Annotated in this window: 51 protein-coding genes and 1 tRNA gene (1 of these 52 cut by a window edge); 22 read left to right on the plus strand and 30 right to left on the minus strand. The window is 57.8% G+C overall.

Annotation, left to right across the window (positions count from 1 at the left end; genetic code table 11):
* A protein-coding gene (gene glpK, locus ACRZ96_RS16555; protein WP_480706545.1) for a glycerol kinase GlpK crosses the window boundary here: on the plus strand, positions 1-985 show its 3' portion. 494 nt of this gene lie to the left of the window's left edge; only the last 985 of its 1,479 coding nucleotides appear in the window; its start codon lies off the left edge, out of view; it ends in the stop codon at positions 983-985.
* Here glpK and smpB read toward each other — a convergent pair.
* The 10 genes from smpB to ACRZ96_RS16605 all read right to left on the minus strand — a co-directional run bounded on the left by smpB (position 982) and on the right by ACRZ96_RS16605 (position 9,131).
* Positions 982-1,464 (minus strand): SsrA-binding protein SmpB, encoded by a 483-nt coding sequence (gene smpB, locus ACRZ96_RS16560; RefSeq protein ID WP_170394914.1) that lies wholly within the window; start codon positions 1,462-1,464, stop codon positions 982-984. The genes glpK and smpB overlap by 4 nt on opposite strands.
* Positions 1,465-1,508: 44 nt before the next feature.
* Positions 1,509-2,051 (minus strand): isopentenyl-diphosphate Delta-isomerase, encoded by a 543-nt coding sequence (gene idi / locus ACRZ96_RS16565; RefSeq protein ID WP_170394917.1) that lies wholly within the window; start codon positions 2,049-2,051, stop codon positions 1,509-1,511.
* A gap of 144 nt (positions 2,052-2,195) precedes the next feature.
* On the minus strand, positions 2,196-2,609 hold the full coding sequence (locus ACRZ96_RS16570) for a c-type cytochrome (RefSeq protein WP_480706547.1): 414 nt from the start codon (positions 2,607-2,609) through the stop codon (positions 2,196-2,198).
* Between the two features lie 112 nt (positions 2,610-2,721).
* Positions 2,722-3,735, minus strand: coding sequence for a P1 family peptidase (locus ACRZ96_RS16575; protein WP_480706549.1), 1,014 nt, complete (start codon positions 3,733-3,735; stop codon positions 2,722-2,724).
* A gap of 82 nt (positions 3,736-3,817) precedes the next feature.
* The gene (locus tag ACRZ96_RS16580; protein WP_480561903.1) at positions 3,818-4,564 is read right to left on the minus strand and encodes an SDR family oxidoreductase; all 747 of its coding nucleotides are present in this window, start codon (positions 4,562-4,564) and stop codon (positions 3,818-3,820) included.
* A gap of 60 nt (positions 4,565-4,624) precedes the next feature.
* Complete coding sequence (gene arfB, locus ACRZ96_RS16585; RefSeq protein ID WP_170394928.1) at positions 4,625-5,044, minus strand: alternative ribosome rescue aminoacyl-tRNA hydrolase ArfB; 420 nt, start codon at positions 5,042-5,044, stop codon at positions 4,625-4,627.
* A gap of 263 nt (positions 5,045-5,307) precedes the next feature.
* Entirely contained in the window at positions 5,308-5,955 is a 648-nt protein-coding gene (locus ACRZ96_RS16590) for a queuosine precursor transporter (RefSeq protein ID WP_170394930.1), read from the minus strand.
* Positions 5,956-6,046: 91 nt separating this feature from the next.
* The gene (locus tag ACRZ96_RS16595; protein WP_480814849.1) at positions 6,047-6,931 is read right to left on the minus strand and encodes an esterase-like activity of phytase family protein; all 885 of its coding nucleotides are present in this window, start codon (positions 6,929-6,931) and stop codon (positions 6,047-6,049) included.
* On the minus strand, positions 6,904-7,767 hold the full coding sequence (gene mepA / locus ACRZ96_RS16600) for a penicillin-insensitive murein endopeptidase (RefSeq protein WP_480706553.1): 864 nt from the start codon (positions 7,765-7,767) through the stop codon (positions 6,904-6,906). The genes ACRZ96_RS16595 and mepA overlap by 28 nt, the downstream gene beginning before the upstream one ends.
* Entirely contained in the window at positions 7,764-9,131 is a 1,368-nt protein-coding gene (locus ACRZ96_RS16605) for an MFS transporter (protein ID WP_480771864.1), read from the minus strand. Before ACRZ96_RS16605 ends, mepA begins: the two co-directional genes overlap by 4 nt.
* A gap of 133 nt (positions 9,132-9,264) precedes the next feature.
* Here ACRZ96_RS16605 and ACRZ96_RS16610 point away from each other — a divergent pair, with 133 nt between their 5' ends.
* The 3 genes from ACRZ96_RS16610 (at position 9,265) to yaaA (ending at position 12,474) form a co-directional block, all read left to right on the plus strand.
* Positions 9,265-9,552, plus strand: coding sequence for a YggT family protein (locus ACRZ96_RS16610; RefSeq protein WP_170394943.1), 288 nt, complete (start codon positions 9,265-9,267; stop codon positions 9,550-9,552).
* A gap of 78 nt (positions 9,553-9,630) precedes the next feature.
* Entirely contained in the window at positions 9,631-11,670 is a 2,040-nt protein-coding gene (recQ, locus tag ACRZ96_RS16615; RefSeq protein ID WP_480814850.1) for a DNA helicase RecQ, read from the plus strand.
* Between the two features lie 33 nt (positions 11,671-11,703).
* Positions 11,704-12,474, plus strand: coding sequence for a peroxide stress protein YaaA (gene yaaA / locus ACRZ96_RS16620; protein WP_170426033.1), 771 nt, complete (start codon positions 11,704-11,706; stop codon positions 12,472-12,474).
* Here yaaA and ACRZ96_RS16625 read toward each other — a convergent pair.
* The 6 genes from ACRZ96_RS16625 to ACRZ96_RS16650 all read right to left on the minus strand — a co-directional run bounded on the left by ACRZ96_RS16625 (position 12,465) and on the right by ACRZ96_RS16650 (position 21,894).
* Positions 12,465-12,926: a VOC family protein gene (locus ACRZ96_RS16625; protein ID WP_170408569.1), complete on the minus strand. Its 462-nt coding sequence runs from the start codon at positions 12,924-12,926 to the stop codon at positions 12,465-12,467. The two genes, yaaA and ACRZ96_RS16625, sit on opposite strands and share 10 nt — an antisense overlap.
* A 9-nt stretch (positions 12,927-12,935) precedes the next feature.
* The gene (locus ACRZ96_RS16630; RefSeq protein ID WP_170408570.1) at positions 12,936-15,149 is read right to left on the minus strand and encodes a response regulator; all 2,214 of its coding nucleotides are present in this window, start codon (positions 15,147-15,149) and stop codon (positions 12,936-12,938) included.
* A gap of 67 nt (positions 15,150-15,216) precedes the next feature.
* Positions 15,217-17,259, minus strand: coding sequence for a hypothetical protein (locus tag ACRZ96_RS16635; protein ID WP_170515214.1), 2,043 nt, complete (start codon positions 17,257-17,259; stop codon positions 15,217-15,219).
* Entirely contained in the window at positions 17,256-20,018 is a 2,763-nt protein-coding gene (locus tag ACRZ96_RS16640; RefSeq protein ID WP_480814851.1) for a DUF4159 domain-containing protein, read from the minus strand. The genes ACRZ96_RS16635 and ACRZ96_RS16640 overlap by 4 nt, the downstream gene beginning before the upstream one ends.
* The gene (locus ACRZ96_RS16645) at positions 20,015-20,890 is read right to left on the minus strand and encodes a DUF58 domain-containing protein (protein WP_170408573.1); all 876 of its coding nucleotides are present in this window, start codon (positions 20,888-20,890) and stop codon (positions 20,015-20,017) included. The genes ACRZ96_RS16640 and ACRZ96_RS16645 overlap by 4 nt, the downstream gene beginning before the upstream one ends.
* A complete protein-coding gene (locus ACRZ96_RS16650) occupies positions 20,887-21,894 on the minus strand; it encodes an AAA family ATPase (RefSeq protein WP_170394959.1) in 1,008 nt (335 codons plus the stop codon). The genes ACRZ96_RS16645 and ACRZ96_RS16650 overlap by 4 nt, the downstream gene beginning before the upstream one ends.
* Before the next feature lie 64 nt (positions 21,895-21,958).
* Between ACRZ96_RS16650 and ACRZ96_RS16655 the strand changes: the two genes are divergently transcribed.
* The gene (locus tag ACRZ96_RS16655) at positions 21,959-22,537 is read left to right on the plus strand and encodes a DUF1285 domain-containing protein (RefSeq protein WP_480814852.1); all 579 of its coding nucleotides are present in this window, start codon (positions 21,959-21,961) and stop codon (positions 22,535-22,537) included.
* Here ACRZ96_RS16655 and ACRZ96_RS16660 read toward each other — a convergent pair.
* Positions 22,462-23,475 carry a DMT family transporter gene (locus ACRZ96_RS16660; protein ID WP_480780085.1) on the minus strand — a complete coding sequence of 338 codons (1,014 nt, stop codon included), beginning with the start codon at positions 23,473-23,475 and terminating at the stop codon, positions 22,462-22,464. The two genes, ACRZ96_RS16655 and ACRZ96_RS16660, sit on opposite strands and share 76 nt — an antisense overlap.
* 173 nt (positions 23,476-23,648) lie before the next feature.
* Here ACRZ96_RS16660 and ACRZ96_RS16665 point away from each other — a divergent pair, with 173 nt between their 5' ends.
* Positions 23,649-24,404: a hydroxypyruvate isomerase family protein gene (locus ACRZ96_RS16665; RefSeq protein ID WP_480706569.1), complete on the plus strand. Its 756-nt coding sequence runs from the start codon at positions 23,649-23,651 to the stop codon at positions 24,402-24,404.
* Positions 24,405-24,477: 73 nt separating this feature from the next.
* A complete protein-coding gene (locus ACRZ96_RS16670) occupies positions 24,478-24,708 on the plus strand; it encodes a DUF2798 domain-containing protein (protein ID WP_170408576.1) in 231 nt (76 codons plus the stop codon).
* Between the two features lie 45 nt (positions 24,709-24,753).
* Here ACRZ96_RS16670 and polA read toward each other — a convergent pair whose 3' ends face one another.
* The 3 genes from polA to ACRZ96_RS16685 all read right to left on the minus strand — a co-directional run bounded on the left by polA (position 24,754) and on the right by ACRZ96_RS16685 (position 28,552).
* Positions 24,754-27,555 carry a DNA polymerase I gene (polA, locus tag ACRZ96_RS16675; protein WP_480706571.1) on the minus strand — a complete coding sequence of 934 codons (2,802 nt, stop codon included), beginning with the start codon at positions 27,553-27,555 and terminating at the stop codon, positions 24,754-24,756.
* Between the two features lie 104 nt (positions 27,556-27,659).
* Positions 27,660-28,322 carry a YrbL family protein gene (locus tag ACRZ96_RS16680; RefSeq protein ID WP_480706573.1) on the minus strand — a complete coding sequence of 221 codons (663 nt, stop codon included), beginning with the start codon at positions 28,320-28,322 and terminating at the stop codon, positions 27,660-27,662.
* A 44-nt stretch (positions 28,323-28,366) separates the two neighbouring features.
* Complete coding sequence (locus tag ACRZ96_RS16685) at positions 28,367-28,552, minus strand: zinc-finger domain-containing protein (protein ID WP_480706575.1); 186 nt, start codon at positions 28,550-28,552, stop codon at positions 28,367-28,369.
* A gap of 87 nt (positions 28,553-28,639) precedes the next feature.
* Here ACRZ96_RS16685 and ACRZ96_RS16690 point away from each other — a divergent pair, with 87 nt between their 5' ends.
* Positions 28,640-29,632 (plus strand): ABC transporter ATP-binding protein, encoded by a 993-nt coding sequence (locus ACRZ96_RS16690; RefSeq protein ID WP_170514245.1) that lies wholly within the window; start codon positions 28,640-28,642, stop codon positions 29,630-29,632.
* Here ACRZ96_RS16690 and ACRZ96_RS16695 read toward each other — a convergent pair.
* Entirely contained in the window at positions 29,629-30,096 is a 468-nt protein-coding gene (locus ACRZ96_RS16695; RefSeq protein WP_170566845.1) for a DUF1203 domain-containing protein, read from the minus strand. The genes ACRZ96_RS16690 and ACRZ96_RS16695 overlap by 4 nt on opposite strands.
* Positions 30,097-30,292: 196 nt before the next feature.
* Between ACRZ96_RS16695 and ACRZ96_RS16700 the strand changes: the two genes are divergently transcribed.
* Positions 30,293-31,231 (plus strand): DMT family transporter, encoded by a 939-nt coding sequence (locus tag ACRZ96_RS16700; RefSeq protein WP_170408579.1) that lies wholly within the window; start codon positions 30,293-30,295, stop codon positions 31,229-31,231.
* Positions 31,232-31,285: 54 nt separating this feature from the next.
* On the opposite strand, the gene ACRZ96_RS16705 is transcribed toward ACRZ96_RS16700, so the two are convergent.
* Positions 31,286-32,398: an S-(hydroxymethyl)glutathione dehydrogenase/class III alcohol dehydrogenase gene (locus ACRZ96_RS16705; protein ID WP_170394983.1), complete on the minus strand. Its 1,113-nt coding sequence runs from the start codon at positions 32,396-32,398 to the stop codon at positions 31,286-31,288.
* Positions 32,399-32,527: 129 nt separating this feature from the next.
* Here ACRZ96_RS16705 and ACRZ96_RS16710 point away from each other — a divergent pair, with 129 nt between their 5' ends.
* The gene (locus ACRZ96_RS16710) at positions 32,528-32,815 is read left to right on the plus strand and encodes an I78 family peptidase inhibitor (protein WP_170408581.1); all 288 of its coding nucleotides are present in this window, start codon (positions 32,528-32,530) and stop codon (positions 32,813-32,815) included.
* 2 nt (positions 32,816-32,817) lie between these two features.
* Here the strand turns inward: ACRZ96_RS16710 and ACRZ96_RS16715 are convergent, their stop codons facing one another.
* Positions 32,818-33,543 carry an SDR family NAD(P)-dependent oxidoreductase gene (locus ACRZ96_RS16715; protein ID WP_170613430.1) on the minus strand — a complete coding sequence of 242 codons (726 nt, stop codon included), beginning with the start codon at positions 33,541-33,543 and terminating at the stop codon, positions 32,818-32,820.
* Between the two features lie 185 nt (positions 33,544-33,728).
* Here ACRZ96_RS16715 and ACRZ96_RS16720 point away from each other — a divergent pair, with 185 nt between their 5' ends.
* Genes ACRZ96_RS16720 through ACRZ96_RS16740 form a run of 5 tightly spaced genes read left to right on the plus strand, consistent with a single transcriptional unit; the run spans position 33,729 to position 37,929 of the window.
* Positions 33,729-35,057, plus strand: a complete 1,329-nt coding sequence (locus tag ACRZ96_RS16720; RefSeq protein WP_480814853.1) for an NAD(P)/FAD-dependent oxidoreductase — start codon at positions 33,729-33,731, stop codon at positions 35,055-35,057.
* Positions 35,014-35,553, plus strand: a complete 540-nt coding sequence (locus tag ACRZ96_RS16725) for a hypothetical protein (protein WP_170819159.1) — start codon at positions 35,014-35,016, stop codon at positions 35,551-35,553. The genes ACRZ96_RS16720 and ACRZ96_RS16725 overlap by 44 nt, the downstream gene beginning before the upstream one ends.
* Positions 35,553-36,776: an MFS transporter gene (locus ACRZ96_RS16730; protein WP_480771873.1), complete on the plus strand. Its 1,224-nt coding sequence runs from the start codon at positions 35,553-35,555 to the stop codon at positions 36,774-36,776. Before ACRZ96_RS16725 ends, ACRZ96_RS16730 begins: the two co-directional genes overlap by 1 nt.
* On the plus strand, positions 36,773-37,390 hold the full coding sequence (locus tag ACRZ96_RS16735) for a DUF3833 domain-containing protein (protein WP_480771874.1): 618 nt from the start codon (positions 36,773-36,775) through the stop codon (positions 37,388-37,390). The genes ACRZ96_RS16730 and ACRZ96_RS16735 overlap by 4 nt, the downstream gene beginning before the upstream one ends.
* On the plus strand, positions 37,387-37,929 hold the full coding sequence (locus ACRZ96_RS16740) for a DUF3833 domain-containing protein (RefSeq protein ID WP_170395003.1): 543 nt from the start codon (positions 37,387-37,389) through the stop codon (positions 37,927-37,929). Before ACRZ96_RS16735 ends, ACRZ96_RS16740 begins: the two co-directional genes overlap by 4 nt.
* Before the next feature lie 36 nt (positions 37,930-37,965).
* Here the strand turns inward: ACRZ96_RS16740 and ACRZ96_RS16745 are convergent, their stop codons facing one another.
* The 3 genes from ACRZ96_RS16745 to ACRZ96_RS16755 form a co-directional block, all read right to left on the minus strand.
* Positions 37,966-38,754, minus strand: coding sequence for an ATP-binding cassette domain-containing protein (locus tag ACRZ96_RS16745; protein ID WP_170395006.1), 789 nt, complete (start codon positions 38,752-38,754; stop codon positions 37,966-37,968).
* 1 nt (position 38,755) lies between these two features.
* Positions 38,756-39,880: an ABC transporter permease gene (locus tag ACRZ96_RS16750; RefSeq protein WP_170395008.1), complete on the minus strand. Its 1,125-nt coding sequence runs from the start codon at positions 39,878-39,880 to the stop codon at positions 38,756-38,758.
* Between the two features lie 87 nt (positions 39,881-39,967).
* Positions 39,968-40,918, minus strand: a complete 951-nt coding sequence (locus tag ACRZ96_RS16755; RefSeq protein WP_170395010.1) for a sugar ABC transporter substrate-binding protein — start codon at positions 40,916-40,918, stop codon at positions 39,968-39,970.
* Between the two features lie 187 nt (positions 40,919-41,105).
* On the opposite strand from ACRZ96_RS16755, the gene ACRZ96_RS16760 reads away from it, so the two are divergent.
* Positions 41,106-42,110: a LacI family DNA-binding transcriptional regulator gene (locus ACRZ96_RS16760; RefSeq protein WP_170395012.1), complete on the plus strand. Its 1,005-nt coding sequence runs from the start codon at positions 41,106-41,108 to the stop codon at positions 42,108-42,110.
* Here the strand turns inward: ACRZ96_RS16760 and ACRZ96_RS16765 are convergent.
* From ACRZ96_RS16765 to ACRZ96_RS16775, 3 genes are read right to left on the minus strand one after another with little or no spacing between them, the layout of a single operon-like run.
* A complete protein-coding gene (locus tag ACRZ96_RS16765) occupies positions 42,107-43,240 on the minus strand; it encodes a Gfo/Idh/MocA family protein (RefSeq protein WP_480706587.1) in 1,134 nt (377 codons plus the stop codon). The two genes, ACRZ96_RS16760 and ACRZ96_RS16765, sit on opposite strands and share 4 nt — an antisense overlap.
* A gap of 13 nt (positions 43,241-43,253) precedes the next feature.
* Positions 43,254-44,147 (minus strand): sugar phosphate isomerase/epimerase family protein, encoded by an 894-nt coding sequence (locus tag ACRZ96_RS16770; RefSeq protein ID WP_170515248.1) that lies wholly within the window; start codon positions 44,145-44,147, stop codon positions 43,254-43,256.
* Positions 44,148-44,166: 19 nt separating this feature from the next.
* On the minus strand, positions 44,167-45,270 hold the full coding sequence (locus ACRZ96_RS16775) for a Gfo/Idh/MocA family protein (protein ID WP_170395018.1): 1,104 nt from the start codon (positions 45,268-45,270) through the stop codon (positions 44,167-44,169).
* Between the two features lie 129 nt (positions 45,271-45,399).
* On the opposite strand from ACRZ96_RS16775, the gene iolD reads away from it, so the two are divergent.
* Genes iolD through iolG form a run of 6 tightly spaced genes read left to right on the plus strand, consistent with a single transcriptional unit; the run spans position 45,400 to position 51,769 of the window.
* A complete protein-coding gene (gene iolD, locus ACRZ96_RS16780) occupies positions 45,400-47,268 on the plus strand; it encodes a 3D-(3,5/4)-trihydroxycyclohexane-1,2-dione acylhydrolase (decyclizing) (protein ID WP_480814854.1) in 1,869 nt (622 codons plus the stop codon).
* Positions 47,268-48,107: a phytanoyl-CoA dioxygenase family protein gene (locus ACRZ96_RS16785; protein WP_170395022.1), complete on the plus strand. Its 840-nt coding sequence runs from the start codon at positions 47,268-47,270 to the stop codon at positions 48,105-48,107. The genes iolD and ACRZ96_RS16785 overlap by 1 nt, the downstream gene beginning before the upstream one ends.
* Positions 48,104-49,081, plus strand: coding sequence for a 5-dehydro-2-deoxygluconokinase (gene iolC / locus ACRZ96_RS16790; RefSeq protein ID WP_480814855.1), 978 nt, complete (start codon positions 48,104-48,106; stop codon positions 49,079-49,081). Before ACRZ96_RS16785 ends, iolC begins: the two co-directional genes overlap by 4 nt.
* Positions 49,082-49,093: 12 nt before the next feature.
* On the plus strand, positions 49,094-49,951 hold the full coding sequence (locus ACRZ96_RS16795) for a 5-deoxy-glucuronate isomerase (RefSeq protein WP_170395026.1): 858 nt from the start codon (positions 49,094-49,096) through the stop codon (positions 49,949-49,951).
* Positions 49,948-50,778, plus strand: a complete 831-nt coding sequence (locus tag ACRZ96_RS16800) for a class II fructose-bisphosphate aldolase (protein WP_480814856.1) — start codon at positions 49,948-49,950, stop codon at positions 50,776-50,778. The genes ACRZ96_RS16795 and ACRZ96_RS16800 overlap by 4 nt, the downstream gene beginning before the upstream one ends.
* 1 nt (position 50,779) lies before the next feature.
* Complete coding sequence (gene iolG, locus ACRZ96_RS16805) at positions 50,780-51,769, plus strand: inositol 2-dehydrogenase (protein ID WP_480814857.1); 990 nt, start codon at positions 50,780-50,782, stop codon at positions 51,767-51,769.
* A gap of 1,436 nt (positions 51,770-53,205) precedes the next feature.
* On the opposite strand, the gene ACRZ96_RS16810 is transcribed toward iolG, so the two are convergent.
* Positions 53,206-53,282 (minus strand) — tRNA-Met (locus ACRZ96_RS16810).
* Positions 53,283-53,296: the final 14 nt, after the last annotated feature.

The following is a 53,296-nucleotide window of genomic DNA, read 5'->3' on the forward strand; positions in this document are numbered from 1 at the left end:
CTTCCTGATCTGGCGACTGACACAAGGGCGTGTGCACGCCACCGACGCCACCAATGCGGCCCGCACATTGCTATTCGATATTCACAAAGGGGAATGGAGTACCGAGATCTGCGACTTGCTGGACATCCCCCAAGCTTTGTTGCCCGACGTGCGCGATTGCGCCGCAGACTTCGGATCGACCTCGCTGTTTAGCGGTAATATTCCAATTCTCGGCGTGGCGGGGGATCAGCAAGCTGCCACCATCGGACAGGCCTGTTTCCAGCCGGGCATGATGAAATCCACCTATGGCACGGGCTGTTTCGCACTACTCAACACCGGTACGCAGCCAGTTGAATCGAAAAACCGGCTGCTAACGACAATTGCCTATCAGTTGGACGGGCAGAAAACCTATGCGCTTGAAGGCTCGATTTTCATTGCCGGTGCGGCGGTGCAATGGCTGCGCGATGCGTTGCAAATCATCGAAACCGCACCGCAAAGCGGTGAACTGGCCGCCAAAGCTGATCCGAACCAGCACGTTGTTCTCGTCCCTGCCTTTACTGGGCTGGGCGCGCCTTATTGGAAACCCGATTGCCGGGGCGCAATCTTTGGCCTGACTCGCAATTCAGGCCGCGCCGAAATCACGCGCGCCACGCTGGAAAGCATCGCGTTCCAGACCCGCGACCTGTGGCACGCCATGCAGGGCGATTGGGGCGCAGAGACTGACGTGATCCTGCGCGTCGACGGCGGAATGAGCGCCTCGGACTGGGCCATGCAGGGGCTTTCCGACATTCTGGGCGCCCCGGTCGACCGCCCGGTGATGCAGGAAACCACCGCGCTTGGTGCCGCATGGCTGGCGGGCATGAAAGCGGGTGTCTACCCGGATCAGGCCGGATTCGCCGAAACCTGGGATCTGGACCGGCGGTTTGAGCCTGCAAAACCCGTAGCTGACCGAGACGCGGCCTATGCACGCTGGCAACGCGCGGTTCAGGCGGCCATGGCGTTCTAACTGTGGTCCTTCATCAAGCGCTGTTTCTGCCGTGACCAGTCGCGCTTGGCCTGCGTTTCGCGCTTGTCGTGCAGCTTCTTACCTTTGGCGATGCCGATCTTCAGCTTCGCCCGACCCTTGTGATTAAAATAAAGCACCAGCGGCACCAGCGTCATGCCTTTGCGTTGGGTCGCGTTCCACAGGTTCGACAGTTCCTTGCGTGACACCAGCAGTTTACGGCGGCGGCGTTCTTCATGTTTGAAGACCTTGGCCTGCTCATAGGGCGCGATATAGCTGTTGATCAGCCATAGCTCTCCGTCATCAACCGACGCATAGCTTTCAGCAATGTTCGACCCACCGGCACGCAGGGATTTGACCTCGGACCCTTCCAGGACAATACCGCATTCGAGATCGTCTTCGATCGCATAATCGAAGCGCGCACGCCGGTTTTCGGCGATCACTTTGTAATTCGGGTCAGTGTTCTGCTTCTGCTTGGCCATGACGCGTTGATGTATGCCGCTTGCGTCCGCCTTGCAAGGCAGGGTTATGAATTGGCCGAGATTATCAGGTCAGGTCCAAATATCGTGTCAGCGTGATTGTGCAGATAAATCTTGAGCCACGGGGTAAAACGGTCGGGGTGCCGCTTCACCTCGGCCAGCAGATCGTGGTAATCGACCCAGCGGATATCCATCACTTCTTCCGGGTTAGGCTCGATTTTCAAGGCTCCACGAACATGGGCCAGAAAGACGTCGACCACCTCGTTCTCGACCATTCCGTTGCCGACATCGGCGTGATACTCCAATCGATGCCGGTATTCGGGGTAAAGTCCGGTGATGCCCAATTCTTCGCGCAGGCGCCGGACGGCACAATGCGAAGCGCTTTCGTCCCAATCCGGATGCGTACAACAGGTATTCGCCCATAGACCCGGCGTGTGGTATTTGCCCATCGCCCGGCGTTGCAGCAATATCTCGGTCCCGCGCACGGCAAACACGGACACAGCCTTGTGTCGCAGCCCCTTTTCATGCGCCTCCAGCTTGTCGACGGGTGTCAGTTCGCCCTCAACCCAAGCCGGGATCAAGATTCCCATCTGTCGTCTCCTGTTGGCGATCTCCGGTGCACATGGCCTTACCGGTTTTCCCCAAAGTGGCGCTGATTACAATGTCAATCAATCGCACGAAAGGCCGCAGGGGCTGCGGCATTTCGAAGTTCGTCTGTAAACCTGTTGGCGGAGTTACTCTCCCGAAACGCTCACGATATAGGCGTAAACGTCTTCGGCGCCCTTCTTCAGCTTGAAGGTCATTTTCGACTTGGCCGAGGTTTCCCCCAAATAGTCTTTCAAGAATGCTTTGGGGTCTTGGGCGTAGGCCACGAAAGTCTCTTCATCCCAGACCAGCCCATTTTCGCCCGCGGCCACGATGCTGTCGCCGTATCTGAAGCCTTCTTCAGTGCCGGCGGTGCGGCCTGCGATTCCGTACAGGTTCGGACCCGTCTTACCGCCCTTAACGATAACTTCACCCGCAGGGTCAGCAATCATGTGACAGGATTTGCATTTGTTGAAGGTCTTCTTACCCGCTTCGGCATCACCTTCTGCATAGACAGGAAGGGCCAGCAGACCGGCAATTACGGTGGCAAGGATACGATTCATAGCTTTTGCTCCGATATGAATTGGCTGCACCGAATGGATCGCTGGCACAGCAGAGAGTCAACGCGCAGATTGCCGCGCGACGGCACTGTGTCACAGGCGATCGGTGTCGTACTTAACCGAAGTCATGTAACTGCGACCAGCAGGGCAGCAGGTCGCCAGCGCGGGGGGAAGCCAGATAGATAGCCCGTGCAATCGCGCGCGCAAGACAGATCGAGGCCGCATGGCCGATCATCGCCATCGCCTCGGGGCCAATCGTGCGCGCGCCGGTGCTGAGACCAAATACCAGATCTCCATCGCCAGGCGTGTGCGCAGGAACAATGGCACGGGCGATGCCGTCATGGGCTGCTACCGCCAGACGCTGGCATTGCGGTTTGGTCAGCGCTGCATCAGTTGCAACTATAGCAATCGTGGTGTTTGCGCGATCTGGCGGAGCAGAATGCATCATCTGCGCCTTACGGCTGACAAGAGAGGAACCAAGACCCGAGGTCGGATCTGGCCCCAATCCACCGAACTCGCCATCGATCTCAAACTGCGCAGCCCAAAAATGCCGATCACCCGGTGTGGTTACGCTGCCAAGCGGATTGGCCGCCACCAGCGCGCCGACGGTTACGCCACCCTCAAGCTTTAACGAAGCCGAGCCTAAGCCACCCTTGTGCATCGCGGCCAATGCGCCGGTACCAGCCCCCACCGAGCCCAGTTCAAATTCTGGTGAGGCGGTCAAATACGCAGACTTCCCCAGATCGCGATAAGGATTTTCGGTCCAGTTCTTATCTCCACCATTGAGTAGATCGAACAGAATCGCGCCCGGCACGATGGGCACGACGGCCGAACCGACCTGAAATCCGCGCCCCTGAGCGCGCAATGCGTCTGAAACGCCCGAGCACGCATCCAGTCCAAAGGCCGAGCCGCCGGACAAAGCAATCGCGTCAACCCGATCAACAGTTTTGTCGACCGCCAGAAGGTCGGTCTCACGCGTGCCGGGGGCGCCGCCCATCACATGAACCGAAGCTATGAACGGGTTGTCCGCCGTCAGGACAGTTGTGCCTGATTTAAGCGTATCATCGTGCGCATTGCCAACCTTGAGGCCAGCGACATCAGTGATCAGGTTTCTGGGTCCGGGGTTCATTTTCGTCTCGCGCACTGGGCCGAAAAGCGCGCCGGGGCGCGCTGCCTCCGGCGGAGATATTTATGGCCAGATGAAGGGCGGATCAGATGCATCGGCCTCCGTCCACTTCTAGGGCTGTGCCGGTGATCATGCTGGCCTCGTCCGAGCAGAGGAAACAGGCGGCGTTTGCCATGTCTTCGGGGGTTGAGAAGCGACCAAGCGGGATCGTCGACAGGAATTTGGCGCGGATTTCCGGGGTGTCTTCACCCATGAAGGATTTCAGCAGCGGGGTTTCACCCGCCACCGGGCAGATCGCGTTAACGCGCAGGCCCGAGGGGGCAAGTTCGACGGCCATCGTCTTGGTCGCGGTGATCATCCAGCCTTTGGAGGCGTTGTACCAGTTCAGATTAGGGCGCGGCGACAGGCCTGCCGTTGAGGCCACGTTCAGGATCGTCCCCGCGCCGCGTATCTTCATCTGCGGAACAAAGGCGCGCGCGGTCAGGTAGACGGATTTCATGTTCACGGCGAAGACGCGGTCGAATTCATCGTCATCGACGTCCTCAAGTGGGGCCGGCAGGTGCGTCACGCCCGCATTATTCACCAGAATATCAAGTTTTCCGAATTCTTCCGATACCGCATGTGCCATGGCCTGAACCGATGCCGCATCCGAGACATCAACGTGCTGTGCGATGGCATTCGTGCCCTCCGCGGACGCCATGTCGGAAGCCGCTTCGCCATTGATATCTGCGATCATCACGCGGGCACCTTCGGCCAAGAATTTTTGCACAATCCCTGCGCCGAACCCGGATGCGCCGCCGGTTACGATGGCGGTTTTTCCCTCAAGCCTCATGGCTTTACCTCCCCTGCGTCTTGCACCGGCAGAGTAGCAACGTGCAGCGAAACTGCCAGATCAATCTTCGGACACTTTGCCTCGCAGGGCTTTGACATCCGCGCGGGCTTTCTTAGCAGCAAGCCTTCGCTTGACCGAACCATAAGTGGGTTTGGTCGCGATCCTGCGCTTGGGATTGACCAAAGCCCGCGTGATCAGTTCAGCCAACCGGGCGCGCGCGATGTCGCGGTTGCGGGCCTGAGACCGTGTTTCTTCACATTGAATGATGATGGCGCCGTCCTTGGTCCAGCGACGTCCGGCCAGCCGTTTCAAACGTGTCTTGACCGGATCAGGCAAGGAGGGTGAGCGCGCGGCCTCGAACCGCAGCTCAACGGCGGTGGAGACCTTGTTGACGTTCTGCCCACCCGGACCAGAGGACCGCACGAAGCTTTCGGTCATTTCCCAGTCTTGCAGGGCGATATCGTCGGTGATGCGCAACATGGATCGGACCTTACAGGGCGCAGTTGAAAACAAAAAGGGCCGCCCCGGCGGGACGGCCCTTCGAAAGTTCAGGAGGTTGGGTCGGTTAGATCAATCGACCAGCCGGAGCGAGCGCTCCGCCAAGGGCTGCCTTAACAGGCGATCCCCCCGGTTGTTCCAACACCTCTCTCCAATCTCTTTCTCGACACTGGATCACCTCCTTTTCTATCTGTTGCGGTTAACAAGGAGCGTGACACAAGTTGTGCCAATCTCAAAGAACTTTTTTACGCAGGCTGTGCAGCGGTCAGACGGGCGACGATCACCTTGAACGGAATCAGGGCGATTAGTGCCAGCGACAGTTTCACCAGCCAGTCAGCGAAGGCCAGCGTCACCCACAGCGGGGCCATCGGGCCGGACAGCATGAAGGGCACAGGCTCCCACGCCCAGTTGATCGCAGCGTCTGCATTGGCACCAAAGACGGTAACCGAGGCCGAGAACGCCAGCGTAAAGAAGATCGCGGTGTCCAGCGCTGAACCGACCAGTGTCGACACCAGCGGCGCGCGCCACCAGCGGCCACCACGCAGTGAGTTGAACACAGTGACGTCGGTCAATTGCGCGATCAGGAAGGCGGTGCCCGAAGCGACTGCGATGCGCAGCGGCACGGCGGCATAGGTGAAGCCGTCACCCTGCAGCATGATCTGGCTGCCGATCAGCGAGCAGATGATACCGGTGACAAATCCGGCGAATACGACCTTGCGGGCCGGACCCACGCCGTAGACGCGGTTCATGATGTCGGTGACCAGAAAGGCCAACGGATAGGTGAAGGCACCCCAGGTCAACAGGCCGTCAAGGATCAGGAACTGGACCAGGATGTTTGAGGCCACGACGATCGAGGCCATGGCAAGGATGCCGGGAATAAAGCTGCGTTGCATTTTCAGATGCCCGTTTTGACAAGGTAGCGGCGACTTGGCCCCAGGCTCATCCCGAGGCAGGCCGTGCGTTTAGACCTTTGTCTGCCGCCTGTCAATCAGGCAGCAAGTATTCGACCAATTCAGTGCGTTGCAGAAAGAAGAAGTTGTCGTCGGAAATCATCGTTGCGCGCAGCCGCCCCTGCACATCGCGCCAGACAGAAAGGCCCTCGAGATTGTCATGCGTCCCGGTGCTGGTTTCGAACAGAATCTCTTGTGACACGGGTGCATCATCTGCGATCACCCAGCGCCGCAGTCGCGAGCGGAAGCCGAAAAATGACACCGCGCGCTCTAACACATACAAACGCCCATCGGGTCCAAAATCTGCCGCAACCGGCAGGAACCTTCCACTCGGCGGCAAAACAAACGGCCTTGTCCAGTGGTGGCCATCCCACCGATAGACGAGGATTTTACCGTCTGCGGTGCGGGATTTCTCGGTCAGGGTGTAAAGCCTGCCCCGATCATCGATCGCCAATGCTTCGAACGAGCCATTGCGCTCTAAATCATGAAAAGCCTCCGGGCGGGGCAATACCTTGGCTTTGGCCCCCGGTGTGGAATAATGGACCACTCGGTGCACACCTTCGAACGAGATATATAGGCTCCCATCCGGAGCGACAGCGATCCCTTCGGAATCCCCTGCCCGACCGCTCAGGCTGCGCCCTTTGCTCGAGAAGATGGGTCCGTATCTCAGTATCTGGATATTCCTGATTTGGTCTCCATCCCGGTTGATCCGCGCGGTCACAAGCCTCGACCGGTCGCCGAGCACGATCATTTGCCGGCCGTTTTCCGACAAATGAAGGGCCGAGAACCCGCCAAACCAACAGGCACTGTTGTACCAGTCAAATCGGGCTAGAAGCGTTGCCGGGCTGGTACCAACTGCCGAAACGGCACTGGCCAACAGCGTTGCAACAATCAGTTGGATTGCAAGACTGCGGCGCATTGCTGGGGAAGGTCCGCCATTCGATATTCACGACGTTTCTTGGGCGGCGGCGCATTTGGATCAGGTGGCGGTGGGTTCAGAATATTGCGCACCCATTGCTGCGCCTCGGCGCAACCATCACCCTTGGGTGGCGGGTCCTGATTTACACAGCCTTTCGATCCTTTCGGGCATTTCAGCCGCACGTGGAAATGATAGTGATGTCCCCACCATGGCCGGATCTTGCGCAGATAGGCTTTGTTGCCCTTCTCGTCATTGCACATCTGCACCTTTGCACCCGGGAATACGAAGATCCGGGCAACGCGCTTGTCCTTAGCGGCTTCGCGCAATACCGCATGGTGCTGCTTGGTCCAGTTGCCGTTTACATACGCGCCGTTCGCGCGGCGCAAGGATATAGACGAGATATTCTCGCGTGCTTTGCGGCTTAGGCGCATGTTATCGCCCGGCAGCATCCAGATATCGATATCCAAACCCAACTGATGCGAACGATGGCCCGAGGTCATCGGCCCCCCCCGCGGTTGGCTGATATCCCCGATATAGAGACCATTCCACCCCGGTTGTTTCGCGGCAAACCGGCTGAGATCCTGCACATAGTCGATCGCCTGAGGATGCCCCCAATTGCGATTGCGCGACAGGCGCATGGCTTGCCAAGTTGGCCCGGTTTCAGGGAGTTGCACCGACCCGGCGGCGCACCCGCGCGAATAACTGCCGAATGCGGCGGACTTTTGCTGCGACCCCACCTTCTGGGCTCCAAACAACTGTTTGGCCAAGGGCTGTGCCGTGGCCACGCCTGCCAGTACTATTGCGGCCAGAACGGCCAAAAAACGTAGTAAAATCATCTGCTCTGATCCCCTTCCGGTTTCACCCAGCGCATCAGGACTAGGCCCAGAATAAACAACAGAATGATCGGTGACACCCCCAGTCTTGCACTACCGGTTGCTGCTGTTGCTATTCCGATCAATAGCGGCGCTGCAAAGGCGGTCGCCCGACCCGAAAGCCCGTACAGCCCAAAACTCTCGACCGGGGTGGCGGGATCAGTATGGCGTACCATCATTGAACGGCTGGCGGATTGCAGAATACCTCCCATGCCGCCGATCAGAACTCCGCACCCGAAGAACGCCATGTCCGGCAGACCCGAGCCTAAGGGCAATGAAATTCCGTAGATCTGTGTTCGATCCATCAATACAACCGTTACGCAGACAAAGATCAGAACCCAAATCGCAACCAATATCACCGGTTTAGGGCCGTATTTACGATCCATCTTGCCTCCGATCCAGGCAAAGATGGCCGAGGCCAGAACGCTGACAATTCCGAACACGCCGATCTTGATCAAATCCCATTCAAGCACCAGCCGTGCATAGACGCCTCCGAAACTGTATAGCCCGTTCAACGCGTCGCGATAGAACATAGAAGACCCCAGATAGGTCGCCAGACTGACCCGGTGACGCAGCGCCGCCACGGACTTGCCCAGCAAGCGCAGCGCCTCACCCACGCTACCCTGTTTGTTGGTCTCAGGATCATCCCGAACCCACAGGAAATACGGCACCATGAACAACACGAACCATCCCGCGGTGAAGGGGCCGACAAACCGCGTCCCTTCACGCGTTGCCGCATCCAGCCCGAACAACGGATTCATACCAATCAAGGTCTTGCCGTTGGGCTGTTCAACAAACAGCGCCAGCATGATGGCCAGCGACAACAGGCCTCCGAAATAGCCGAAGGCGAAGCCCGAACCTGAAATCTCGCCCACTTCTCTATCGTCACCCAGATCGGGCAGCTGAGAGTTGATGAAGATCAGTGCATATTCTGCGCCCACAAAGCCCAGACCAAAAGCCGACAGCATCAACCACATGTTCGAGCCATCGGGCATCGTGTACCACAACGCGGCAGACCCCACCGCGTACATCACCGAAAACCCGAGAATCCACGGGATGCGTCGACCCGAAACATCCGCCATCGCGCCCAACAGGGGCGCTCCGAACGCGATGATCAGCCCAGTTATGGTCAGGCAATTCGCCCAGACGGTCTGCGCCTGCGCCGCCGCTGCATCGGTGTCTAATCCGGTATTCGCATAGTATTGAGCCGCCACCCCGGCGAAATAGGGGCCAAAGACAAAGGTCACTAGCAATGTATGGAACGGCTGGCTGGCCCAGTCGAAAAACCACCAGCCCCAGATGCGCTTACGCTTGGAAATATCAGCCATCTCTGCCCCATATTATTATTGTTGCGATCATAAGACGGGGCTTTGGGTCAATTCGCAAGCGTTCTGTTGGGGCGCACTTGCTCTTTGCGGCTGTGACGCTTAGGTCTCAGGACAATTGACGAACGGAGTGCCCATGCTGTCGCTGATCCAAATCCTTCTGCTGATCCTGGACATTGTCTGGTTCATCATCCTTGCCCATGTGATCATGAGCTGGCTGATCAACTTCCAGGTGCTGAACCTGCACCAGCAACTGGTGGCGCAAATATGGTACGGACTGAACCGTTTGTTAGAGCCGATCTACGGCCCCATTCGCCGCATTCTGCCCGCCATGGGCGGTCTGGATCTGACCCCTCTGGTGGTGCTGATCGGGGTCTATGCGTTGCGGATCATCCTGATCAACAACGCGGTCTATTTCTACTGACCTCTTGTTCACCGAATCTTAGTATGTGATGGTCCTGTCTTAAGAGCAGATAAACCATAAAACAGGACCCTCCGTCGCATGTTCGACTCCGCACCCTTGTTGCGAGACGTTTTCGGATTCGACGACTTCCGCCCCGGTCAGGAAGAGATCGTCGACGCCGTGACCGCAGGTGAAAACGTGCTGGCGATCATGCCCACTGGTGGGGGCAAGTCCTTATGTTTTCAGTTACCTGCGTTGCTGCGAGACGGCGTGACTGTTGTGATCTCTCCGCTGATCGCCTTGATGCGCGATCAGGTGCGTGGGCTGCAGGAAGCCGGTGTCGAGGCGGGCGCGCTCACCTCGGGCAACACCCCCGAAGAAACTGATGCGGTATGGGACGCATTAGAGGCTGGGCGGCTCAAGCTTCTGTATATGGCGCCCGAGCGTCTGGCCGCCGGGTCGGCGCTGGGGATGCTGCGTAGGATTAACGTCAATCTGATCGCGGTGGATGAAGCCCATTGTGTCAGCCAATGGGGCCACGATTTCCGCCCTGACTATCTGCGGATCGGAGAGCTGCGGCGCGCTTTGAATGTTCCCCTCGCCGCGTTCACCGCGACAGCGGATGCGGAAACGCAGGACGAGATCGTCGAAAAACTGTTCGACGGTGTCGCGCCGCGCAAATTCCTGCGGGGGTTCGACAGGCCCAATATCCATCTGGCTTTTGCCGCCAAGGATGGACCGCGCAAACAGATCCTCGATTTCGCTGCCGCGCGCAAAACCCAATCCGGCATCGTCTATTGCGGGACCCGCAACAAGACCGAGGTGCTGGCGCAAGCCCTGCGCGCCGAAGGTCACACGGCCTGCCACTATCACGGCGGGATGGAGGCCGAGGATCGCCGCATCGTGGAAGCTCGCTTTGCGCGCGAGGACGGGCTGATTGTCGTCGCTACGGTCGCCTTTGGCATGGGTATCGACAAGCCGGACATCCGCTGGGTCGCCCATGCGGATTTGCCGAAATCGATCGAGGCCTATTATCAAGAAATCGGTCGTGCCGGACGCGATGGTGGACCAGCCGAGACCCTGACCTTGTTCGGGCCTGACGATATACGACTACGACGCTCACAGATCGACGAAGGGCTGGCCCCACCTGAACGGCGCATGGCGGATCATGCGCGTCTTAACGCGCTGCTGGGATTGGCCGAAGCACTGAAATGCCGCCGCCAGACCTTGCTGGGGTATTTTGGGGAACAGGCTGAATCCTGCGGCAAGTGCGATCTCTGCGACAACCCGCCAGAAATCTTCGACGGCACAACGCCCGTCCGTATGGCTCTGTCCGCGATTTTACGCACCGAGGAATGGTTCGGGGCAGGTCATCTGATCGACATTCTGCTTGCCAACGAGACCGATAAAATTCGCGCACGGCGACACGACAATCTGTCCACCTACGGCATCGGCAAGGACTGGTCGCGCCCGCAATGGCAAGCGATCTTCCGGCAGATGATGGGCCATGATTTGGTGCGCCCCGACCCTGAACGCCACGGCGCGCTGCGTATGACAGAAGCCGCCAAACCCATCCTGAAAGGTGAAGCGCTGATCGATCTGCGCAAGGATACCATCCGCAAAGCCACCCGACGACCCGCTGTCAAAGCGATGGTGTCCGAGGAAGACGCGCCGCTGCTCTCGGCGCTCAAGGCCAAGCGGCGCGCACTGGCCGAGGCCGCTCGGGTCCCGGCTTATGTCATTTTTCCTGATCGCACCCTAATCGAGATGGCAGAAACCCGACCTGCAAATCTGGATGACATGGCGCGGATCAGCGGTATCGGGTCAAAGAAACTGGAACGCTATGGTTCCACTTTCCTTGAGGTGCTGACCGGCGCGGTAGAAGAGCTGCACCCCGCAAGGCGCAAACTTGCCGGCCGCAATCAGGGCGACATTTACGATCAGTTGCTTGAGGTTCAATCGCAATTGTCGCGTGGCCCCGACGGGATCGACAAACCACTAAGCTGTACGGCTTCGCAACTGGCGAAAGTGGCGCAACTGCACCCGGATGATCCACGAGCGATGGAGCAGGTTCTGGGTGACCGTCGTCACGAAAGGTTTGGCGCGGCGTTTCTGGACGTGCTGCAACAGGCGGGCTAGATACGCCTGAACAGGCGAGAAACGAGGGCGGATATGCTGGTAGTGATTTCCCCGGCCAAGCGGCTGGATTGGGCAGAACGAAACGTCGAAGTAACCCAACCCGATTTTCAGGATGACGCGATCCGCTTGTCGAAGACCGCACGCAATCTGACATTGGGCGATCTGAAAAAACTGATGGACCTGAGCGACGACTTGGCCCGCCTGAACCGCGACCGGTATCGTATGTTCTCGGACGCGCCCGATGCGGAGACGACACGCCCTGCCGCATTGGCTTTTGCCGGCGATACCTATCAAGGGCTTGAAGCCGCATCGCTGGATGCCGACGAAATGGCCTGGGCACAGGATCACCTGCGCATTCTGTCCGGGCTTTATGGCGTATTGCGCCCGCTGGATGCCATACAGGCCTACCGGCTTGAGATGGGTAGTAAACTGAAAACCAGACGCGGAAAAAACCTGTACGAATATTGGCGCGATCAGCTAAGCAAGGTGCTGAACGCGCAGGCCGCCGAAACTGACAGCAAGGTTCTGGTGAACTGCGCCAGTCAGGAATACTTCGGCGCGGTCGACCTGAAGGCACTGAAGCTGCCCGTTGTGACCCCGGTCTTCATGGAGGACAAGGGCGGCACCCCCAAGATCGTCAGCTTCTTCGCCAAGAAAGCGCGCGGTGCGATGGCACGCTACATCATCCAGCACCGCCTGACCGATCCCATTGGCCTGTTGGATTTCGACAGCGGTGGTTATGAATACAGGGCAGATCTGTCTGACGACTACAAACCTGTGTTTGTTCGCCCCTATCAGGCCTGATCGAGCAGTGAAGGGTCGTAGGCTACAAGCTCAACGGTGTTCCCTTCGGGGTCTTGGGTGAAGATACCGCGCCAGCCGATCCAGCCGAAATGCTCGACCCGATAAGGCTGGTCGATCTGGTCGTACCAGCGCATGACAGCATCCTGTTCGACAAAGGGCAGCGACAGCGCGATATGGTGCAGGGCCGAGGCACCCCCTGTTACTGGCACTGCCGCGCCAGTCTGGCCCGATCCACGCTCAGAGCCAACAGACTGGTGAAACAGGGCCAGCACCTGTGTATGTCCACCAAACCCTTCGGCAATCCGAAAAAAGGTGATGGCGCTGTTATGGTCGCCTTGCAATCGCTGCAACCCGATCACCTTCTCATAGAAATACACCATTGCCGCCATATCGGTGCAGCGAATTGCAATCTCACCCAATCCCCGGGGGCGAAAACCGCGCTCATCTGACATAAATCGATCCTATTCCGTACTTTCACCTTCTGCACCGACCAATTGGGCATCGGCTGGACGATGTTCCAGTATCATCTTGTGGATCAGTTTCTTGTGCAACGGTTTGGTCAGATAATGATCAAGCCCGGCTGCCAGTATGCCCTGATCATCCCCTGTCATGGCATGGGCCGTCAGGGCCACTATGGGAACATGTCGATCCGTTCCGATCTCGCGCCGCCGGATTTCACCCGTCGCCTCTTTCCCATCCATCTTGGGCATCGAGATATCCATGAAAATCAGGTCCGGGTCGAAACTGGCGAAGGTTTCGATCGCCTCCAACCCATTGGAGACGAATCTCAAATCGATATTCAGATCTTTGGTCATCTTTTGAAGGATCAGTTGATTGGTTCGATTGTCCTCGGCTGCCAGAACCCGCATCAGCCTCTGATTCTGCGGAACTTGCGCATGAGTCTCGGGATCAGCGACGCAGTCGTCACTGCGATCCGACTTGAATACAGGAGCACCCAGCGCCATCAGCCGTGAATACAGCTCGGCGCGAGGAATGGGCTTTTGCAATACGCCGTCAATCAGGCGATGGGCCGGGTCGGCATGAATCACACCCGGATTGGCCGACATCACCACAATTGGCAGACCACCCCATCCTTTGTCGCGCAGTGTTGTGGCGAGTTCCAGACCGTCCATGTCCGGCAGATCGTGATCGCACAGCACCAGATCAATAGTTTTGTCCATTGCAGAAAGCGCTTCAGCCCCTGTTGAACAGGTGAGCGCCTGAGACCCAAGGCGACTCAGTTGCTTGGTCAAAATGGCGCGGTTGACGGCCATATCCTCGACCACCAGAACACGGCCCAACTGCCCCGCCAGATCAGGCGGAACGGGCTGCGGACCCTCAGCCGTGGGCAGTGTGATACGGAACCCAAAGCAAGATCCTTTGCCCGCGTCACTTTCGACCCAGACGGCACCGCCCATCATCGAGATCAGCCGCTTGGTGATTGCCAGCCCCAAACCCGTGCCTTCGAATTGGCGGTTCTGGGCATCCTCAACCTGATTGAATTCACCAAAGATGTGCGGGACCTTGTCGGCTTTGATTCCGATACCCGTATCCTCGATGGCCACGTGGATGTCGCAGGTTTCAGTTGTCGCGTCAGGAACACCGGTCACCCGGATAAGGACATGGCCCTGCGCGGTAAACTTCACTGCATTGCCGACAAGGTTGGTCAGAATCTGCCGAATCCGCCCCGGATCACCCACATAAAGCGTCGGCAGGAACAGGTCATAGTCCACCAGCAAGGTCAGGCCCTTGTCGCGTACGCTGGGTTGCAACAGCATCGCGACCTCAAGGATACAGCGCTCCAAATCGAACTGTTCGGGGTGCAGCGTCAACTTGTCGGCCTCGATCTTGGAATAGTCGAGAACATCGTTGATGATGACCAGCAAAGCCTCGCCCGAATTGCGAATTGTGCTTACATAGAGCCTTTGTTCTTCGTTCATCGGGGTTTCGGTCAGCAGTTCGGTCATACCGACGATCCCGTTCATCGGCGTGCGAATCTCATGGCTCATATTGGCCAGAAAGGCGGATTTGGCGCGGTTTGCGGCCTCGGCCCGTTCACGTGCAGCGTTTAGCTCGGCCTCATGCCGGACCGAGGCTGTGATGTTCAACGCCAGGCTCAGCACGTCACCGCCGTGGCCCCGCTGATCAATCAGCCGGATATACTGGCCGTTCCACAACTGGATCACCTCGGGTTCGGGGTGCGGTTGCGCCCAGCGTGCAAGCATACGCGCCTGCCAGTCCGCGATATTCTCCGCGCCGATGTCCACGATACCTTCATGGGTCAGAATTTCGAGAATACGCGTGTAGCTGATCCCCGGCGCGACCTCTTCCAGCCCATCGAAAACGCTTAGGTAAGCGGCGTTGGCACCGATCAGTGTGTTGTTGCCGTCGAAAAAGGCAAACCCGTCAGGGATGGTCTGGATCGAATGCCACAGGCGGCGTTCAGCCTCTTCGATCTTGGCATTGGCCACGGTCAGATCGGATTTGACCTTTTCGTTTTCATCGCGAACCGTCGCAACCTCGGCCTGAGTCTCATCGATCTGACGTGTCAATGCGATAGCATGACGTCCCAATTTGCGGTTGGCAGCAGACAACTCGGCCTGTTTCAGATGCAACAACCGCTCGGCCGCCAGTCGTGCGCGCCGTTCCTGCGCCAGTTTCTCAGCAAGACTCATGTAAAGTTTTCCCGCGATAATCTGCTCAGAGCATCGCGGTAGAGCATGAAAAAGTGCTTAAGCAGCGTTAGCGACGTCCCTCACGCAACCAACCGGCCAAGAGGAACCCACCGGCCAGCAACAGCACCAGCCAGGGTGGAAGCAACCCGGCCTGTGTAACATCGCGGGTTTCATAGGCGTCGCGCGGGGTCAGACCGATCCAGCCCCGACCTGCTGCCGGCCGGCCCGCACGGACATTCCGGATTGAGGGCAGACCCTCTTCCAACCGGATCGTTCCTCCGCGCAGGCTGGCCAGAACGGGGCTTAGAATCTCATCGGTCGCGATCGTGCGCTCGAATTCCTTTGGTGCAGCAGGACCAAGACCGATCACGGCGGAATGCGCACCCTCTTCCAGACGGTACAGGCCAATTTCAGGGCCGAAGTACTGCGCCTCGAACCGACCGGGCGAGACTTCGTTTAGCGTAATCTCCAAGGTGTCGCCGTTGGGGAGGGTGACGGTGACTGGGCCAACCTCATCCTCCAGCGTTTGACGGATAATGCGCATGGACTGGCCGTTCGCTTCGGCCCACAGCGCCTCTTCCTCAAGCTCGGGTTCTTTCATCATCCAATGCGCCAGCCTGCGGAGTAGTTCCAACTGCGGGCCACCACCCTCAAAGCCGCGGCTCCATAGCCAGGCGTGGTCTGATGCCATCAGCGCCACACGGCCTTCACCCACGCGATCCAACAGCAGCAACGGACGATCATCCACGCCGGTCATGAGCATATTGCCGGACAGCTGGCTGACATCGATCTGGCGCAGCCAAGCGCCCCAAGTCTCAGCATCGCCCAGATCAGCGGTAACCGGATGACGCTGGCCCAGATCGGTGACCATGGGCACGTACCGTTCCTCGTAAACCCGCGCACTGGGTTTTGCGGGCAGGACCGGCCCAAGCGGGGATCGGTACAGGCTGTCAGCCGTGGCAAAATCAGGGCCAGCAGCGACCAGCACCGCGCCACCATTGACGATATAGTCGCCAACATTGTCCAGATAGATCGCAGGCAGGATGCCGCGCCGCTTGTAGCGATCAAAGATGATCAGGTCGAAATCATTGATCTTCTCCAGAAACAACTCTCGCGTCGGGAAGGCAATCAATGAGAGTTCGTCCACCGGAACGCCGTCCTGCTTTTCCGGTGGCCGCAGGATGGTGAAATGGACCAGATCAACCGAGCTGTCGGATTTCAACAGATTGCGCCACGTACGCCCGCCCGGATGCGGCTCGCCCGAAACCAGCAGAACACGCAGGCGATCCCGCACGCCGTTCATCTGGATCAGAGCCGTGTTGTTGCGGTCAGTCAGCTCACCCTCGGCCTGCGGAACCGTGAACTGGATGACGTTCCGACCGCCATGCGGCAGCGTGATCGGGAGCTCGACCTCCAGACCGATTGGAATGGTGAACTGCTCGGGTTCACCTCCATCGACGGAAATCTCAAGCGGAGCGTTAGTAACTCCAGCAGGCGCAGCGCCAGTATCTTCGACGCGCAGGGTCAGGGTCACGGGTTCACCGATAATGGCGAAGGCTGGGGCGTTACGCACGATCAGGCGCCGATCCCAATCGCCTTCGCGCCCGGTCTGCAACAGATGCATTGGAGCAGGCAGGTCGGGTGCCAGGTCTGCATCATGAACGATGCCGTCTGACACCACGATAATGCCCGCTATCCGCGCACGGGGTTCTTCGGCCAGCGCCGCGTTCAGCGCAGCCATGACCTGCGTGCCCTCGTCACCATCGCCGTCACCAACCTGGATGCGGCGCAGCTCGGTATTTTCTCGGGCTTCGATCTCGGTCGCGAGGTCGTTGGCAGCCTGAGCAGTCTGTTCGGCACGATCCGATAAGGTTTGACTGGCGCTTTCATCTTCGATCATCAACACGATGTCGGTAAGCGGCGCGCGATCTTCGACCTGATAGACAGGACCGCTAAGCGCCCCGAGGATGACCAAGGCCGCCAAGCCGCGAAGGGCCCAGCCCGACAGACCGCGCCAAAGCGCCAGAACCACACCTGACATGGCAATCAAAGCCACGGCTGCCAGAAACGGCCACGGGATTAGCGGGTCAAAGATGACGGTTCCGGTCATTGTCCCAACCTGTCCAAAAGCGCGGGCACGTGAACCTGATCGGATTTGTAATTCCCGGTCAGCACATGCATTACCAGATTAACCCCAAACCGATTGGCCAACTCGCGCTGTCGTTCTCCGGCATAACCGCGACCCACGGGCAACAGGGACTGACCGTTGCGATCCACCGCCCAGGCCCCGGCCCAGTCATTACCGCCGATCACCACCGGGGTCACGTTATCGTTGAGGTTTCGGAAGGGCATTCCTTCGATCTGCTCGGCATCGGGTGGCGCGGCTTCGACCCAGACCTCGGTGCCAGAATATCGTCCGGGAAAATCCTGCAACAGGTAGAAGGCGCGAGTCAGCACGTGGTCACGCGGAACAGGCTCTAACGAGGGGATATTCAGCGGTGCCGCCAGCTGTTGTAGCTTGCGCCCATTGGGACTGGAGGCCCCGAAACCGGCGATATCGGCATCGCGCGTGTCAAACAGGATCATCCCACCCGACCGCAGATAGGCGTTGAGCTTTGCATAAGCTTCAATCGAGGGCTGCGGCTGGTCCGGAGTAACAGGCCAATAGAGCAGCGGAAAGAATGCAAGCTCATCACGTTCAAGGTCGATGCCAATCGGGTCGGCGGGTTCGACCGAAGTGCGAAAATGCAGCGTCTGCACCAACCCGCGCAGCCCGGCCAGCGCGATATCGTCGACCTGAGCATTCCCGGTAAGTACATGGGCCAGCACAAGCTCATGCGTCGCGTTCAATGCAAAATCGGTGTCTTCAGGGGTCTGTGCCCGCACCTCAGGGGCAAGGAACAGGGCAGCAAGCGCAAATGCAACAGGGGTTGCCTTGGCCAAGCGCCCCGACAACGCCAAAGAGGCAATCACATCGATTGTCAGCAACAACAATGCAAGGCCAAGCAACAGCCCTTCCAACGGAGTCTCATTGCTGATCTCCTGACCCCGGATTGGGACGTCAGACGGCCAGATCACCGGGGATAGTACAGCATCCTCGGCAAGAACATTCCGCGCCAGTTTCTGCTTGCCGTTTTCATAAAGCCCCGGGCGCAGGTCCGGCCCGATTTGCCCAGAAACCAGTTCGTCTCCATCGACACCGGGCAGCGTTCCTGCGTCAGTCAAAACACCGAAGCCATCCATTATTTGAATCGGCTCCCATACGGTGCCCTGCATCTGAGCCTCTTGACGCGATTTGGCAGCAGAGGCAACGGCAAGCCGGTCGAGCATTTCGACAAACAGCCCGGACAGCGGCAGGCTGGACCATTCCGCATCAGCCGTGACATGGAACAGAACCACCTGCCCCAGCCCCAGCGGTTTTCGGGTCACCAATGGTGTGCCATCCGACAGTGACGCAATGACCCGATCCGCCAAATTAGGATCTGGTTGTGCCATGACCTGAGTGGTCACAGAGACGTCCGCAGGAATCTCCAACCCATAGAACGGCGAGTTTTCAGTGAACGGAGCAAGCCCCTTCGCTTCACCCCAGCTCATGGCGCCGCCGACCGAGCGGCCACCGCTACGAAGTCGAACCGGCAACAGTGCATCCTCAGTATCGCGCCCCAGATCGCTGGCGGCCATGCGTGGGCCGGCAAAGCGCAGCAGTAGGCCGCCCTGTTCAACCCATTCGACGACTTCAGCCTGTTCCGACTCGGACAGCTTGGCCACATCCGCCAATACGATCACATCCGGGTTCGCGGGGAGAACCTCGGCCAGGCCGCCTTCGACAAAATCAGCAGTCGGAATCAGCACCTGTGTCAGGTAGTGAAGCGGCGACAGTAACTCTAACCCTTCGCGGTTCAGGGTGCCTGCGATCAACGCCACTTCGCGTCGACGCAGGCTGTCATCTGTCAGTGTAATGGCACCGGCAGAGCGCTGGCCTTGAATCTCGAACCGTGTAATGCGTGCGCGCAGTTCCGATGGAAGCGCAAGATCAATTTCCGCCTGCGTAGAGCCGTTTTCGAACTCAAGATTGGTCGATTGCAGCACCCGCATTGCTCCTGCCGGGTCGCGCCCTTGCGCCAGAACGGTGACTCTTTCCTCTGGTCCTGGATTAGCGCGCTGTACGCTTAGTCGGATTGCGCCGTCCTGATAGGTGGCGGGCAAGATCGCGGTGACAGGTGCAGAGGATTGGTAGACAATCACGTCCCCACGCGCCTGCAGGGCAGAAGTCAAACGATCATGGCCGACATAGGACAGACGGTCGCTGAACCAATGGGTGTCGAAGCCACCTTCGACCTGTCCCAACGCGATCAGAGTTTGGTCAATCTGCGCTTCGGTTGGCTGCCACGGCATCGGTGTAAGGCCCGGCAGACGCCCACGCCACGCCTCGGCGGCCTGAAACACAGGTGCCTCAGGCTCAGTCAGACGCAAGATCGACACAGGACGACCCGCCCGCCCGGCTTCCGTCAATTGCGCATCAATCTGATCAAGTGTCGAGGACCAACGTGTCGCGCCCCCCCAGCTTGCATCCAGCACCAGCAGTAGCGGCCCGGATCCGGTCTCATCGCGTGAGGGGTTCATCACCGGCCCTGCCAGCCCGATGATGATCGCTGCGGCTGCCAGCATCCGCAGTAGCAGCAACCACCATGGTGTACGGTCCGAAACGCTTTCATCATCCTTCAATCCCAGCAGCAAGGTGACCGCCGGAAAAAGAAGTCGGATCGGTGCAGGTGGGACGGCACGCAGGATCAACCACAAAATCGGAAGGGTCAGAAGACCCAGCAGCACCCAAGGCGCTGTAAATCCGATTCCTGCAAGAACCGTCATTGCGCACCCCCATCTAAGGCGCGATAAAGCCACAACAGAGCCGATTGAGCGCTGTCATCGGTGTGATGGAGCCCCATCTGCCAGCCAGTCGCGCGGCACAGGTGGGTCAGCGCATCCTTGCGCGCCGCTAAGCGATCCAGATAACGATCGCGCAAATCAGCGGCCTTCAAGGTTTCATGTCGAGCGGTGCCACCAACACTTTCAAAAATGGTACGTCCCGAATAGGGAAAGGACTCCTCGCTGGGGTCCAGAACCTGCAGCAACACGCCGCGCACGCCCCGGTCAGCGGCTTTGGTAAGGGCCAGCTCGACCTCGTCCAGCGGCCCAAGAAAATCCGAGATAAACACCGCACGCGCATGCGGGATCATGGCGCGGTGTTCGGGTGGCGCGTAATCGGTTTGCGCATCTTCAGACCAGGCTTGGGCCAGCCGAATGATCTGAGCATTCCCCCTGCGCGGGGGCAGCGTCGTGCCAGTCAGACCAACGCGCTCGCCACCACGCACAAGCAGGATAGCGGTCGACAGCCCCAGCAGGCGCGCACGATCGGCCTTGGTCGGCAAGTTCTTGTCCGAAGCAAACCGCATCGACGCGCCCTGATCGACCCAAAGCATGATCGACTGTGCAATCTGCCATTCGCGCTCACGTACAAACTGCTGATCACCACGGGCCGAACGGCGATGGTCGATCAACCGGCGACTGTCGCCAATCTGCGCAGGGCGGTACTGCCAGAAATCATCCCCCAGACCCGAGCGTCTCCGCCCGTGATCGCCCAATAAAACGGTTCCGGCCAGATGCTCGGCCCGCGCCAATAACGGCGGCAACCGGGACGCTTCGGCCTCGGAGCGTTCGCGTAGGGTCTGGGCGGCGCTCACGCCGCGGCCTCAGTTCGGACCAGCCCAGTAGCGGTGGACTCAATCAGGTCAGAGAGGCTGTCACCACGTGCTCGCGCCGCGAAGTTCAACGCCATACGGTGGCTGAGAACCGGACGCGCCATGGTCAGAACATCCTCGGCATTGGGGGCCAAACGGCCTTCCAGCATCGCATTTGCGCGCACGGTCATCATCAGAGCCTGCGCAGCGCGCGGTCCGGGACCCCAGGCAACAGTTTCCTTCACCCGCTCTGACACACCTGCCTCATCCGGGCGGAAGGCGCGGACCAGATCGAGGATCAGTTCGACAACCGACTCTCCTACAGGCATCCGGCGCAACAGAACCTGTGCGGCCAGCAATTCTTCTTTGGTGAAAATCTGATGCGCCTCGGCTTCCTCGACGCCCGTGGTAGCCAGCAGAATATCTCGCTCGGTCTGGCGATCCGGATATTCCACGTCGACCTGCACTAGAAACCGGTCCAGTTGAGCTTCGGGCAATGGATAGGTCCCTTCCTGCTCAATCGGGTTCTGCGTTGCCAGCACATGGAACGGTACGCCCAATTCGCGGTCTTCGCCCGCGACTGTCACCGTACGCTCTTGCATCGCCTGCAACAGTGCCGATTGAGTCCGGGGACTGGCACGGTTGATCTCATCCGCCATCAGCAACTCACAGAAAATCGGGCCGGAGATGAAGCGGAAATGGCGGCTGCCATCTTCGGCAGTATCCAGCACTTCCGAGCCCAGAATATCAGCAGGCATCAGGTCCGGCGTGAACTGGATGCGGTTGCCATGCAGGCCCATCACGGTCGAAAGCGTCTCGACCAACCGCGTCTTGCCCAGCCCCGGCAGACCGATCAGCAGCGCGTGACCGCCGCACAAAAGCGCGGTCAGGGTCAGGTCCACGACCTTCTCCTGCCCGATAAAGCGGCGGGTGATCGAGGATTTGGCCTCTTGCAGCTTGTTTTCCAGCGCTTCGATCTCGGACACGAGGTCGGCAGGTTCGGACATGAGGTTCCCTTCCGTGGACTGTTATGATTGAAGTGTATCGCGCTGAGAGGAAATGGCAAAAGCAATGAGCGGACAAAAACCCGTGACCCCTTCACCAGACGGTCTGGCGGCTTCGGTCAAAGCGGCCAAAACGCGGGGTTTGCCGCCCGTTCACCTATGGAATCCTCCGTTTTGTGGCGATCTGGACATTCGGATCGCCAAAGATGGTACTTGGAGTTATCTAGGGTCACCGATCAACAGGGTCGAGCTTGTTAAGCTATTTTCCTCAATTCTTAAGAAAGAAGAGGGTAGGTACTTTCTCGTCACTCCCGCTGAAAAGGTGGGAATCACCGTCGAGGATGCGCCGTTTGTTGCCGTTGATTTTGAGCATGAGGTACAAGGCGAAGCCCAACGTCTGACTTTTACGACGCAAGTGGGCGATACAGCCATCGCCGGGCCCGATCACCCGATACGCATTGTCCTAAATACGGAAACTGATGAGCCCTCACCCTACATATTGGTGCGCGCGAATCTTGAGGCGCGCATTGATCGCAAGAGCTTTTACCGGTTGGTCGAGATCGCCAGACATCACGACGGTTGGTTTGGTGTCTGGTCGGACGGCCAGTTTTTCCCACTGATCGCATCCGATGTGCTAGAGGATTGAACCGGTCGCGGTTTGCGGTCCTGCGCCAGCACGACCGCAAGCGCCACCAGCGACGCGCCCAGCGCGCGGGTCCAGTTCCAGTCCTCGCCCAGCGCCATCATGATCACCATCACATAAAATGGCGCGATATTGATGTGGAATGACGCCAGGGCGACCCCTAGTTTTCCCACTGATGCTATGAAGAAAAATTGGCTCAGGCCCAGTGAGAACAGTGCGTAGAACACCAACATACCCATCTGCGCCACATCTACGGGGCGTGTAGGCATGACCTCTAGCCCCAGCAATCCGGCTAACGGTACTAGAATGGCTGCGGTCGACAATCCTCCGACCAAGGTAATGGTGCTACGGCCCAACTGGCTAAGCTCAGGGAAGTCGCGCGCAGTGGCCATGCTGGCCCAACAGAACAGCGCGGTAGACACCACTGCGCACATCGCGCCCAGTCCTAATTGTGCCGGTGCCACCGCGCTGGTGGCAATCAGGCCGCCAATGATTGAAATCACCAATCCCAGCGCAAAGCTCCAGCGCAATCGCCGCGTTCCCGCCACAAGCTCCATGATCGTAGCGATCAAAGGCGCACACGAGGCGATAATGGCAACGGTAACTGGGTCGGTCAGCTTCTGCGCTACAAGGATCAGGAACATCCCCGACCCTAGCCCCAAACCTCCAACCAGGAGGGCATGGCCCCAACGGGCGCGCAATACCTGAGCCGGTCCGTCCAGAATCAGCCAGATTGGTACCATGACCAACACCGCAAGAGACATCCGTGCTGCGAACAGGGCGATCGGTGGCCAGCTTTGCAATAGGATCTCAGCCGCCGGGAAACCCGCCGCCCACGTCAGCATCGAAGCCACCGCCAGCGTATTTCCGGTGAACGCGGTCTGTCGACCGTCAGATACAGCTATAGCGGTCCCGCGCGCGGGTTCAGGGCTCATGGCCATCGTGATCAGACCTTATTGTTGGCGCGGCCCTCGCAACGGGATACCGCTTGAGCCTGATGGTCCCTGATTCGAAAGCCTTTATCTGGCCGATTTTCGACAATCTGTCGTTTTCAGTCTCTTTCACGTGGCCGTCGTGATCGTTAGGCTCTGCAAAGTTCGACACCGGATGCCCGATGCCCAGATTTGCCGCCAATCTTTCACTGCTGTTTGCAGAACTGCCCTATCTCGACCGGTTTCAAGCCGCCGCGCAGGCCGGGTTTACGGCTGTTGAAATTCTCTTCCCCTACGACCTCGCGGCCAAAGAGACCCGCCGCGCGCTGCTGTCCAGCGGGCTTGATCTGGTGCTGATCAACGCCCCGCCCCCGAATTATACCGGCGGTGAACCGGGTTACGCCGCCATGCCCGGCAGCTCTGACAGGTTTAAGTCCGATATCCGGCGCGTTCTGCGCTACGCGGATGTGCTGCGGCCAGAGATGATTCACGTTATGGCCGGATACGCTTCCGGCCCCGAGGCCCTGCGTTGTTTTGTCGAGAACCTGCAATGGGCCGCCGACCTCGCGCCGGCACAGCGGTTTACAATCGAACCGCTCAACCCCGTATCGCAACCCGGTTACTTCCTGAACAATTATGATCTGGCCGCCGAAGTGCTGGACCGCGTCGACCGCGCAAATGTCGGCCTACAATATGACAGTTTTCATGCGCAGATGATCCACGGCGACGCGCTGGCGATTTGGCACCGTTTTCAGCCCCGTATTGTCCATGCACAGATCGGGGCTGCGCCGGATCGCTCGGAACCCGGGCTGGGTACAATGGACTTTGCCGCGTTGTTTGCTGCGATGGACCAGTCGGATTACAGCGGCTGGGTCAGCGCCGAATACAACCCCTCAACCCGGCGGACTGAGGACTCACTGGCTTGGATACAGTATTAAACCCTGCATGAACGCTGGATTTTCAGACTGAAATGGCGCAATTGAGGGCATCGACACGCCAAGGATGCCTCGCATGATATCTGCCCGCTATGCCAATGCCCTGTTCGCCTTGATCATGTCCGGCCTGATGTCCTGCGTCGTCACCGGCATAGCCACGCTCAAAGCTATCGGCTTCAGCCCTTCAACACTCGGAGACTGGATGGCCTCTTGGGCCTTTTGCTGGCCTATCGCCTTTACCGTCATCCTGACGCTGGGCCCTTTCGTAAAACGCCTGATCGCCCGCCTGGTCAGGCCAGAAGCCTGACCCGCTGCAAAGAGGGCCCGCAGGGCTTGATGAGCAGCGCCGCCCCTAATGGGCCTCGGCCCAGTTCGCGCCTTGTCCGGCATCCGCGACCAGCTTGATATCCAGCTTCACTGCCGGATCAGCCGCCCCTTCCATCACCGCGCGCGCGACCGAAATGGTTTGATCCACAGCCTCTTCAGCCACTTCGAACAGCAGCTCGTCATGCACCTGCAACAGCATCTTGGCGGGCAAGCCGTTGATCGCATCCGGCATCCTCACCATCGCGCGCCGAATCACATCTGCTGCCGTCCCTTGGATCGGAGCATTGATCGCAGCACGACGCGAGAACCCCGCATGCGGCCCCTTGGCATTGATCTCGGGTGTATGGATTTTCCGGCCGAACAGGGTCTGGACATAGCCATTCTCTTTGGCAAACGCGATCGTGTCGTCCATATAGCGCCGGATGCCCGGGAAACGTTCGAAATAGCGATCGATGAAACCCTGCGCATCCGCCCGGGGAATGCGCAGATTGCGCGCCAACCCAAAGCCCGAAATGCCGTAGATCACACCAAAGTTGATCGCCTTGGCCTGACGACGGATATCCGGCGTCATCTCGTCCAACGGAACATCAAACATCTCGGACGCTGTCATTGCGTGAATGTCCAATCCATCCGCAAACGCCTGTTTCAGGGTCGGAATATCGGCGATATGGGCCAGAATCCGAAGCTCAATCTGGCTGTAATCAAGGCTGACCAGCACATTACCCGGCTCGGCAATGAACGCCTCACGTATGCGCCGACCTTCCTCAGTACGCACCGGAATGTTTTGCAGGTTCGGATCGGTCGAGGCCAAACGGCCCGTATTCGCCCCCGTAATCGAATATGACGTATGCACCCGGCCCGTATCAGGATTGATATGGGTCTGCAGCGCGTCCGTATAGGTCGATTTCAGCTTGGAGAGTTGCCGCCAGTCCAGCACCCGGCGCGGCAGTTCATGTTCCGTTGCAAGGTCCTCAAGAATGTCCGCCCCGGTCGAGTACTTACCGGTCTTGCCCTTCTTGCCGCCCTCAAGCCCCATTTTGTCGAACAGGATTTCACCCAGTTGCGCTGGCGAACCGACGTTAAAGTTCTCACCCGCCAATTCGTGGATTTCAGCCTCTAATCCGGCCATCTTCTGCGCAAATGCATTTGACATTCGGCTGAGAACATCGCGATCGACCTTGATGCCATGCATCTCCATTTCTTTGAGAACCGGCACCAATGGACGTTCAAGTGTTTCATACACCGTCGTCACCTGCACCTGATGCAACTGCGGCTTGAACAATTTCCACAGGCGAAGGGTGATGTCCGCATCCTCGGCAGCGTAGGCCGTGGCCTCGTCAATCGGCACCTTGTCGAAAGTGATTGCAGACTTGCCCGAGCCAAGCAGAGGTTTGATGGGAATCGGCGTATGGCTCAGATAGCGTTCAGATAGCGTATCCATGCCATGCCCATGCTCACCGCCATGCATGGCGTAGGACATCAGCATCGTGTCGTCGATGGGGGCGACGTCGACGCCATATCGCTTAAAGATTTTGGCATCGTATTTCATGTTCTGTCCGATCTTCAGGATCGACGGATCCTCAAACATCGGTTTCAGCAAGTTTAGAGCCGCATCCAGCGGCATCTGTCCATCGGCCAGCGCATCCGATCCGAACAGATCATCGGTCGCGCTTTCACGGTGAGTCAACGGGATGTAACAAGCCTCACCCGCCTCGACACATAGCGAAATCCCGACCAAATCGGCGATCATCTCATTCAAGCCGGTGGTCTCGGTATCCACTGCAACCCAGCCGCGCTCGTAGGCCTGATCGATCCATTTCTGCAATGCCGCTGCATCGCGCACGCATTCGTATTTCGTTGCATCAAATGGGACGTCTTCAGCCTGTGACTCCGCCTCGGGCGTGGATATATCGGGGATGACGGGGGACTCGACGCCCAGCTTGTCAGCAATGCGTTTGGTAAGCGTACGAAATTCCATCTCTGCCAGAAACTTCATCAAAGTCTCAGCATCGGGATCCTTCACCTCAAGGTCATCCAGAGTGAAATCCAACGGTGTGTTTTCGTCCAATTGCACAAGTTTCTTCGATAGCTCGATCTGGTCGCGCTTTTCGATCAGGGTCTGGCGGCGCTTGGGCTGTTTGATCTCTTCAGCGCGATCCAGCAAGGTTTCCAGATCGCCATATTCATTGATCAACAGCGCTGCCGTCTTCACACCAATGCCCGGAGCGCCCGGTACGTTATCCACCGAATCCCCGGCCAAAGCCTGCACATCGACAACCCGCTCGGGCCCGACGCCGAACTTCTCAACCACCCCGTCGCGATCGATGCGCTTGTTCTTCATCGCATCCAGCATCTCGACACCGCCACCCACAAGCTGCATCAGGTCTTTGTCAGAACTGACAATGGTCACCCGCCCACCGGCCTCACGTGCCTGAACGGCGAGGGTCGCGATAATGTCGTCGGCTTCATAGCCTTCAAGTTCTTTGCAGGCGATGTTGAACGCTTTGGTGGCTTCGCGAGTCAGCGGCATTTGCGGGCGCAAATCCTCAGGCATCGCTTCACGGTTGGCCTTGTAGAGATCATACAGATCATTACGGAACGTATGCGAGCCCTTGTCGAAGATCACCGCAACATGGGTCGGCGCATCCGGCCCGGCGTTCCCTTCGACATATTTCTGCAGCATATTGCAGAACCCCGATACCGCCCCAATTGGTAGCCCATCCGATTTCCGCGTCAACGGCGGTAAAGCGTGATAGGCGCGGAAGATAAAGGCTGATCCATCAATCAGATGCAGATGGCAGCCTTTTCCGAATTGGGTGGTGGTCATATGAGGCTCCTGCGCTGGGTTGCGCCAAGTTGTACAGAAGGGCTGCACGAAAGACGAGGCCACCTGGCCAATTCGTTGCGACCTAATTTGCCCGTGGTCTGGCCTTAGCTATTCGAAAAAGTGCGCTTATCCGCATTCCAAGCCAAGCCTGCTTTTTGCGCGATCAACGAGAACTGTTTGTTCAGCGAGCGATCATTCAGACGTGGGGACAGGCTGCGCAGTGGGATGAGGTTCCGCTCACCATATCCATCGATCAGGAAACAGGCTGGGCCCGCCCCCCGCGTTCCATAGACGATGTTCGAGCTTTTGACGTCGCGCGCGACGATGTGAAGGTCAAACATCTGCGCAACGAATGCATTCAACGCTTCCAAAACCGGGGCGTCCAATCCACTGCGGCAGACTTCATAAAGCTTGGGCGCAAGCCCGCCATCAATGCCAGAAATGCGCTCAACAACAACCCCCGCCCCATGCGTCGTCTGAACCACGCCCAACATCCTGGACAGGGGTGAACGCTCAATTTCTGTCCCGAGTTTCAGCGATACCCGCAGTTCGCATTCCAGCTCTTTCAATGTGCTGCGATACTGCGCCTCGGGGAACAGTTTCCATGCCAGTCGCTTGCCAAGCCTGTGCGAGACACGATCTTGGGACCGGGTAAAAACTTTGATCAGTAGGTCAGGATGACCGGGAAAGTCATAGACACTGCGCACAGTCCCGTTCGCGATTGGCTGGCTGTCGGAAAGGTCAATCGTTTTGGCTGTGAACAGCATTATCCATCCTCGCCAGTTACGACCGCCTGCCGTCCTGGTCGCCCTTACGCGTCCTGACCAGAGTCCTCACCACGCAGCACGTATTTGCAATCGCAATAGGGGCACTCGACCCAACCAGTGTCTTCGGGAATCTGCAGCCAGACGCGCGGATGACCCAGCGGACCCTCGCCACCATCGCAGGCGACGCGGGTATTTTCGACAATCTTGGTTTCCGGCGCTTCGATGGTCACGGCTGGCGATCCTTCTTTGGTTGTCGGCCTCGCGGGCATGTATTAGGTGCGTTTATGGGCGATGAGCAAACCGGGGGCAAGGGCCACATGTCCGATGCGGCAATCACAATCAGATCACTGCGCAAGACCTATCGCGGCGGCAAGAGCCAGCCCGAGAAACAGGCTTTGAAAGGGATCGACCTGACGGTACCGCAGGGGTCCGTTTTCGGTCTGCTTGGCCCGAATGGAGCCGGCAAATCGACCCTGATCAACATTCTGGCGGGGCTGGTGGTCAAAACGTCTGGCAGCGTCTCGATCTGGGGGTTCGACCAGGATCAAAACCCGCGCCAATCCCGCGCCGCCATCGGCGTGATGCCTCAGGAATTGAACCTTGATCCGTTCTTTACACCTCGAGGCGCATTAGAAGTTCAGGCCGGGCTGTACGGTGTTCCCAAGTCTGATCGGCGAAGCGATGAGATCCTCGACCTCGTTGGCCTTGCCGACAAGGCCGAGGCCTATGCGCGCACGCTTTCGGGCGGAATGCGGCGGCGCCTGCTGCTGGCCAAGGCGCTGGTGCACCATCCCAAGATTCTGGTGCTCGACGAACCCACGGCGGGTGTGGATATCGAACTGCGACAGATGCTTTGGGCCAATGTGCGCAAGCTGAACGAACAGGGCATGACCATCATCCTGACCACGCACTATCTGGAAGAAGCGCAAGAGATGTGTGACGAGATCGCCATTATCAATCACGGCGAAAAGATCGCACAAGACAGCACGGCCAATCTGCTGGGCCGCATGGACAGCCGAACCATGGTGATCGTGCCGGATAGCCCCATACAGACTCTGCCTGTAGCGGATAACGTGATTGCAGCGCAACGTGAGAACGGCGACCTTGTGCTGCAATACCACAGCAACCTAACTACAGCCGAGCAGGTGCTGGAATCTGTACGTCAGGCCGATATTCGCATCCAGGACGTCCGCACTGAAGAAGCTGATCTTGAGGATGTGTTCCTTGCGTTGACCTCCAGTCGGGTCGACGACGCAACTGTCAACGACCCGAACCAACCACATCGGGGGATGCACCGCGTCAAGCTTTAGACACGATCGATCCGTGCGTGATAACAGTTGTTCAGAGCAGATCGGATGTGGATGTAAGCGACATCAGCGCGGGAGAAGATTTTTTTAGCCGCCTCATGCAACTGCGCCTGTGGGGTGATGATCCCGGTTCCATAGACAATTCGGTCGTCCGGACCATACCCTTTGATCAGGTAGTTGGGCGAGTCGGTCAACGCCTCGGGCAGCACATCCTCACTTTCATAGCGTGCGCAGGGGTCGGCACAAAGGAAGATCGGTCCAGTCTCTGCATAAGGCTGCGTTTCCGGGAAGGGTCGGTGCGCCAACACCAGCATCTCTTTGCCTTCCGGTATGTATTTCAAACAATGACGGCATGGGTTGCCCGCCCCATTGGAAATCGCACGCTCTGGTGGGTTTCCATATCCATCCGGCGCACCGGCGCGATATGCCTGAACCTGCTGTGTTGGTAGGGCTGAAATTCCGTGCATGATGTTTCTCCTTGATTTGAGATGATCATGGCAATCGCTTGTTTTGGACTCGACCCGTTTCCTGCGTATTGCAAAATCTGCAACCCTGCCTGCAAAAGAATGTTAGCGATAAAATAAGGGCTACCCGTCAGACCAATTTGGGTCTAAGCAAACATCAAACACCCCAAACGATCCATCTATGATTGAGGCTTTTGTCATGAGCGCTCAGAACTCCACCCTTCGTGGGCTTGCCTTTGCGTTCTTAGGCTTTGCCGTCTTCGCGACGCATGACGTGCTGATCAAGGTGCTGGGTGGCACCTATTCGGTTTTGCAGATCATCTTCTTTGCGACGCTGTTTTCCTTTGTCCCTATGGCAGTAACAATTCTAGCCGATCGGACCACTGGGAATTTCCTGCCGCGGCATCCGTGGTTGGTGCTGTTGCGATCAGCGACGATGATCATGGCCATGTCTTGTGCCTTCTACGCTTTTTCGGTGCTGCCGCTGGCCGAAGTCTATTCCCTGCTATTTTCCTTTCCGCTGATCGTAACTGTTCTGTCGATTCCGATTCTGGGTGAGGTGGTCCGTGCCCAAAGGTGGGCGGCCGTGGGCGTCGGCCTGATCGGCGTCCTGATCGTCCTGCGCCCTGGCGCGACCGAAATCACCCTGGGCCATTTAGCGGCTCTGGCAGCAGCCTTCTGCAGCGCATTTGCTTCGGTTCTTGTCCGCAAAATCGGGAATGAAGAACGCTCTGCCGTCCTGATCCTTTATCCTATGCTGCTGGCCATCGCCGTCATGAGCGTCGCCCAACCGGCAGTTTATCAACCACCATCATTGCTGCATCTGGCGATGATGGCGTTTGTCGGGGTGTTCTCGGTAATCGCACAGCACCTGATCATCCTTGCTTATCGCGCCGCCCCCGCCGGCGTCATTGCCCCTAGTCAATACAGCCAGATCATCTGGGCCACGATCTTCGGCGTGATTTTCTTTGGCGAGCACCCGGATATCTGGGTCGCCGTTGGCGCAAGTATCATCATCGCATCAGGTGTTTTCGTGGTTTGGCGAGAGAGCCGATCAAACACTACCTCTGCTAATACGCCTGTGCTGCGCGTCAGGTCGCCCCGGTCAGATACTGGAGCGACGAGGCCCGGAGAATAAGAAACGGCGCGCATTGCAGCGCGCCGTGCAATCCATTTCAGCCCTTATAGAGCCTTAGTAGACGACCACTGATCGGATACTCTCGCCCTTATGCATCAGGTCGAAACCGTGGTTGATGTCATCCAGGCCCATGGTGTGGGTAATCATGGGGTCGATCTCAATCTTCCCGTCCATGTACCAATCCACGATTTTCGGGACGTCGGTGCGTCCACGCGCTCCGCCAAACGCGGTGCCACGCCATGAGCGGCCAGTAACCAGTTGGAACGGTCGAGTCGAGATTTCAGCGCCCGCAGGTGCCACACCGATGATGATCGATTCACCCCAGCCCTTGTGAGCCGATTCCAGTGCCGCTCGCATTACGCCGACATTGCCTGTGGCGTCAAAGGTATAATCCGCGCCGCCCTTGGTCAGGTTGACCAGATACGGCACCAGATCACCTTCGACCTCAGAGGGGTTCACGAAATCCGTCATGCCGAACTTGGTCGCCATTTCCACCTTGGCTGGATTCAAATCAACGCCCACGATCTGATCCGCGCCAGCCAGACGCAGGCCCTGAATCACGTTCAGGCCGATACCGCCCAAACCGAACACGATGGCACGGCTGCCAATTTCTACCTTTGCAGTGTTGATCACCGCGCCAATTCCGGTGGTCACGCCGCAGCCGATATAGCAGATCTTGTCAAAGGGCGCGTCCTCACGCACTTTGGCGAGCGCGATTTCAGGCAGAACCGTATGGTTCGAGAAGGTCGAGCAGCCCATGTAGTGCAGGATCGGATCGCCATCCAACGTAGAAAAACGCGAGGTGCCATCCGGCATGAGGCCCTGGCCTTGGGTTTCGCGAATTGCCTGGCACAGGTTGGTCTTGGGATGCAGGCAGTATTCGCACTCACGGCACTCGGGCGTATAAAGCGGGATGACGTGATCGCCGGGTTTCAGGCTGGTTACACCCGGGCCGACCTCAAGCACGACACCTGCGCCTTCATGGCCCAGAATGGCGGGAAACAAGCCTTCAGGGTCGGCGCCCGACAGGGTGAATTCATCGGTATGGCAAATGCCTGTCGCCTTGATCTCGACCAGAACCTCGCCCGCTTTGGGGCCTTCAAGGTTTACGTCCATCACTTCCAAAGGTTTGCCTGCCTGAACGGCGACGGCGGCACGGGTACGCATGGTGCTTGTCTCCCTGTCTGTTTTGCCCGACCCTGCGTCAAATACAGGGTTTTTTCAACTGCGCTTTCATGACAGGTTGGCTAAATCTTTGATATTTCAGAAACGACATCACCAGAAAGCCCTGCGCCAATGTACCGTTTATTTCCGATCCTAATTCTTCTGACCGCATGTTCTGAGACCTCTGCACCGCAGGACGCGGCGCTTGAACTAGAGGAGGCACCGGTTGAACTTGCATTTTGCAAGGGAGAACCGTTCGCGAACACCATTGGTGAGCCGGTTTCAACCATACAAGCCCAACTGCCTGAACGGTCGCGCGTTCTGGGCCCGGATGATATTGCCACGCAGGATTATCGCATCGACCGGCTGAACGTTTATGTGAACGGCGCAGGCACAATTCAGAGGCTTACTTGCGGATAGGGTCACTTTCCCCGGTACACCAGAATATCGGGCAAATAATCGATCAGGCGCACAACCCATGAGAACGGTACCGGGAAATCGGTTCGAAACCGGCGACGGGACATGGCGCGCAATACGCGATCGGCCGCATCTTCGGGTGTCATCAGCATCGGCATTTTGAAACTGTTCTTGTCGGTCAGACGGGTCTTGATGAACCCCGGATTGACAATGCGCACCGTCACGCCTGACCCTGCCAGATCGTGTCGCATGGTCTCGGCCAGCGAGATCAGCGCAGCCTTGCTGGCCCCGTACGAGATCGCATTGGGAAGCCCATGATACCCGGCAAGCGACCCGATCAGCGTGATATCACCACTGCCTGAGCCCACAAATCCTGGGACGGTTTCACCCAACACCCGAAGCGCACCGGAATAGTTCACATCGCTGATCGCCAAAGCGGCATCGGTGTCCCAATCTGACGTACTGATCGGCTCATAGGCGCCTGCGTTGTAGACAAGCGCGTCAATTGAGCCAGCCTCCACCACAGCGCGGCGCACAGTGTCGAGATCAGTCACATCCATCGGTACAGCACGTGCATTAGGCAAGGTGCCACAGATTTCATCCAATCGCTCGGCATTGCGAGCAGAAAGGATCAGATGTGCGCCTTCGCGGCTCAGCTTTTCGGCCAAGCAACGGCCCAGCCCTTCGCTGGCGCCAATGATCCAATAGGTTTTTCCGTCAAAACTGCTCATGCGTAAGTCTTTTTTCGTACTACTAGGTCGAATACGTTCTGACAGCAGCAATGGATCACGCCCAGCGCTCGTAGCATTCGGCCAGATAACACTACATAGCGCGTCGGAAAAAAACTTCTAACGCGGTTGATCCAAAGGCTCATTCCCTGCGTATCTTGTTGTAAATACCGAATAACGAGGATGGAATGTTCGACGAAACCCGGGGCGTACGCAAGAAAATCGCAGTCATAGGCGCAGGCATTTCAGGTCTCTCCGCAGCTTATTACCTTTCCGAAGACAACGATATAACCTTGTTCGAGGCTGAGCCCCGACTGGGCGGCCACGCCCGCACGGTGATGGCCGGAAAGAACGGAGATCAGCCGGTAGATACCGGTTTCATCGTCTTCAACTATGTCACATACCCCTATTTGACCCGGCTGTTTGATGAGCTGAACGTGCCGGTCACCAAAAGTGAGATGAGCTTTGGTGCAACTATCGACAATGGCCGCATCGAATATGGGTTGAACAATCTGCGCACTTTGACCGCGCAGAAACGCAACCTCGCGCGTCCAGCCTATTACAAGATGATCGCCGATATCCTGCGGTTTGGCAAAGAGGCCCCCGAAGCCGCGCAGGACGACGACACCACGATCGGTGAGCTTGTGGATCAACTGCGTCTCGGCCACTGGTTCCGGCACAATTATCTGATGCCGATGTGCGGCGCGATCTGGTCAACTCCGGTCGAGTTCGTCGATCAGTTCCCAGCCCGCTCGCTGGTGCAGTTCTTCCGCAATCACGCGCTGCTGGCCTCGGGCCGTGCCAATCAGCACCAGTGGTACACCGTGAAAGGCGGCAGCATCGAATATGTCCGCCGGATCGAGGCCGCTCTGCGTACGCGGGGGGCCGACATTCGTGTGGCCTCGCCCGTTCAGCGGATCGAACGGCACGATCTGGGTGTCACGGTGCATGCCGGCGGCGACGCCGATCTGTTTGATGAGATCATCCTGGCCACCCACTCCGATCAGTCTCTCGCCATTCTGGGCGATGCAGCGACCAAAGCGGAAAAAGCGGCGCTCGGCGCGATTAGATATCAACCGAACAAAGCTATCCTGCACTGTGATCCCCGCCAAATGCCCAGGCGGCGTGCTTGCTGGTCCAGTTGGACCTATCGATCGCAAAAGGGCAATGTTGGGGTCACATATTGGATGAATCGGCTTCAGAATATCCCCGACAGTGACCCGCTGTTTGTGACCCTGAACGCCGCATCAGACATTCCAGCGGACAAAATCTATGACGAGGTCGAGTTCGCCCATCCGGTGTTCGACAAAGCCGCCCTGCGCGCGCAAGGGCAAATCCGCGAGATGCAGGGACAGAACCGAACCTGGTTTGCCGGGGCGTATAACCGGCATGGTTTCCACGAAGACGGGATTGCTAGCGCAATGCATGTTGTCGAGCGCCTCACCGCCATCCCGCAGAGCATCGGAGCTGACAATGGTATCCCTGAAACGGACCTCGCTGTTTCGGCCAGCGTATAGAACCTGTTGCGCTGCGCTGCTGTCACTGGCGCTGATGGTCCCCGGCGGATTGGCGGCTTCGCCTTTGTCGGATGCAATCAAAGACCCTAAGCTGCGCGGCACCGGGACATTCCGTTTTCTGGGGCTGCCGCTCTATGACGCCAAGCTTTACACGCCCGGCGGTGCCGCATTCAGCTGGAACGAGAATTTCGGCCTACAATTGACCTATCGAAAAAACCTGAAACAAAAAGCGCTGGTCGAGTCGACACTGGAAGAGATGGCCCGACAAGGCAATTCTGCGCCGACGGAAGCCCAATTGCAGGGCTGTTTTCAGGCGGTCAGCAAAGGCGATAGCTATCTGGCCATCGCGCAAGGCCCCAACAGCGTCAGCTTCTGGCGCAACGGAAGCAAAACCTGCACCCTGACAAATCCGGGTATTACACGCAGCTTCATGTCAATTTTTCTGGGTAACAATACACGATCCGCCTCGTTCACACAGCAGTTGAAGGGGCAGTGATGCTGTACCCGCGTGTCAGCCTCTATGCGCTGATGCTTGCTGCAGCAGGTATCCCGCTTTACATCCACCTGCCGCGCTTTGCCGCCGTGAATCTCGGTATCGGGCTGGGGGTCATTGGCACCATTCTGCTGGTCATTCGGCTCGTCGACCTGGTGCAAGATCCACTGATTGGCTGGGCCATTGATCGCTGGCCCGCAGGGCAAATGTTATTTGCCGCCGCCGCTGCGTTGGGTCTAGCAATTGGATTTCCACTGCTGTTTGGTTTGCCAGAAGGGGCAAGTATCGCCGCATTAGTGTCTATTCTGATCCTGTTATTCTCGGCCTACAGCCTCGGGACCATCTTGCTTTATGGCCGCAGCGCCACGCTGGCGAAACAGGCTAGCGCGAAGGAACTGATGACACTGGCCGCCTTCCGCGAAGGCGGACAACTGACCGGAGTTATCATAGCAGCCGCAGCACCCGCTGTGTTCGTGGCGCTTGGCGCAGCCGCGCAAGGGTATCCGGCCTTTGGAATGTTTCTCGGGCTTCTGAGCGTTGTGACTCTGGCTGTTACCCTGCCAATGTGGCGACGCACGCCGATCACCGGTCAAGGGTTGTCCTTTGCAGGCCTAGGACAGGCAGGGGCTTTACGTCTGCTTGCCCTTGCGTTGGTCAACAGCCTGCCCGTCGCCATCACCTCGACCCTGTTTCTGTTCTTTGTTGAAGATCGGCTGCAACTGCCAGGCAAAGCGGGGCCATTGCTGATCCTGTTCTTCCTCAGCGCCGGGCTCAGCGTTCCGTTCTGGGCCAGGCTCAGCAATCGGATTGGCCCGAAACAGACTCTGATGATCGCCATGCCGCTGGCCATTCTCGGCTTTGTCGGGGCCGCTCTTCTAGCCCCTGGGAATCTCGTCGGTTTCGCCATCATATGCCTCGCATCCGGCGCGGCGCTTGGGGCGGACATGGTTGTCCTGCCCGCAATGTTCTCGGTCGTTCTGACCCGGGCCGGGCTGAACGCATCTGCTGCGTTCGGCATCTGGTCTTTCGCAGGTAAGCTGGGTCTAGCTCTGGCCGCCTTTTTCACACTGCCGCTACTGGAACGCAGCGGCTTTACACCTGGACAGGCCAATTCTGCCGAGGCTTTGAATACACTCACCCTCGCCTATGCGGTGCTGCCCTGCATCTTGAAACTCGGAGCGTTTGGCATGGTCCTGACCCTCCCGACAGAGGTCTCTGCCAAATGAAAACGCTCCTGATCTGTCTGCTTGCGATTTTTGCGCTGTTTGCTGTGAAGAACCGGTTCCTCAGTTTCCGCTCGCAATCACCTTCCGACTACAGCGGAACCGGGCCTGAGTTTTCGCTGAAGAAGAACCTGAATGGAGAGATCCTGTCGGAAGGGCTGATCTATGGCCCTAACGGCAAGATGTCGAACAGCTTTGTCGCGCGTATGGTCGGCGAATGGGATGGCAACACCGGTACGCTTTCCGAGTATTTCACCTATTCCAACGGCAAACAGATGACCCGCAAATGGCATCTGACGTTGGGCACGGGCAACACTTTCACCGCAACAGCGGACGATATTGTCGGCGAGGGCAAAGGCGTGATTTCGGGCTCAACCGTCAAGCTGACCTATCGCATCATCCTGCCCGAGGACGCGGGCGGGCATACACTGGATGTGACCGACTGGATGTATCTGACGGAGAACGGTGTAATCATGAACCGGTCCGAGATGCGAAAATTCGGGATCAAGATGGCCGAGCTGGTCGCCACGATGCGCCCTGCGCCTGAAGTGAAATCCACCCATCTGCATGACGCAAACGGCCACGATACAGACTCTGAGCTGAGGGTTTTGCAATGATCGCCCGCCGTACCCTTATTGCAGGTGTCGCGATCGCGGGGTTGGCCATCCTCGCCGCATGCTCGGCCAAACCGCGTATACCAAAATCGTTTCTGTCAGATCGTCAGCTGAACCTTGAAGAGTTCTTCGAAGGTAAGACTGTCGCTTATGGTCAGTTTCAGGATGTACTAGGTAATGTCCCGCGTCGCTTCCAGGTCGATATTGACGGCACATGGGACGGAGAGACTCTGACGCTTGTCGAAGATTTCGTCTATGACGATGGTGCGACTGAACAACGGATCTGGACCCTGACCAAGACCGGCGATGACACCTGGACCGGCACCGCTCCCGGTGTGCTGGGCACAGCCAGTGGGGTCGAAAGGGGCGATACGTTTAACTGGAAGTACAAAATCGACCTGCCCGTCAAAGACGGCACCATGCGTGTCAATTTTGATGACTGGATGTGGTTGTTGTCGGATGACCGGTTATTGAACCGAGCCTATGTTTCGCGTTTTGGCGTAAGGCTGGGTGAAGTCATATTGTACTTCGAGAAGAAGTAGTCACCCCGCCAGCACAGCCAGCGGGGCAAAAAAGTATCAGACGGTTCCGCCCAGACTGCCTTCAAGCTCGACCATCTCCTGACCACCGGCCATCAGGTCCTGCAGCTCTTCCGGGGTGATCTGGCCACGCTGCGCCGTACCCAGCGTTTGACCGCGGTTGAGTACCGTGAACCGGTCCCCCACTGCCAACGCATGGCGGACGTTATGAGTAATAAAGACCACTGCAATACCCTGCTTGCGCACCTTGTCGATGGTCGCCAGAACGTTGGCTGTTTGGCGCACCCCAAGGGCCGAGGTCGGTTCATCCAAGATCAGAACCTTCGCCCCGAAATGCACCGCCCGCGCGATGGCGACGGTCTGGCGTTCACCACCTGACAGCGTGCCCACCGCCTGATCAGGGCCGCGCAGGTTGATCCCCATTTTCTTCATCTCTTCCATCGTGACCTTGTTGGCATAGTCATGATCAAAGAAGTGAAGAGGTCCGACCTTCTTTACCGGCTCATTGCCCATGAAGAAGTTGCGCGAGACCGACATCAACGGGATCATGGCCAGATGCTGGTGCACGGTTGCGATCCCGGCCTCGATGGCATCACGCGGGTCGGCGAAATGCATGGGGTGGCCTTCGAACAGGATTTCTCCGTGGGTGGGCTGGTGCACGCCCGACATGGTTTTGATGAAGGTCGACTTGCCCGCACCGTTGTCGCCGAGAAGGCAGTGACATTCACCGGGAAACACGTCCACCGAGACACCCGCCAGCGCGATCACGCTGCCGAAGTGCTTTTCGATGTTTTTCATCTGGATGATGGGTTCATGTTCGGGATTCATATCAACGCTCTCCCGTGATGATGCGGCGAATATAGGTGTTGAGGATCACAGCCCCCAGCAGGATCACCCCAAGGAAGACCCGGAACAGCGAGCTTTCGACACCGGCAAAGAACAACCCCTGTTGCACCACGCCAAAGATCAACGCGCCCAGCGCCGCGCCCAGTACCGAGCCGTATCCTCCGGTCAGAAGCGCGCCGCCGATGACCACGGCGATGATCGCCTCGAACTCTTTTAGCAGACCCCGGTCAGCACCAGCCGATCCGAACTCCATCACCTGGCAGACAGCGAAGACAGTGGCGCAGAAGGCCGTGAACATAAACATCAGAATCTTGACCCGGTTCACAGGCACACCCGAGTTGCGCGCCGCCTCAGCATCCCCGCCCGAGGCGAAGATCCAGTTGCCGAACCGCGTTTTGGTGAGCAGCACGTGACCAAAGATGATCAGTGCGATCGCCCAAACGATCAGCATTGGAATACCATCCACAACTGGCTGACCGGCGCGAGTGCCACGCTCGAATACGGCGATGATCCCGGCATCCCCGAGCCATTGGAACAATCCCTGCAAAATTTTACCACCAAAGATCGGCGCCAGCCAATCGCCTTCGGCCGCGTCCTTTACGCCGCCAATGATAGTTTTACGCTCGATCACCTGCGGCAGGAAGATGGTGAAGCCGCGCAAGATGAACAGGAAGGCCAGCGTTACGATAAAGCTAGGCAGCCCAGTCCGGATCACGATCCAACCGTTCAGCGCGCCGATTGCCACCGCCATCGCAAATGTGACGATAATGGCCATCCAGACCGGCCACGCCAGCGTGACCGAAAAAATTGCGATCATCATGCCCGAAAAGCCGATCATCGATCCGACTGACAGGTCAAACTCACCCGCGATCATCAGAAGGCAGGCACCCACGGCGATGATCATGAACTGCGCCGAGACAACCGACCAGTTCATCATGCCCTGTGCATTGAACATGCCGCTGTCAAAAGCGAACAAAAGGAAGAAGGTGAAGACGGCAACGGTGCCGACCATCCCGCCAAGTTCAGGCCGGATCAAGGCCTTGCGCAGCGGCGATATTTCTTTAATCCGTTCGTCGGTTACAGCCGTGTTTTGAGCAGACTCGCTCATTAGAACGCCCCTCCGAGTTAAGCAGTGATTTTGCGTCAGATAGTTGTTGGCGGGCGCCGCTTTGGCGGGGCGCCCGCGCTGTAAGAATCAGCGGTACTCGCCAGCAAATTCTTCGATCTTGGTCAGACCATCAGCAGTTACGAAGCCGGGACCCGAATTGATGTTGTTGCCCGGCAAAACGCCATAGCGGTGGTAGTTGGTCATCACAACAACCGGCAGGTAAGCCTGCAGGAAGGGCTGCTGATCAATTCCCCACTGGATCACGCCAGACTTGATGCCTTTGACAATCTCACCACCCAGATCGAAGGTGCCGAAATAGATGTCACCGGCCATACCATTTTCTTCCAGCGCCAGAATTGTCGGATCAGCCGAGGTTGGACCCAGTGTCAGAACCGCATCAGTATCCGGGTTCGCCGACAGATAGGCCAGCACGCGGTTCTTGATCTCGGCTGGGTCCTGGCCGGCGTCGATCATCTGATCCCCCAGTTCAATGCCCAAGCCGTCTGCAAAGCCCTGACAACGTTCCTGGCTTGAGGGCTGAACGATATAGTGGTTCACACAAAGGAACGAGCCGATGCCGTCACCCTTGGCGCGCTGGCCTGCAGCAAATCCGGCATCATATTCGGGCTGCCCCACATACATCAGGGCACCAACTTCCCGGGCCTGATCCGGCGTACCAGTGTTCATGATGATGACATCAACGCCCGCATCGACCGCTGATTTGATCGGTCCGCTCAACACATCATAATCCGCCAACGTGGTAATGATCCCGTTCGGACCCGAAGCAGCCGCCTGATCGATAATCCGCGCCATATCAGCAAGGTCGCCAGTGGGCGGATTGCGGTATTCGACTTCGACACCCATCTGGTCGCCTGCCAGCGCGATGCCGTTCTTGATCGTGTTCCACCAGCTGTCGCTGTCTGGCGCGTGGCTGACCAGAATGTATTTCTCACCTTCCGCCGCAGCGCCCGTGGCTGCGATCAGAGGCGTCGCAGCTACCGCCGCCGCCAGCGCCAACTTCTTCGTCAGTGAAGTCATGATGTCCTCCCAAAACTCATGTTATCGCGGATTGAGGCAGTCCTTCGCACCTCTCCGACTCGAGTTAGAGCATATCTGTCAAAATTTTGCAACCGGTTGCAAACGGTGTCAGATGTGTTTCATACTGTATCTGCCAAAGAATACAGGTAAAAGGACTGCCACTAAACGCAGGAAGGTCAGACGGATCATGGCTGTCACATTGAAAGAGGTTGCAGAACGCGCCGGCGTTTCACGCTCGGCGGTGTCGCGCACTTTCACCGATGGGGCCTCGGTTTCCGACAAGATGCGCCGAAAAGTCGAGAAGGCCGCGCGTGAGCTGGGATACAGCCCAAATGCACTGGCTTCATCTCTGACCACAGGCCGAACTAAGCTGATCGGACTGGTCTCGAACAACTTCCACAACCCGATATTTCTTGAAGTTTTCGACCTCTTTACCAGGGGGCTGCAGGACCGAGGCCTGCGCCCATTGCTGGTGAATCTGACCGACGAGGTTGAACCCGAAAATTCGGTACGAATGCTGCGCCAATATTCGGTCGATGGCGTTGTCGTAGCGTCGTCGACCTTACCGCCCGGGTTCGCAAAAGCGTTTCGGGATGCTGGCGTACCAGTGGTGCACAGCTTTGGCCGGTCATCCTCTTCACCGCAGGTTCATGTGGTCGGGATTGACAATGTGGAATGCGGACGCATGGCGGCCCGCGAGCTGGTCGCGCGTGGTTATACGAAAGTAGCCTTTCTAGGCGGACCCGAAGCGGCGACCTCGACCCAGGATCGCCATGCAGGCTTCATGTCAGAGATGGCCCGGCATCCTAGCATTGATGTGACCTGCTCGTTTGCTGAGGCTTACTCATTCGATGCAGGTCGTCAGGAAATGCTACGCTTGCTCCAATCTGAGCGGGCTGATGCATATTTCTGCGGCGATGACGTGTTGTCCATCGGGGTGTTGTCCGCAATTCTGGATAGTGGCCTAAAGGTGCCCGAAGACATCGGCATCATCGGCCTGAACGACATGGAAATGGCACGGTGGGAGAATATTGATCTCACCACCATCCATCAGCCGATCCGGCAAATCGTGAGTTCCTCGATCGAGCTAATGGTGGCAACCCTGAACGAACCCGACCGATATCCGGAGGCGCGGATATTCCCATGTTCGGTGGTGGAACGGGGCACATTGCGCCCCGTATCTGAGAGTTAACGAAACATCGGTGGCCGGGCATCCATCCACGCGCTGCCCTTTTTCGCCGACTCGACCGCTGTATGCACAGCCGCCATCGACCGCACGCCGTCTGCCGCATTTGGCAAGCCGTCGCGGGTTTCCCCGGCAATAGCATCTGCGAGATCGCAATAGATATTCGCAACCGCCAACGGGAACCCTTCGGGATGCGCAATCGCCACCCGGCTGAGTCGCTGCGCGTCTTCATGCAGCCCGCCTTCGCCTTTTTCTATGATCTGCAGGCGACCACCAACAGGCGTGTAGATAAGCTGGTTCGGCTGCTCCGACGCCCATCGCAGACCGCCGGTTTCTCCGAACACCTGAATGTCGAACCCGTGCTGCCGACCGATGGCGACCGAAGAGGTCCATAACCGGCCAACAGCGCCTTTTGTCGTGCGGAAGTTGACCATGGCATCATCTTCAAGTTCACGGCTGCCAATGGTTGAAGCAAAATCTGCAGACAGGGTCTCGACCTCATCATCCGCAATGAATCCGGCCATGTGCATCGCGTGGATACCGCAATCAGCGAACTGCCCGGAAACACCCGCCATCGCAGGATCATAGCGCCAGCGCACGCGTGGATTGTCAGCATCAGTGGCGTCTCCGTGATGGCCGTGACTGAAATTGGTAACGACCAGACGGATTTTGCCGATCTCACCTGCGCGCACCATCGCGCGAGCCTGACGCACCATCGGATAAGCCGAGTAACAGTAGTTTACCGCGCAAATCTTCCCTGATTTCTCGGCGACTTTGACAATCTCTTCGCCCTCTTCCACCGTCATGGTCATGGGCTTTTCGCACAGCACGTTGAACCCGGCCTCAAGGTACGCTTTGGTGATCTCGAAATGCGTCGCATTTGGAGTGGCTACAGTGACCAGATCAATCCGATCCTCGCGCCCGCGCTCACCTTCCAGCATCTCGGTCCAGTCGCCGTAGGCTCGGTCTGCCGCGATACCCAATCGTTGGGCGTATTCGCGACCAATGTCAGGCCTGTGATCCAGCGCTCCGGCGGTGAATTGGAAATGCCCGTCCGCCAGCGCCCCCAACCGGTGCGCCGGTCCGATCTGGCTACCTTCGCCGCCTCCGATCATGCCCCATTTCAGCTTGGTCATGGTCTGGACCTCCTTAACTGAAACCAATTGATTCAAGGTATTCACGATTCTTCCGCGCGTCCCCTACAGGATCAGGGTCGAGCGTTGGGTCGCAATCCTGCTCGACCGTGCACCATCCTGTGAAACCAGCGTCCAGCAGCACCTGGCGAACGGTCGGAAAGTCCACGTCGCCGTCGCCCAGATTGCAGAAAATCCCCTGCCCGCAAGCATCATAGAAGCCCGTCCGATTGGCAATTACATCCGCTTTCACTGTCGGAGAGATATCCTTGAAGTGCATGTACGAGATCCGATCAACGTAGCGCTTCATGAAGCCGACCGGATCGAACCCGGCATAAGAGTGATGCCCCGTATCGAAGCAAATTTTAAGAAGGCTTTCATCGACCTCGTCCAGCAAACGGATAAGTTCAGGTTCAAAGTCCATGAAGCCCGCAGCATGAGCGTGCATCCCAACGGTCAGCCCGTATTCCTCGGACCCGATCCGCGCGCTTTCAGAAATCCGATCCCGGAACGCCGTCCACTCGGCCTTGTCCATCTGCTCAGCCTCATCGGCGCGACCAGCGGTTGGCGCGCGGCGGGGTGAGATCGCATCGATCAGCACCATGTGCTGCGCCCCATGCGCTTTCAATGCGCGAGCGGTGCGGTGGGTGGCGTCCAGCACGTCTTCCCACGCGTCGGGGTCGTGATAGTTGCGGAACACAACGCCGCCGATCAGTTCAAGATCATGCTCGGCCAGCGCATCGGCCAGCACCGCAGGGTCTTCGGGCATGAAACCCACCGGGCCGAGTTCGATACCCTTATACCCGGCCGCAGCGCATTCGCTGAGAACGGTTTTCCAATGCGGATTGCGCGGGTCCTGCGCAAATTCCACGCCCCAGGAACAGGGCGCATTGCCAATTCTGATGCTCATCTTGTCTTGTCTCCGATGCTCAGAAATCTTCGATATTTTTCCAGCTTTCATCCGCTGACGATGCCAATGCCGCAGCGACGACCCGGTTGACCTCATGCCCGTCGTGGAAGGTCGGCCAGACCGGTTTACCTGTCTCGATCGCGCGCAGGAAATCTCGCGCCTCGATGATGATCTGATCCTGATAGCCCGTGCCATGGCCCGGCCCTTGACAGAACGGCTCATAGTCCGGGTGCGCAGGGCCGGTCAGGATCTTACGAAAGCCACGCTCAGCTTCGGGACCCTCCATACGGTAGAGCCACAAAACGTTCTGGTCTTCCTGATCAAAGCGGATCGCACCCTTGGTGCCACTGATCTCATAGGCATAGCCCATCTTGCGCCCAGTCGCGATTCGACTGATATAGATCGATCCCATTGCTCCGTTCGCGAACCGCACCATCATCTGAGCGTGGTCGTCATTGTCAACTTCGCCACCCGGGCGGCTATTGTGCACGGTTTCGACCTCGGCCATCACGCGTGAAATCGGGCCGATCAAAGCCAGTGCGGCATTGATCATATGAGGCGCAAGATCACCCATCGTTCCGTTCGACATTCCTGTTGTACGCCAGGTTGCCGGGGCTTGAGGGTGCGCGTAGAAATCTTCGGTATGCTCACCCCGAAACCATGTGATGTCGCCGATCTCTCCTTCGGCTATCAGAGCGCGAGCGTATTGGCTGGCCGGGGTGCGGATATAGTTGAAACCAACCATGTTGGCCAAGCCCGAGGCCTCGGCCGCTGCTGACATCGCCGCACCATCCTCCAGCGACGCGCCCAAAGGCTTTTCACACAGCACCGGTTTGCCCAGCGCAAACGCTGCCTGAGCGATCTCGCGATGTGTTTCCGGAGGCGTGGCGATCACAACGGCCTCGACCTTCGGGTCGTTCACCAACACACGCCAGTCATCCGTCGAGCGCGCGAATCCATAGGCCTGACGATACCGCTCAGCGCTTTCCGGTGACGAGGCGCACACCATCTCTAACCGTGGTCGCAAGGCCGTGTTGAACACCGCCCCAACCGAGGACATGGCGACCGCATGAGCCTTGCCCATATATCCGCCGCCTAGAATGCCAATGCCGATCTCTGCCATTCCGACGTCCTCCCTCGCTTTTTCTTGAAAACCATTTGCAACCGGTTGCAAAACTTGTATCGTGAGAATAGGACTCTCGCAAGCTGCATTCGGCACTGCATCATAATTTTCCTAAAGGAGCCCGCAGACATGTCCGCGCAACACGAAACTGTTTACCTGACAACGGCGCAGGCGATCATTCGCTGGCTGTCGAACCAATTTATAGAGATCGATGGTCAGGAATATCGCCTATGTGGCGGGGGCTTCGGGATTTTTGGTCATGGCAATGTGACCTGCCTGGGCGAGGCACTGAATACTGTCCGGGATGAGCTGCCGTTGTATCGCGGACAGAATGAACAGAGCATGGGATTCGCCGCCGCAGGCTATGCCAAGCAGTGGCTGCGTCAGCGATTCATGTTCTGCACCGCTAGCGCAGGCCCCGGCACTGCGAATCTGTTGACTGCTGCTGGACTGGCCCATGCGAACCGGCTGCCAATGCTGATGTTGTGCGGGGACACGTTCATCACCCGCTTACCGGATCCGGTTCTGCAGCAGATGGAGAATTACTATGACCCGACGTTTGGTGTGAATGACGCCTTCAAACCGGTCAGCCGCTATTGGGATCGCATCACGCATCCGGCACAGGTCATTCAATCTCTGCCCGCCGCTATAGCGACAATGCTGGACCCGGGCGATTGCGGGCCGGCGTTCCTTGGGTTGCCACAGGATGTGCAGGGTTGGACCTATGACTACCCGGTGAAGTTCTTTGAAAAAAAAGTGCATCGCATTCGCCGCCAATCTCCCGATGCTCATGAAATCACCGATGCCGCTACCGCGTTGGCCGGCGCGAAACGCCCGATGATCATCGCGGGTGGGGGCGTGCAGTATTCCAAAGCCGTGACCGATTTGACCGAATTCGCCGAAAAGTTTCAGATTCCGGTCGTCGAAACCATCGCGGGCCGCGCCAATATGCTGGCGACCCATCCGCTGAACATTGGCCCGATTGGCGTCACTGGATCGGACAGTGCCAACGCAATTGCGGAACAAGCCGATGTGATTGTCGCCGTCGGGACGCGCTTGCAGGATTTCACAACCGGCTCGTGGACTGCCTTTGCCAAGGACGCTCAGTTCATCTCGATCAATGCTGCGCGGCATGATGCGGGTAAGCACATGTCCTTGCCAGTTGTTGGGGATGCCAAGCTGTCGATTCAGGCTCTAACACAGGCTGTTGACTATACCGCCCCGCCCGACTGGGTGGCTCTGGCACAAGTCGAACGGCGCAAGTGGGATGCCTACGTGGCCGAAAATGTGTCTTACGGGAACCGCCCAAACTCCTACGCGCAAGCCATCGGCGTTGTGAACGAGCTTTGCGACCCGCGTGACCGTGTGGTCGCCGCTGCCGGAGGTTTGCCCGCCGAGGTCACTGCCAATTGGCGCACGCTGGATATTGGCACCGTTGATGTCGAGTTCGGATTCTCCTGCATGGGCTATGAGATCGCGGGCGCTTGGGGCGCGCGCATTGCCCAATCTGAGCGTGAGCCGGATAAGGACACGATTACCTTCTGCGGTGATGGCTCATATCTGATGCTGAACTCGGACATCTATTCCTCGGTTCTGAGCCGTAAGAAGATGATTGTTCTGGTGCTGGACAATGGCGGTTTTGCAGTCATCAACAAGCTGCAGAACAACACAGGCAACGAAAGCTTCAACAACCTGCTGGAAGACTGCCCCACCATCCCCGAAGCCTTTGGCGTTGATTTCGCGGCCCACGCGGCCTCGATGGGGGCCACCAGCGAAAAGGTCGCGAACCCGGCGGAACTGGCCGAAGCGTTCAAGCGCGCCAAGGCCAGCGATAAGACTTATGTGATTGTGATGAACGTGGACGCCTATGAAGGCTGGACCACTGAAGGCCATGCATGGTGGGAGGTTGGAACACCCCACACTTCGGCTGACGAGAGGGTTCGTGATGCCCATGTCGAATGGGAATCGACCCGCGAAAAACAACGCAAGGGCATCTGATGAAACGGTTCAAGGCAGAAACGGCTGACCCAGACGTCATTGTGGATGAATTGCTGAACGGTGATGGAGTCGTCGCAATCTCGGGCCTTTTCACCCCTGAAGAGATCGCCGAGGCACGTGCCATCGTCATGGCCGAATCCGAAACGGCGGCCGAGAAAGTGACCCATTTCCAAGGCGCTGCGGAAGAAGATGGCAAACTGAACCTGCAGCGGCGGGTCTGGAACCTGTTGGCCAAGGGCGACGTGTTTTCACGCATGGCTGCACATCCGGTTCTGATGAAGATCCTCCGCAAGTTTCTGGGGACCGAGTTCATCATGGGCTCGATCGCTGCCAATCGCATCCTGCCGGGCGGGCCGGGGCAGGAGCCGCATGTCGACTATCCCTATTGGGACTTTCACAGCCCCGAAACGCATCCCGTCGGTCTGAATGGATCATTTCCAATGAATGCACAGGTCTCGGTTTTGCTGGACCCGTTCACCAAGGAAAGCGGCGCGACCGGCTATGTACCCGGATCGCAGAAAGAGCTTCGTTATCCCACGCCCGAAGACAAGTTCTATGACAAATGCGAGCAGATGACCGGTGAGCCTGGCGATGTTGCTCTGTTCTATGGCGTGACGTGGCATTGCGCGATGCCGAACAAAGCGGATCACGACCGCAGCGCGATCCTGATCCAGTATCTGCCCAAATGGGTTAAACCGATGGAAGATATGCCCGCTGCGCTACCGCAGGATTTCCTTGATCAGGCAAGTCCCGATCTGCGGCAGTTGCTGGGCCTGAATTATCCCTACCCCGAGGTGCTGGATGCCGCGCGGGCAGGCAATACCGAGGGGCGCACGTGACTCTGATCGAAGGTATAAAAGGTAACCGCTTTGCCGTGTTCGGCAGGGCCGGAATGGACATGTTTGCGGATCCGGTCGGAACCAAAAGCGAAGACGCACAAGTGTTTCGCGCCGATCTGGGCGGATCAAGCGCCAATATCTGCGCCGGACTGGTGAAGCTGGGATCGCAAGCGGCGCTGGTCACCTCGGTCTCGGATGATGCCGTGGGGCGGTTTTGTGTGAACCGGCTGCGGGACTATGGCGTTGAAACGAGATATGTCCGAGCTGTGGGTGGCGAGGCGCGTACGTCCTTGGCTGTCTACGAAAGTTGCATTGAAGACTTTCAGAATGTCATCTACCGCAACGGCGCCGCTGATTTCCAGGTAACCGAGGCGGATATGGATGAGGTCGACTACAGCGCCTTCTCAGCCCTGATCACGGCGGGCACGGTGTTTGCTGCGGAACCCTCACGCTCGGCCACCTTCCGCGCGTTTGAAAATGCGCGCGCCTCAGGCCTGCCGGTGATTTTCGACATCGATTATCGCCCCTATAGTTGGCCATCACCCGAAGTCGCCTCAGAGGTTCTGACCCGCGCAGGGAATGAAAGCAATCTGATCGTAGGCAATGATGAAGAGTTCGGCTTTATGGCGGGCGGCATCGAAAAAGGTTTAGACAAGGCCCGCGAATTGGCGGCCAACGGCAAGATGGTGATCTACAAGATGGGCCATGAGGGGGCCATTACGCTGGCAGACGGGCAAGAGGTCCGCACCGGCATCTACCCCGTTACCGCCGTGAAGCCCAACGGCGCAGGCGACAGTTTTCTGGCCGGACTGCTGGCCTCGATCGCTGCGGGGCATGACCTGCGCGATGCGGTGCTGCGCGGTTCGGCCTGCGCGTCGATCGTCGTGTCGAAACCCGGCTGCGCCGGGGCCATGCCGACGACGCCCGAACTTGACGAATTTCTGGCCCAACACCCGGGCCCAACCGATACCTGAAAGGAGCCGCAGATGCATATCGCGCCCCATGACAACCAGAACAAACCTATCGTCGATGCCGACCATGATCTGGTGCCGCTAAACTATTTCAACATCGTCAAACTGAAAAAGGGCGAGGTGTTCGAATATGCCGTACCGGGCTATGAGACCTGCATCGTGCCCGCCACCGGTACCGTGGATGTCGATGTGGACGGCGCGATCTATACCAACCTTGGCAACCGCACCATCGACGTCTGGGATGGCGAGCCCGAGGGCGTATACGTTCCCGTCGGCGCCAAGGTTCGAATAACCTGCATGACGGATGAAACCGAAACCTTCATCGCGGGCGCAAAATTCGACCGTGTGCTTGAACCCTTTGATGTCCGCGTACCCGAGCTGGATCTGGTGCAGTATGGATCGGACGACACCAAAACCCATCGAAAGATCAAACACATTCTGGGCGCGAACCATCACGACAAGGTCGGCCGCTTGCTGGTGTCTGAACTTTATACCGTGGGTCAGGGCGGCTGGTCCGGCTTTCCCAGCCACAAACATGACACCGACCGCAAAAGCGACGATGGCGAAATGATCGAAACCCGCCATGACGAAACCTATAATTTCCGCTTCCGGCCCAACTATGGTTCTGGCGTCCAGATGCTGCAGCGCGAAGACAACAAGCCGGGTGATGCCTATCACATCATGGATGGCTCGACGATCCTGCTGGACAAGGGCTATCACCCCTGCGCAGTTTTGCCGGGGTATGAAATGTACTATTTCACCATCCTCGGCGGGCTCAGTCAGCGCTCGCTGAAGCAGTATTTCCAACCGACCCATGCAGCCCAGCTGCATACGATCCCGGGCATTATGGACATGGTGGCCAAGTTCAAATGAGCCTTGTGACATTATCGGACGTGCTGCAACCCGCGCTGCGCGACGGCTATGCCGTGGCCGGGTTGGTGACGCTGGGCTGGGAGGACATGCGTGCCTACGTGGTCGCTGCCGAAGCCGAAGGCGTGCCCATCATTCTGCAAGCCGGACCGTCCTGCCGTGAACACACGCCGCTGCCGGTTCTGGGTAAGATGTTCCGCCATCTGGCCGAAGGTGCCAGCGTGCCCGTCGTGGCGCATCTGGACCATGGCTACACCTATGACGAATGCCACATCGCCATCGACAGCGGCTTCACCTCTGTCATGTTTGACGGCTCACGCAAGCCTTTGGAACAGAATATCGCCGAGACCGCTGCAATTGCCGAGATGGCCCATGCCGCTGGTGTCTCTTGCGAGGGGGAAATCGGTTTTGTCGGCTATTCGGGTGGTGAAGGTTCGGACGGAACCGACCCGGCGGAAGCTGCGCAATTCGCCCGAGAGACCGGCGTGGATGCAATGGCGATCTCGGTCGGCAACGTCCACTTGCAGCAGAACAAAGAGGGCGGTCTGGACGAGGCCCAAATCCGCGCCATCGAAGCCGTGACCGATATACCTCTGGTGATCCATGGCGGCTCGGGCGTGCCGGTTGCGCAACGTGCTGCGCTGGCGCGCGGATCGAAAATCTGCAAATTTAACATCGGGACCGAGCTACGAATGGCCTTTGGGAATGCCCTGCGAACGGCCGTGAATGCCGATCCGGACAGGTTCGACCGCGTTCAAATACTGAAAGATACACATGAACCGGTGGTCGAGGCGACGTGCCGAGTACTGAAAGCGTTCAAAGGGGCATGACATGCTGAATATTGGGCTATTGGGATGCGGGCGGATCGGTCAGGTTCATGCGCGCTCGATCGGGCAGATTGATGGCGCACGGGTGAGCGCAGTGGCGGACGCATTCACAGAACCGGCTCAGATGCTGGCCGACAAAACTGGCGCACAGATCCTGTCGGCGGACGAACTGATCGAAAGCAAAGATGTCGATGCTGTCGTCATCGGCACTCCGACCGACACCCACTACGATCTGATCCATAAAGCGGCGAATGCCGGCAAAGCGATCTTCTGCGAAAAGCCAGTGGACATGTCCGCTGACCGCATCCGCGATTGCATCAAAGTGGTCGAAGCCACCGGCGTGCCCTTCATGACGGCCTTCAACCGCCGCTTTGATCCGAGCTTTGCCAATATTCAATCCCGCATCGCCGAAGATGAGATCGGCGCGGTCGAAATTGTTACCATTCTGTCCCGCGACCCCTCGCCGCCACCGATCAGCTATATCGAAAGCTCGGGTGGGTTGTTCCGCGATATGATGATCCATGACTTGGATATGGCACGTTTCTTGCTGGGCGAAGAACCTATCAGCGTTTACGCTGTTGGATCATCGCTCGTCGATCCCGAGATCGGCAAAGCCGGAGACATCGACACCGCAGCCGTAACCCTGACGACGGCCAGTGGCAAGATTTGCCAGATCTCCAACTCGCGCCGCGCCAGCTACGGCTATGATCAGCGCATCGAGGTGCATGGTGAAAAAGGCATGTTGAGGGCTGAAAACATGCTGGAAAACGCCGTTGAAGTCGCGACTCCGTCAGGTTTCCGCAAAGCCCCCGCACAGCATTTCTTTCTTGAACGCTATGAGGGCGCCTATCAGGCCGAGATGGCCCACTTCGTTGCCGCCGTGTCCGGATCAGGACAGCTTGCGCCCGGTATCATCGATGGGCTGCGCGCGCAGGTTCTGGCCGATGCAGCAGATGCATCCCTGAAACAGGGCACCGTCATCAACCTCATATAATGCTTTGGGAAACTGAATGAGGGTCAAGGTACGACGCGCCAAACTCGTACCCCCTCAAGAAATCATCAGACATCTTCTAGGCGCGCCGTATCGTTTTGGTATCTGGGCGAGATGTCCGGAATGTGTCTGAAAGATTAATTTTCCCAACTACGGGGAACCCCCAATATACGGGCCTACACGCATCGCATAACCTGAGCTCAACGGACCACTTTCACTGATCCGTGTATCCCCTTCAGAGGGGTTGGCTCGACCCCCTCGCCAACCCCTCTGCTAGGTGGAATGTGAGGCGACGCTTTCAATCTAATACCGCCACCGCGTGATTTGGACGAAGCGGGCTTGTTTTCGGGCCCTAGACCTGTTCACTTTGGGTGACGACGGTGTCAACGATGAACGAAAAAGAAGTACATGGTGTTTCTTTAATTTTTTAGTTTCAATGTCTTACTACAAAGCCACCGACACCCCGAGAGAACAGTTGTCACGAGCGCGACAACATGCGCCTAAAGGCCCTACAACTTTGCGGTGCTACATTAGATCGCTGAAACAAGCGCATTCACGGCTCCGGCAAAACCAGCCACTGCCACAACACTTGCCAAAATGACGCAAAGGATTTCCAACGCACTAAGTTTCATATCGGCCCCCACCGGAATGCTGCACCCGGCATAGAGCAAGTCTTGAAAGGCGAAAAGTGAGCTTATGTTTACGTTGCGGAAACTTGCTATCCAGGTAGCGCTTACTTGCTCAGATACCGCTCTCAGGACGTTAGTTGGGGTCGTTCTGATGGCATTTCTATCTTGACCTGTTGCACCTCTGCATCGCCGATTGCACATCATTCGGCGCGCAACGATCAATGGAAAGATACCTGAAACTGCGCCCATAGAAACTAATGGCGCTGTCGAGGTACACCATAACTACACCCAGATGCGCGATACAAAAGGTTTGAACGCGCATTGTATCAACGCCACCGAGAATGCGCTTCATTCATTGGACGATCAGAAGATTGCTCGTGGGGCGGCATATCGAACTAGGTAACCCCCTCAAATCCAGTTGGAAAAACTAGAAAGTGCTAAAAATAAAGACATGCCGCCCTCTGTGCCAGGATGGCATTATGGCAAAAATGTGTCCACGGCTAAATTCGAAACTCTTAGTTCGTGAATTGGAAACAAGATGTTTCGGAAAGATCCTCGGGACTACGGAAAAACCTGCACTTCGAAAGCGTCCAGTGACGAAAGTTTGAATTTAACTGATAACTCTACTACATTGCTCACTCTTCTAAGAGGCATGCTGACAAGCGGATCGTCGTTGTCTTTTTGTCCATCTCAGTAGAGACTACGATACTACGACCTTCATGTTATGAGCCTGACGAGGTTTGATCGTTAAGCAATTGATCGGGTTGATCAATTGTAGTCCGCACGGGCTGTGTTTGGATTTTCTAAAGTTGGTTGCGGGAGCAGGATTTGAACCTGCGACCTTCAGGTTATGAGCCTGACGAGCTACCGGGCTGCTCCATCCCGCGACACTTTAAGTGAC

Source organism: Ruegeria sp. CF1, assembly GCF_056537445.1.

Excerpts from the sequence above, each read along its gene's own strand:
- smpB (WP_170394914.1), bottom strand. The coding sequence starts at position 1,464 with ATGGCCAAGCAGAAGCAGAACACTGACCCGAATTACAAAGTGATCGCC.
- idi (WP_170394917.1), bottom strand. The coding sequence starts at position 2,051 with ATGGGAATCTTGATCCCGGCTTGGGTTGAGGGCGAACTGACACCCGTC.
- ACRZ96_RS16570 (WP_480706547.1), bottom strand. The coding sequence starts at position 2,609 with ATGAATCGTATCCTTGCCACCGTAATTGCCGGTCTGCTGGCCCTTCCT.
- ACRZ96_RS16575 (WP_480706549.1), bottom strand. The coding sequence starts at position 3,735 with ATGAACCCCGGACCCAGAAACCTGATCACTGATGTCGCTGGCCTCAAG.
- ACRZ96_RS16580 (WP_480561903.1), bottom strand. The coding sequence starts at position 4,564 with ATGAGGCTTGAGGGAAAAACCGCCATCGTAACCGGCGGCGCATCCGGG.
- arfB (WP_170394928.1), bottom strand. The coding sequence starts at position 5,044 with ATGTTGCGCATCACCGACGATATCGCCCTGCAAGACTGGGAAATGACC.
- ACRZ96_RS16590 (WP_170394930.1), bottom strand. The coding sequence starts at position 5,955 with ATGCAACGCAGCTTTATTCCCGGCATCCTTGCCATGGCCTCGATCGTC.
- ACRZ96_RS16595 (WP_480814849.1), bottom strand. The coding sequence starts at position 6,931 with ATGCGCCGCAGTCTTGCAATCCAACTGATTGTTGCAACGCTGTTGGCC.
- mepA (WP_480706553.1), bottom strand. The coding sequence starts at position 7,767 with ATGATTTTACTACGTTTTTTGGCCGTTCTGGCCGCAATAGTACTGGCA.
- ACRZ96_RS16605 (WP_480771864.1), bottom strand. The coding sequence starts at position 9,131 with ATGGCTGATATTTCCAAGCGTAAGCGCATCTGGGGCTGGTGGTTTTTC.
- ACRZ96_RS16610 (WP_170394943.1), top strand. The coding sequence starts at position 9,265 with ATGCTGTCGCTGATCCAAATCCTTCTGCTGATCCTGGACATTGTCTGG.
- recQ (WP_480814850.1), top strand. The coding sequence starts at position 9,631 with ATGTTCGACTCCGCACCCTTGTTGCGAGACGTTTTCGGATTCGACGAC.
- yaaA (WP_170426033.1), top strand. The coding sequence starts at position 11,704 with ATGCTGGTAGTGATTTCCCCGGCCAAGCGGCTGGATTGGGCAGAACGA.
- ACRZ96_RS16625 (WP_170408569.1), bottom strand. The coding sequence starts at position 12,926 with ATGTCAGATGAGCGCGGTTTTCGCCCCCGGGGATTGGGTGAGATTGCA.
- ACRZ96_RS16630 (WP_170408570.1), bottom strand. The coding sequence starts at position 15,149 with ATGAGTCTTGCTGAGAAACTGGCGCAGGAACGGCGCGCACGACTGGCG.
- ACRZ96_RS16635 (WP_170515214.1), bottom strand. The coding sequence starts at position 17,259 with ATGACCGGAACCGTCATCTTTGACCCGCTAATCCCGTGGCCGTTTCTG.
- ACRZ96_RS16640 (WP_480814851.1), bottom strand. The coding sequence starts at position 20,018 with ATGACGGTTCTTGCAGGAATCGGATTTACAGCGCCTTGGGTGCTGCTG.
- ACRZ96_RS16650 (WP_170394959.1), bottom strand. The coding sequence starts at position 21,894 with ATGTCCGAACCTGCCGACCTCGTGTCCGAGATCGAAGCGCTGGAAAAC.
- ACRZ96_RS16655 (WP_480814852.1), top strand. The coding sequence starts at position 21,959 with ATGAGCGGACAAAAACCCGTGACCCCTTCACCAGACGGTCTGGCGGCT.
- ACRZ96_RS16660 (WP_480780085.1), bottom strand. The coding sequence starts at position 23,475 with ATGGCCATGAGCCCTGAACCCGCGCGCGGGACCGCTATAGCTGTATCT.
- ACRZ96_RS16665 (WP_480706569.1), top strand. The coding sequence starts at position 23,649 with ATGCCCAGATTTGCCGCCAATCTTTCACTGCTGTTTGCAGAACTGCCC.
- ACRZ96_RS16670 (WP_170408576.1), top strand. The coding sequence starts at position 24,478 with ATGATATCTGCCCGCTATGCCAATGCCCTGTTCGCCTTGATCATGTCC.
- polA (WP_480706571.1), bottom strand. The coding sequence starts at position 27,555 with ATGACCACCACCCAATTCGGAAAAGGCTGCCATCTGCATCTGATTGAT.
- ACRZ96_RS16680 (WP_480706573.1), bottom strand. The coding sequence starts at position 28,322 with ATGCTGTTCACAGCCAAAACGATTGACCTTTCCGACAGCCAGCCAATC.
- ACRZ96_RS16690 (WP_170514245.1), top strand. The coding sequence starts at position 28,640 with ATGTCCGATGCGGCAATCACAATCAGATCACTGCGCAAGACCTATCGC.
- ACRZ96_RS16695 (WP_170566845.1), bottom strand. The coding sequence starts at position 30,096 with ATGCACGGAATTTCAGCCCTACCAACACAGCAGGTTCAGGCATATCGC.
- ACRZ96_RS16700 (WP_170408579.1), top strand. The coding sequence starts at position 30,293 with ATGAGCGCTCAGAACTCCACCCTTCGTGGGCTTGCCTTTGCGTTCTTA.
- ACRZ96_RS16705 (WP_170394983.1), bottom strand. The coding sequence starts at position 32,398 with ATGCGTACCCGTGCCGCCGTCGCCGTTCAGGCAGGCAAACCTTTGGAA.
- ACRZ96_RS16710 (WP_170408581.1), top strand. The coding sequence starts at position 32,528 with ATGTACCGTTTATTTCCGATCCTAATTCTTCTGACCGCATGTTCTGAG.
- ACRZ96_RS16715 (WP_170613430.1), bottom strand. The coding sequence starts at position 33,543 with ATGAGCAGTTTTGACGGAAAAACCTATTGGATCATTGGCGCCAGCGAA.
- ACRZ96_RS16720 (WP_480814853.1), top strand. The coding sequence starts at position 33,729 with ATGTTCGACGAAACCCGGGGCGTACGCAAGAAAATCGCAGTCATAGGC.
- ACRZ96_RS16725 (WP_170819159.1), top strand. The coding sequence starts at position 35,014 with ATGGTATCCCTGAAACGGACCTCGCTGTTTCGGCCAGCGTATAGAACC.
- ACRZ96_RS16730 (WP_480771873.1), top strand. The coding sequence starts at position 35,553 with ATGCTGTACCCGCGTGTCAGCCTCTATGCGCTGATGCTTGCTGCAGCA.
- ACRZ96_RS16735 (WP_480771874.1), top strand. The coding sequence starts at position 36,773 with ATGAAAACGCTCCTGATCTGTCTGCTTGCGATTTTTGCGCTGTTTGCT.
- ACRZ96_RS16740 (WP_170395003.1), top strand. The coding sequence starts at position 37,387 with ATGATCGCCCGCCGTACCCTTATTGCAGGTGTCGCGATCGCGGGGTTG.
- ACRZ96_RS16745 (WP_170395006.1), bottom strand. The coding sequence starts at position 38,754 with ATGAATCCCGAACATGAACCCATCATCCAGATGAAAAACATCGAAAAG.
- ACRZ96_RS16750 (WP_170395008.1), bottom strand. The coding sequence starts at position 39,880 with ATGAGCGAGTCTGCTCAAAACACGGCTGTAACCGACGAACGGATTAAA.
- ACRZ96_RS16755 (WP_170395010.1), bottom strand. The coding sequence starts at position 40,918 with ATGACTTCACTGACGAAGAAGTTGGCGCTGGCGGCGGCGGTAGCTGCG.
- ACRZ96_RS16760 (WP_170395012.1), top strand. The coding sequence starts at position 41,106 with ATGGCTGTCACATTGAAAGAGGTTGCAGAACGCGCCGGCGTTTCACGC.
- ACRZ96_RS16765 (WP_480706587.1), bottom strand. The coding sequence starts at position 43,240 with ATGACCAAGCTGAAATGGGGCATGATCGGAGGCGGCGAAGGTAGCCAG.
- ACRZ96_RS16770 (WP_170515248.1), bottom strand. The coding sequence starts at position 44,147 with ATGAGCATCAGAATTGGCAATGCGCCCTGTTCCTGGGGCGTGGAATTT.
- ACRZ96_RS16775 (WP_170395018.1), bottom strand. The coding sequence starts at position 45,270 with ATGGCAGAGATCGGCATTGGCATTCTAGGCGGCGGATATATGGGCAAG.
- iolD (WP_480814854.1), top strand. The coding sequence starts at position 45,400 with ATGTCCGCGCAACACGAAACTGTTTACCTGACAACGGCGCAGGCGATC.
- ACRZ96_RS16785 (WP_170395022.1), top strand. The coding sequence starts at position 47,268 with ATGAAACGGTTCAAGGCAGAAACGGCTGACCCAGACGTCATTGTGGAT.
- ACRZ96_RS16795 (WP_170395026.1), top strand. The coding sequence starts at position 49,094 with ATGCATATCGCGCCCCATGACAACCAGAACAAACCTATCGTCGATGCC.
- ACRZ96_RS16800 (WP_480814856.1), top strand. The coding sequence starts at position 49,948 with ATGAGCCTTGTGACATTATCGGACGTGCTGCAACCCGCGCTGCGCGAC.
- iolG (WP_480814857.1), top strand. The coding sequence starts at position 50,780 with ATGCTGAATATTGGGCTATTGGGATGCGGGCGGATCGGTCAGGTTCAT.